Origin of the sequence: Pseudarthrobacter sp. lyk4-40-TYG-27 (genome assembly GCF_030209295.1) — a bacterium.
GTDB lineage: Bacteria > Actinomycetota > Actinomycetes > Actinomycetales > Micrococcaceae > Arthrobacter.
In genome coordinates, this window is the sequence record NZ_JARVSH010000004.1 from 446,902 (window position 1) to 503,413 (window position 56,512).

Annotated in this window: 53 protein-coding genes and 1 pseudogene (2 of these 54 running past the window's edge); 26 read left to right on the forward strand and 28 right to left on the reverse strand. The window is 67.4% G+C overall.

The window, feature by feature from the left end; translation table 11 throughout:
- From QRM96_RS09850 to QRM96_RS09870, 5 genes are all read left to right on the forward strand, one after another.
- On the forward strand, positions 1-121 hold the end of the coding sequence (locus QRM96_RS09850) for an arsenate reductase/protein-tyrosine-phosphatase family protein (protein ID WP_109045241.1). Its footprint begins 530 nt before the window's first position; 121 of the gene's 651 nt are visible here — the last part of the coding sequence; its start codon lies off the left edge, out of view; the stop codon is at positions 119-121.
- Between the two features lie 126 nt (positions 122-247).
- Positions 248-1,366 carry an LCP family protein gene (locus QRM96_RS09855; RefSeq protein WP_133830548.1) on the forward strand — a complete coding sequence of 373 codons (1,119 nt, stop codon included), beginning with the start codon at positions 248-250 and terminating at the stop codon, positions 1,364-1,366.
- A 112-nt stretch (positions 1,367-1,478) separates the two neighbouring features.
- On the forward strand, positions 1,479-3,173 hold the full coding sequence (locus tag QRM96_RS09860) for an alkaline phosphatase D family protein (protein ID WP_285319483.1): 1,695 nt from the start codon (positions 1,479-1,481) through the stop codon (positions 3,171-3,173).
- A gap of 148 nt (positions 3,174-3,321) precedes the next feature.
- The gene (locus tag QRM96_RS09865; RefSeq protein WP_240617744.1) at positions 3,322-4,143 is read left to right on the forward strand and encodes a histidine phosphatase family protein; all 822 of its coding nucleotides are present in this window, start codon (positions 3,322-3,324) and stop codon (positions 4,141-4,143) included.
- Positions 4,112-5,026 carry an NAD(P)H-hydrate dehydratase gene (locus QRM96_RS09870; protein WP_285319484.1) on the forward strand — a complete coding sequence of 305 codons (915 nt, stop codon included), beginning with the start codon at positions 4,112-4,114 and terminating at the stop codon, positions 5,024-5,026. The genes QRM96_RS09865 and QRM96_RS09870 overlap by 32 nt, the downstream gene beginning before the upstream one ends.
- Positions 5,027-5,562: 536 nt before the next feature.
- On the opposite strand, the gene QRM96_RS09875 is transcribed toward QRM96_RS09870, so the two are convergent.
- Positions 5,563-7,170, reverse strand: a complete 1,608-nt coding sequence (locus tag QRM96_RS09875; RefSeq protein WP_285319485.1) for an FAD-dependent monooxygenase — start codon at positions 7,168-7,170, stop codon at positions 5,563-5,565.
- 13 nt (positions 7,171-7,183) lie between these two features.
- Positions 7,184-7,750, reverse strand: a complete 567-nt coding sequence (locus QRM96_RS09880) for a hypothetical protein (protein WP_285319487.1) — start codon at positions 7,748-7,750, stop codon at positions 7,184-7,186.
- A 149-nt stretch (positions 7,751-7,899) separates the two neighbouring features.
- Here QRM96_RS09880 and QRM96_RS09885 point away from each other — a divergent pair, with 149 nt between their 5' ends.
- The 3 genes from QRM96_RS09885 (at position 7,900) to QRM96_RS09895 (ending at position 11,634) form a co-directional block, all read left to right on the forward strand.
- Positions 7,900-10,119, forward strand: coding sequence for a S9 family peptidase (locus QRM96_RS09885; RefSeq protein WP_285319488.1), 2,220 nt, complete (start codon positions 7,900-7,902; stop codon positions 10,117-10,119).
- Positions 10,120-10,226: 107 nt separating this feature from the next.
- On the forward strand, positions 10,227-10,433 hold the full coding sequence (locus QRM96_RS09890) for a hypervirulence associated TUDOR domain-containing protein (protein WP_026264575.1): 207 nt from the start codon (positions 10,227-10,229) through the stop codon (positions 10,431-10,433).
- Positions 10,434-10,437: 4 nt separating this feature from the next.
- Positions 10,438-11,634, forward strand: coding sequence for an NAD(P)/FAD-dependent oxidoreductase (locus tag QRM96_RS09895; RefSeq protein WP_285319489.1), 1,197 nt, complete (start codon positions 10,438-10,440; stop codon positions 11,632-11,634).
- On the opposite strand, the gene QRM96_RS09900 is transcribed toward QRM96_RS09895, so the two are convergent.
- Genes QRM96_RS09900 through QRM96_RS09910 form a run of 3 tightly spaced genes read right to left on the reverse strand, consistent with a single transcriptional unit; the run spans position 11,618 to position 13,768 of the window.
- Positions 11,618-12,190 (reverse strand): GNAT family N-acetyltransferase, encoded by a 573-nt coding sequence (locus QRM96_RS09900; RefSeq protein WP_133830554.1) that lies wholly within the window; start codon positions 12,188-12,190, stop codon positions 11,618-11,620. The two genes, QRM96_RS09895 and QRM96_RS09900, sit on opposite strands and share 17 nt — an antisense overlap.
- 5 nt (positions 12,191-12,195) lie before the next feature.
- The gene (locus QRM96_RS09905; RefSeq protein WP_285319491.1) at positions 12,196-13,356 is read right to left on the reverse strand and encodes an acetate kinase; all 1,161 of its coding nucleotides are present in this window, start codon (positions 13,354-13,356) and stop codon (positions 12,196-12,198) included.
- Between the two features lie 55 nt (positions 13,357-13,411).
- Positions 13,412-13,768, reverse strand: a complete 357-nt coding sequence (locus QRM96_RS09910; RefSeq protein ID WP_018761721.1) for a VOC family protein — start codon at positions 13,766-13,768, stop codon at positions 13,412-13,414.
- Positions 13,769-13,870: 102 nt separating this feature from the next.
- Here QRM96_RS09910 and QRM96_RS09915 point away from each other — a divergent pair, with 102 nt between their 5' ends.
- The gene (locus QRM96_RS09915) at positions 13,871-14,158 is read left to right on the forward strand and encodes a hypothetical protein (protein ID WP_018761722.1); all 288 of its coding nucleotides are present in this window, start codon (positions 13,871-13,873) and stop codon (positions 14,156-14,158) included.
- 69 nt (positions 14,159-14,227) lie between these two features.
- Here QRM96_RS09915 and QRM96_RS09920 read toward each other — a convergent pair whose 3' ends face one another.
- The 4 genes from QRM96_RS09920 to QRM96_RS09935 all read right to left on the reverse strand — a co-directional run bounded on the left by QRM96_RS09920 (position 14,228) and on the right by QRM96_RS09935 (position 19,201).
- Complete coding sequence (locus QRM96_RS09920; RefSeq protein ID WP_285319492.1) at positions 14,228-15,424, reverse strand: fumarylacetoacetate hydrolase family protein; 1,197 nt, start codon at positions 15,422-15,424, stop codon at positions 14,228-14,230.
- Positions 15,421-16,965 (reverse strand): aldehyde dehydrogenase (NADP(+)), encoded by a 1,545-nt coding sequence (locus QRM96_RS09925; RefSeq protein ID WP_285319494.1) that lies wholly within the window; start codon positions 16,963-16,965, stop codon positions 15,421-15,423. Before QRM96_RS09925 ends, QRM96_RS09920 begins: the two co-directional genes overlap by 4 nt.
- Entirely contained in the window at positions 16,962-18,308 is a 1,347-nt protein-coding gene (locus QRM96_RS09930) for an enolase C-terminal domain-like protein (protein WP_285319495.1), read from the reverse strand. The genes QRM96_RS09925 and QRM96_RS09930 overlap by 4 nt, the downstream gene beginning before the upstream one ends.
- Positions 18,309-18,475: 167 nt before the next feature.
- Positions 18,476-19,201 (reverse strand): GntR family transcriptional regulator, encoded by a 726-nt coding sequence (locus QRM96_RS09935; RefSeq protein ID WP_285319497.1) that lies wholly within the window; start codon positions 19,199-19,201, stop codon positions 18,476-18,478.
- A 240-nt stretch (positions 19,202-19,441) separates the two neighbouring features.
- On the opposite strand from QRM96_RS09935, the gene QRM96_RS09940 reads away from it, so the two are divergent.
- The gene (locus QRM96_RS09940; RefSeq protein ID WP_018761727.1) at positions 19,442-20,773 is read left to right on the forward strand and encodes an MFS transporter; all 1,332 of its coding nucleotides are present in this window, start codon (positions 19,442-19,444) and stop codon (positions 20,771-20,773) included.
- Between the two features lie 75 nt (positions 20,774-20,848).
- Here the strand turns inward: QRM96_RS09940 and pta are convergent, their stop codons facing one another.
- Entirely contained in the window at positions 20,849-22,969 is a 2,121-nt protein-coding gene (gene pta, locus QRM96_RS09945) for a phosphate acetyltransferase (protein WP_285319499.1), read from the reverse strand.
- Between the two features lie 156 nt (positions 22,970-23,125).
- Here pta and QRM96_RS09950 point away from each other — a divergent pair, with 156 nt between their 5' ends.
- The 5 genes from QRM96_RS09950 (at position 23,126) to QRM96_RS09970 (ending at position 27,216) form a co-directional block, all read left to right on the forward strand.
- Positions 23,126-23,593: a hotdog fold thioesterase gene (locus QRM96_RS09950; protein ID WP_018761729.1), complete on the forward strand. Its 468-nt coding sequence runs from the start codon at positions 23,126-23,128 to the stop codon at positions 23,591-23,593.
- Between the two features lie 7 nt (positions 23,594-23,600).
- A complete protein-coding gene (gene paaK / locus QRM96_RS09955) occupies positions 23,601-24,953 on the forward strand; it encodes a phenylacetate--CoA ligase PaaK (protein ID WP_018761730.1) in 1,353 nt (450 codons plus the stop codon).
- Between the two features lie 61 nt (positions 24,954-25,014).
- Complete coding sequence (locus QRM96_RS09960; RefSeq protein ID WP_018761731.1) at positions 25,015-25,668, forward strand: TetR/AcrR family transcriptional regulator; 654 nt, start codon at positions 25,015-25,017, stop codon at positions 25,666-25,668.
- Between the two features lie 103 nt (positions 25,669-25,771).
- Positions 25,772-26,896: a S1C family serine protease gene (locus QRM96_RS09965; RefSeq protein ID WP_285319502.1), complete on the forward strand. Its 1,125-nt coding sequence runs from the start codon at positions 25,772-25,774 to the stop codon at positions 26,894-26,896.
- Between the two features lie 14 nt (positions 26,897-26,910).
- On the forward strand, positions 26,911-27,216 hold the full coding sequence (locus tag QRM96_RS09970) for a hypothetical protein (protein ID WP_018761733.1): 306 nt from the start codon (positions 26,911-26,913) through the stop codon (positions 27,214-27,216).
- Between the two features lie 84 nt (positions 27,217-27,300).
- Here the strand turns inward: QRM96_RS09970 and QRM96_RS09975 are convergent, their stop codons facing one another.
- Together QRM96_RS09975 and paaZ are read right to left on the reverse strand one after the other, a co-directional pair.
- On the reverse strand, positions 27,301-27,696 hold the full coding sequence (locus tag QRM96_RS09975) for a VOC family protein (protein WP_018761734.1): 396 nt from the start codon (positions 27,694-27,696) through the stop codon (positions 27,301-27,303).
- Between the two features lie 243 nt (positions 27,697-27,939).
- On the reverse strand, positions 27,940-30,051 hold the full coding sequence (paaZ, locus tag QRM96_RS09980; RefSeq protein ID WP_285319504.1) for a phenylacetic acid degradation bifunctional protein PaaZ: 2,112 nt from the start codon (positions 30,049-30,051) through the stop codon (positions 27,940-27,942).
- 140 nt (positions 30,052-30,191) lie between these two features.
- Here paaZ and QRM96_RS09985 point away from each other — a divergent pair, with 140 nt between their 5' ends.
- Complete coding sequence (locus tag QRM96_RS09985; protein ID WP_285319505.1) at positions 30,192-30,632, forward strand: PaaI family thioesterase; 441 nt, start codon at positions 30,192-30,194, stop codon at positions 30,630-30,632.
- Positions 30,633-30,673: 41 nt separating this feature from the next.
- On the opposite strand, the gene QRM96_RS09990 is transcribed toward QRM96_RS09985, so the two are convergent.
- From QRM96_RS09990 to QRM96_RS10000, 3 genes and pseudogenes are all read right to left on the reverse strand, one after another.
- Complete coding sequence (locus QRM96_RS09990; RefSeq protein WP_285319507.1) at positions 30,674-32,815, reverse strand: trypsin-like serine protease; 2,142 nt, start codon at positions 32,813-32,815, stop codon at positions 30,674-30,676.
- 95 nt (positions 32,816-32,910) lie between these two features.
- Positions 32,911-33,622, reverse strand: a pseudogene (locus tag QRM96_RS09995) (tyrosine-protein phosphatase).
- Positions 33,623-33,704: 82 nt separating this feature from the next.
- Positions 33,705-34,325, reverse strand: a complete 621-nt coding sequence (locus tag QRM96_RS10000) for a GNAT family N-acetyltransferase (RefSeq protein WP_018761739.1) — start codon at positions 34,323-34,325, stop codon at positions 33,705-33,707.
- A 76-nt stretch (positions 34,326-34,401) separates the two neighbouring features.
- Between QRM96_RS10000 and QRM96_RS10005 the strand changes: the two genes are divergently transcribed.
- A complete protein-coding gene (locus QRM96_RS10005; RefSeq protein WP_018761740.1) occupies positions 34,402-34,635 on the forward strand; it encodes a DUF6480 family protein in 234 nt (77 codons plus the stop codon).
- A 12-nt stretch (positions 34,636-34,647) separates the two neighbouring features.
- Here QRM96_RS10005 and QRM96_RS10010 read toward each other — a convergent pair whose 3' ends face one another.
- From QRM96_RS10010 to QRM96_RS10025, 4 genes are all read right to left on the reverse strand, one after another.
- Positions 34,648-35,520 carry a 3-hydroxyacyl-CoA dehydrogenase family protein gene (locus QRM96_RS10010; protein ID WP_285319509.1) on the reverse strand — a complete coding sequence of 291 codons (873 nt, stop codon included), beginning with the start codon at positions 35,518-35,520 and terminating at the stop codon, positions 34,648-34,650.
- Positions 35,521-35,523: 3 nt separating this feature from the next.
- Complete coding sequence (locus tag QRM96_RS10015; protein WP_285319511.1) at positions 35,524-36,327, reverse strand: enoyl-CoA hydratase/isomerase family protein; 804 nt, start codon at positions 36,325-36,327, stop codon at positions 35,524-35,526.
- Positions 36,327-37,553 carry a thiolase family protein gene (locus QRM96_RS10020; RefSeq protein WP_133830570.1) on the reverse strand — a complete coding sequence of 409 codons (1,227 nt, stop codon included), beginning with the start codon at positions 37,551-37,553 and terminating at the stop codon, positions 36,327-36,329. The genes QRM96_RS10015 and QRM96_RS10020 overlap by 1 nt, the downstream gene beginning before the upstream one ends.
- Positions 37,554-37,670: 117 nt before the next feature.
- Positions 37,671-38,345, reverse strand: a complete 675-nt coding sequence (locus QRM96_RS10025; RefSeq protein ID WP_026264582.1) for a pentapeptide repeat-containing protein — start codon at positions 38,343-38,345, stop codon at positions 37,671-37,673.
- 102 nt (positions 38,346-38,447) lie between these two features.
- Between QRM96_RS10025 and QRM96_RS10030 the strand changes: the two genes are divergently transcribed.
- Positions 38,448-38,624 (forward strand): CsbD family protein, encoded by a 177-nt coding sequence (locus QRM96_RS10030; RefSeq protein WP_109045219.1) that lies wholly within the window; start codon positions 38,448-38,450, stop codon positions 38,622-38,624.
- A gap of 105 nt (positions 38,625-38,729) precedes the next feature.
- Here QRM96_RS10030 and QRM96_RS10035 read toward each other — a convergent pair whose 3' ends face one another.
- On the reverse strand, positions 38,730-39,800 hold the full coding sequence (locus QRM96_RS10035; protein WP_442852927.1) for a DNA polymerase IV: 1,071 nt from the start codon (positions 39,798-39,800) through the stop codon (positions 38,730-38,732).
- Between the two features lie 97 nt (positions 39,801-39,897).
- Here QRM96_RS10035 and QRM96_RS10040 point away from each other — a divergent pair, with 97 nt between their 5' ends.
- The gene (locus QRM96_RS10040; protein WP_018761747.1) at positions 39,898-40,632 is read left to right on the forward strand and encodes a dienelactone hydrolase family protein; all 735 of its coding nucleotides are present in this window, start codon (positions 39,898-39,900) and stop codon (positions 40,630-40,632) included.
- Positions 40,633-40,732: 100 nt separating this feature from the next.
- Here the strand turns inward: QRM96_RS10040 and QRM96_RS10045 are convergent, their stop codons facing one another.
- The gene (locus QRM96_RS10045) at positions 40,733-42,193 is read right to left on the reverse strand and encodes an amino acid permease (protein ID WP_285319512.1); all 1,461 of its coding nucleotides are present in this window, start codon (positions 42,191-42,193) and stop codon (positions 40,733-40,735) included.
- A gap of 204 nt (positions 42,194-42,397) precedes the next feature.
- On the opposite strand from QRM96_RS10045, the gene QRM96_RS10050 reads away from it, so the two are divergent.
- Positions 42,398-43,159: a CPBP family intramembrane glutamic endopeptidase gene (locus QRM96_RS10050; protein ID WP_109045217.1), complete on the forward strand. Its 762-nt coding sequence runs from the start codon at positions 42,398-42,400 to the stop codon at positions 43,157-43,159.
- A 21-nt stretch (positions 43,160-43,180) separates the two neighbouring features.
- Here the strand turns inward: QRM96_RS10050 and QRM96_RS10055 are convergent, their stop codons facing one another.
- Genes QRM96_RS10055 through QRM96_RS10070 form a run of 4 tightly spaced genes read right to left on the reverse strand, consistent with a single transcriptional unit; the run spans position 43,181 to position 48,104 of the window.
- Positions 43,181-44,905: a hypothetical protein gene (locus tag QRM96_RS10055; RefSeq protein WP_285319513.1), complete on the reverse strand. Its 1,725-nt coding sequence runs from the start codon at positions 44,903-44,905 to the stop codon at positions 43,181-43,183.
- Between the two features lie 39 nt (positions 44,906-44,944).
- Entirely contained in the window at positions 44,945-45,877 is a 933-nt protein-coding gene (locus QRM96_RS10060) for a carbohydrate ABC transporter permease (protein ID WP_018761751.1), read from the reverse strand.
- Positions 45,878-45,880: 3 nt separating this feature from the next.
- Entirely contained in the window at positions 45,881-46,822 is a 942-nt protein-coding gene (locus QRM96_RS10065; protein WP_285319514.1) for a carbohydrate ABC transporter permease, read from the reverse strand.
- Positions 46,823-46,826: 4 nt separating this feature from the next.
- Positions 46,827-48,104 (reverse strand): ABC transporter substrate-binding protein, encoded by a 1,278-nt coding sequence (locus tag QRM96_RS10070; RefSeq protein WP_109045215.1) that lies wholly within the window; start codon positions 48,102-48,104, stop codon positions 46,827-46,829.
- Between the two features lie 163 nt (positions 48,105-48,267).
- Between QRM96_RS10070 and QRM96_RS10075 the strand changes: the two genes are divergently transcribed.
- The 4 genes from QRM96_RS10075 to QRM96_RS10090 all read left to right on the forward strand — a co-directional run bounded on the left by QRM96_RS10075 (position 48,268) and on the right by QRM96_RS10090 (position 51,862).
- Entirely contained in the window at positions 48,268-48,708 is a 441-nt protein-coding gene (locus QRM96_RS10075) for a VOC family protein (protein ID WP_018761754.1), read from the forward strand.
- A gap of 22 nt (positions 48,709-48,730) precedes the next feature.
- Positions 48,731-49,699 carry a 1,4-dihydroxy-2-naphthoyl-CoA synthase gene (locus tag QRM96_RS10080; protein ID WP_285319516.1) on the forward strand — a complete coding sequence of 323 codons (969 nt, stop codon included), beginning with the start codon at positions 48,731-48,733 and terminating at the stop codon, positions 49,697-49,699.
- Positions 49,700-49,711: 12 nt separating this feature from the next.
- Positions 49,712-50,905 carry an AMP-binding protein gene (locus tag QRM96_RS10085; RefSeq protein WP_285319517.1) on the forward strand — a complete coding sequence of 398 codons (1,194 nt, stop codon included), beginning with the start codon at positions 49,712-49,714 and terminating at the stop codon, positions 50,903-50,905.
- Positions 50,906-50,980: 75 nt separating this feature from the next.
- Complete coding sequence (locus tag QRM96_RS10090) at positions 50,981-51,862, forward strand: 1,4-dihydroxy-2-naphthoate polyprenyltransferase (protein WP_018761757.1); 882 nt, start codon at positions 50,981-50,983, stop codon at positions 51,860-51,862.
- Here the strand turns inward: QRM96_RS10090 and QRM96_RS10095 are convergent.
- On the reverse strand, positions 51,859-52,167 hold the full coding sequence (locus QRM96_RS10095; protein ID WP_018761758.1) for a DUF4229 domain-containing protein: 309 nt from the start codon (positions 52,165-52,167) through the stop codon (positions 51,859-51,861). The two genes, QRM96_RS10090 and QRM96_RS10095, sit on opposite strands and share 4 nt — an antisense overlap.
- A 61-nt stretch (positions 52,168-52,228) precedes the next feature.
- Between QRM96_RS10095 and QRM96_RS10100 the strand changes: the two genes are divergently transcribed.
- Positions 52,229-52,618, forward strand: coding sequence for a PLD nuclease N-terminal domain-containing protein (locus tag QRM96_RS10100; protein WP_018761759.1), 390 nt, complete (start codon positions 52,229-52,231; stop codon positions 52,616-52,618).
- 65 nt (positions 52,619-52,683) lie between these two features.
- Positions 52,684-53,193 carry a hypothetical protein gene (locus tag QRM96_RS10105; RefSeq protein WP_285319520.1) on the forward strand — a complete coding sequence of 170 codons (510 nt, stop codon included), beginning with the start codon at positions 52,684-52,686 and terminating at the stop codon, positions 53,191-53,193.
- On the opposite strand, the gene QRM96_RS10110 is transcribed toward QRM96_RS10105, so the two are convergent.
- Positions 53,185-54,678, reverse strand: coding sequence for a dynamin family protein (locus QRM96_RS10110; protein ID WP_285319521.1), 1,494 nt, complete (start codon positions 54,676-54,678; stop codon positions 53,185-53,187). The genes QRM96_RS10105 and QRM96_RS10110 overlap by 9 nt on opposite strands.
- Positions 54,675-56,512, reverse strand: the 3' portion of a protein-coding gene (locus QRM96_RS10115; RefSeq protein ID WP_285319618.1) for a dynamin family protein. It continues 13 nt past the right edge of the window; 1,838 of the gene's 1,851 nt are visible here — the last part of the coding sequence; its start codon lies beyond the right edge, outside the window; the stop codon is at positions 54,675-54,677. Before QRM96_RS10115 ends, QRM96_RS10110 begins: the two co-directional genes overlap by 4 nt.

Sequence of the window (56,512 nt, forward strand, 5' to 3'; positions counted from 1 at the left end):
CCGCCGGCCGCCGGAGGTGTACCGGCAGATGGAGGACCAGCTGGCCCCCGCCATCGTGTCCATCCTGCGCCACGCCCGCCTCAATTCCCCGGTCCGCGGGGACGCAGCCGGCGCGCCGTAACGAACCGTGGGTGCCCGGCGGCCCGGCGACACGCCGCAGGTGACAGTTTGGACAAGCCTGTAGCCAACAGGGGTATCACTGGCGGACACTGATCCCACCCGCAACACGATGAGGTGGAGGCACCGCATGAGCACGCCTGATCCAACCGGACCCGCCGGTCCCCCCACCCGCCCGTCCGTGCCCCACCGGCCCGCCTGGCTTGCGGCCCTGGGCCGCCGCCGCTGGATCGCCGCCCTGCTGGCACTGGTGCTGGTGGCGGCCGCGGGGATCGCGGTGTTCAGCCTCAACCGCGCGGGCAGGGACGCCGCCCCCGCGGCCACGCAAACCCAGTCACCGAGCGAAACGCCCACGCCCACACCCACGCCGTCCGAAACACCTCCACCGGCGCCCGCTCCGCCTCCTCCGCCGCAGCCGATTCCGGACCTCCCGGCGGGCGAGATGAATGTGCTGGTCATCGGCAGCGACAGCCGGGGGATCGCCCGGAACGAGGCAGCCCACACCGCGGAGACCGGCGAGCCCTCGGACCAGCGCTCGGATTCGTTGATGCTGGTCCATGTGCCCGCGGACCGCCACACGCTCTATGTCATTTCGATCATGCGGGATCTGTGGGTGGACGTCCCGGGCGTGGGCGGCTCCAAGATCAATGCGGCCTTGGAGTACGGCGGCATCGACCTGACCACGCAGACCGTGCAGCAGTTGCTGGGCGTCACCATCGACCACACCCTGATGCTCGATTTCAACGGCTTCCGGGCACTTACGGACGGGCTGGGCGGCATCGACGTCAACGTCCCTTTTGCCTTCCAGTCCACTATCGAAACCCAGCATGTGTTCAGCCAGGGCATCAACCATCTTGACGGGCAGGCTGCCCTGGAGTTCAGCCGCGAACGCTACGCCTTCACCGACGGAGACTTCCAACGGGTACAGAACCAGCGGACCATGCTGCGCGCCATCCTGGCCCGGCTTACCGGCGGCGGCGCCCTGAACGACGTGAACGCGGTCCGGTCGCTGGTGGACTTCGCGGGCTGCTGCCTCACGGTGGACAAGGGCTTCGACCCCGTCCAGGCCGCCATCCTCGCCTACAGCCTGCGGAACCTGGACGTGAACGCCATCGGCACCATGACCCTGCCCACGGCCGGGACCGGCATGGCGGCCGGGCAGTCGGTGGTATTCCCCGATTATGGCGGCATCGCCGCCGTCGGTGCCGCACTGCGGGAGGGCAGGATCGCCGACTTCGCGGTCCCGTAGCCCTCCGCCCCAAGGCGGCCCCCCATCCTGGCCACCGCCTGTTCAGGACCGCCTCACCCCGGGTTTACCCGCAGGACCATGTCCGTGCGTCCGCCCGCGGGAACCTCAGGGTATGACTGAGAACTCCCGCACCACCGTTTCCCGCCGCACCGTCGTCAAAGGCTCGGTCCTGGCTGCCGCGCTCGCCTCCGTCCCCGCCGCCGCCCAGGCAGCCGAAACATGCCAGTCTCCCGCCGGCGTCGCGTTGGTCCGCAACCGCCTCACCCTCCCCAGCGGCATCGCCACCGGGGACGTCACCTCCGATTCTGCCGTCCTGTGGTCCCGCTCCTCGGGTGCCGGCCGGATGACTGCGGTCCTGCGGGCGGTGGACGACGGCGGCCAGGTCCTTCGCGGACGCGGTGCCTTTGAGCGGGTCCTCCGTGGCCCCCGCGCCACCCAGGCCTCAGACTTCACGGCCAAGATCCATGCCGGCAACCTGCCGTCCAACACCCGGTTCGCCTTGGAAATCAGCTTCGAGGACGGCGGCGGCGCGGCCAGCGAGACGGTCCTCGGCAGTTTCCGCACGGCCCCCGACACCGGGACGGTCAACGGCAAGGGCCGCACCGGTGGGGTGGGCAACAGCGGCGACGTCCCGGCGTCGTTTGCGCAGAGCTTCGTGTGGACCGGCGACACAGCCGGCCAGGGGTGGGGCATCAACGAGGAGATCGGCGGCATGCGCGGCTACCGGGCCATGCACCAGACCCGGCCGGACTTCTTCATCCACTCCGGCGACACCATCTATGCCGACGGTCCCATTGCGGAGAACGTCACCGAAAAGGACGGCCAGGTCTGGAAGAACCTGGTGACCGAGGAGGTCTCCAAGGTGGCCGAGACGCTGACCGAGTTCCGCGGCAGGCACCGCTACAACTCCATGGACGCCAATATGCGCGCGTTGTTCGCCGACGTCCCGGTCATCGCCCAGTGGGACGACCACGAGACCCACAACAACTGGTACCCCGGCCAGGTCCTGGATGACTCCCGCTACACGGTGCGGGACGTCAACACCCTCGCCGCGCGCGGCCGCCAGGCCTGGCAGGAAAACATGCCCATCGCGGACAGCTCCGCCCTGTGGCGGCCCGGCACGTTCGACGACGCCGGCACGTACCAGCCGGCCCGCATCTACCGGAAGATCTCCCGCGGGCCGCAGCTGGACATCTTCTGCCTGGACATGCGTACCTTCAAGTCCCCCAACACGGATGGCAAGGAGCCCTATGCCACCTCCATCCTGGGCCGGGAGCAGGTGGACTGGCTCATCAGCGAGGTGTCCAAATCCAAGGCAACGTGGAAGGTGATCGCCAACGACCTGCCCCTGGGCGTCGTGGTCCCGGACGGACCCGTGAATGAGGAAAGCGTCTCCAACCGCGACCCCGGCGCACCCTTGGGCCGCGAGCTTGAACTGGCCGGGGTGCTCAGCGCCTTCAAGCGCAATGGTGTGAAGAACACTGTGTGGCTGACCGCCGACGTGCACTACTGCGCCGCCCACCACTACTCCCCCGAGCGGGCGGCCTTCACCGACTTCGACCCCTTCTGGGAGTTCGTGGCCGGGCCCATCGCGGCGGGCTCGTTCGGTCCCAACGCCATGGACGGCACGTTCGGGCCGGAGGTGGTGTTTTCCAAGTCCGGCCGCTTCGCCGGGGAGTCCCCGCGGGACGGCGAAAACCAGTTCTTCGGGCACGTGCAGCTCGGGGAGGACAACAGCTTCACCGTGAGCCTCCGGAACGCCAACGGCGCCACCGTGTTCTCCAAGACCCTCACGCCCCAAAGGTAGGTGTTCCGGCCCCATCACCCTGGTGCCGGGCCGACGGCGGCTGCGCGCCCCTGGCGCCGGGACCGCCGTCGGCCGTTATTTTCCGACGTTCCCTGGGTACGCCGCACATAGTGGGGGCTTCGGCACGGCAAACGGACGGGGTGGTTCCTTGAACGGCGATTCTTCGAAGAAAGACATTTCGGGCGGCGGCCCGTCCGGCGACGACGGCTTGACAGCAGCGGTCAGGGCAGCCGGAGCGGTGGAGCTGCTCCTGGTCCGGCACGGCGAAAGCGAAGGCAACGTGGCCGCCACGGAGGCCCGGGACGCGGGGGTTGAGGTCATCGACGTGCCGGCCCGCGATGCCGATGTGGACCTTTCCGGCACCGGGAAGGACCAGGCAAAGGCGTTGGGTGTTGCCCTGTCCCGGATCGCGGAAGGGTTCCGTCCCGACGCCGTGGTCTCCTCCCCCTATGCGCGCGCTCGTCAGACAGCCCGGATCGCCGTGGAAACGGCAGGCTGGCCGCTGCAGGTTCGGATTGATGAACGGCTGCGGGACCGCGAACTGGGCATCCTGGACCGGCTCACCCGGCTGGGCGTGGAGAACCGCTACCCGGTGGAAGCCGAACGGCGGGACTGGCTGGGCAAACTGTACTACCGGCCGCCGGGCGGGGAATCCTGGGCGGACGTGGCGCTCCGGCTGCGGTCCGTCCTTGCAGAGCTGAATGGCCTGGGTGCCGGCCACCGGGTCATGCTGGTGTGCCATGACGCCGTGATCATGCTGTTCCGGTACGTGCTGGAAGGACTCACGGAGAGGGAGTTGCTGGACCTCGCGGCCACCGAAGCCATCCTCAATGCCTCGGTAACCAGGTTTGTGCGCCCCTCCGGTGAGGGACCGTGGACCCTGGAAAGCTTCAACGTGGCCAGCCACCTGGCCGAGCAGGGCGTCGCTGTCACCGAGCATGCGGGAGACACCAGTGTCCGGCCCCGGTGACGCCGGCGCCACCCTGGTCACCCCGTCGCTCCTGCGCGAGTGGCCCCTGCCGGCACCCGGCGCAGACAAATACTCCCGTGGGTCGGTGCTGGTGATCGGCGGGGCCCGGACCACCCCTGGCGCGGCGCTGCTGGCCGGCACCGCCGCGCTGCGGGCCGGGGCAGGTAAACTCACGCTGGCAGTGGCCGGGTCCGTTGCGGTGCAGCTGGGGGTCGCGTTGCCTGAGTGTGGTTGCATCGGGCTGCCCGAAACTGCGGAAGGTTCCCTCAAGGCGGAACTGGACCCTGTTGCCGCGTATTTGGACGGCGCGGACGCGGTCTTGGTCGGACCGGGCTTGGATGACCCGGACCTTGCGGCGGAACTGCTGGTGGCGATGCTTGACCGCGAGTCGCCCGGTACGGAACGGCCCGCCGTCGTCCTCGATGCCTACGCCTTGGGCGCCCTGGTGCCGCTGGAAGACCGGCTGGACCCCTGGCGCGGCCGGCTGGTCCTGACCCCGAACCCCACCGAAGCGGGAATCCTGCTGGGGCGCGACGTGGCGGACCTTGAAAAAGACCTGGCCGAGGTCTCCGCCCGGTTCGGCGCCGTTGTCAGTTGCCAGGGCCTGATCACGCAGCCTCCAGGCTTCGACGACGGCCCGGGCCCCTGGAAGATCACCACGGGATACGGCGGCCTTGGCACCTCCGGCAGCGGGGATGTGTTGGCGGGGACCATCGCCGGCCTCCGGGCGAGGGGAACCACCGGCGCCCAGGCGGCATGCTGGGGGACGCACCTGCATGCGGCCGCCGCGGACCGGCTGGCCAGCAGGCGGGGCCCCATGGGGTTCCTGGCCCGCGAACTAGCCGGGGAAATGCCTGCGTTGATGCTGGAACTCAGCACCTGATTCCTGATGCCGGGGCACCCGGCCGGTACGTGACCGGAACACAGGGAGGCCGGACGCGCGGATGGCCCCCGGGCGAAGCCGGGGGCCACCGTGTCGGGAAGTACAGGCCTCAGCTGCCGATGCGCTGTCTGGCGCTGTGGCGTGCACAGTGTGGCGATCCGCCCCATAAGGCAGTCAACAGGTTTGCCCGCCTCCCGAGCCTTTGTTGTCTAATACTGATTTTCTAGCACTCGGAGCGCGGGCCTTCAAGTGCCCGTGCGGTCAATCCCTGGTGGGGTCCGGCCGGAGCGGCGCCGGCCCGGGATCGGGAACGGGCAACGGTCCCGGCGACGGCGGTGCGGGGAACGGATGTGGCGACGGCGGCCCGGGCGGGCGGGGCTGGGTGGGATCCGGGGAGCTCGGCTCCGGTCCGGGTTCGGGCGGAAACGGCTCAGGTTCGTGCACTGGCGGGATGGTCATGGAACTTCCCCTCTCAGGCTGGGCAGATGTGCCTTGGACTGATCAGGATACGCCGGACATGCCCCGGCAACCACCCGTCAGGACGGCAAGGCACCCACCAGCCGCAGCCAGTCCCCCACTTGCGCCGGGTCCGCCTCGCCGCAGCTGAAGCCGACATATCCGTCCGGGCGCACGGCCACCACGCCCCGGCCCGGATGGCTGCTGAGCCGGTGGACATGGACCAGGGGGCTGTGTCCCGCACGCGCCGGCAACGCCAGGGCATCCAAGGCGTCCGGGCCGGCATCCCGCTCCAGCAAGAGATGGACCCCCGGGAGGGCCGTCAGGTCATGCAGGTGCACTTCCCGTCCCGCCACCGAGGCCGGCGCGTCCGGCAGCCGGTCGCCGGGCCGCGGCCACCGGACCGACCGGGGTGTCCCGTCAATGGAGACAGCGCTGCTCCGGTACCGCACGAAAGGCTGGGCCAGGAGCCTGATGCCCTTGGACGTAAGCCACTGCCGGCGCAGCAGGAACGGCAGGACCGGCGCCAACGCAGGAAGAATGCTCCGGGCCAGCCGGGCGGCAGGGTGCGGCGAGGCCTCCCCAAAAAAGATGACGTGGGTCAGGGCAAGGACCTGCCGGTCAGCAAGCCGGCGCTCCTGGTGGTAGGAGCTGAGCAACTCAGGGAGGAGCCCGCCGGCCGTCGAGGCGAAGCCGAGCTTCCAGCCAAGATTGAGGGCGTCGAGGATGCCGTTGTTCATGCCTTGACCGCCGGCCGGAGAATGTGCGTGCGCGGCGTCCCCTGCCAGGAAGACGGGATCGACGCCGAACGAACTGGCAAGACGGTGTTGAAGCGCGACCTGCGCCGACCACCGGACGTCCCGGACCGCGGCGCCCAGCCCCGAGACCCTGACGAGGCGTTCCACTTCCCCTGGCGGGACGGCCGGGCCCAACTGGCCGAACAATGCGGCGGGTTGCGGGTCCGCGGGCCGGGTTGCCAGCATGCGCCAGGTGGCTCCTTCCCCAAGGGCGAAAAGGAAGGTCAGCCCGGCGCTGCCGACGGCGACGTGCAGGACCCCCGGGTCCAGGGGCCCGTCAAGTTCCAGGTCGGCCAGGACAGCCTCCACCCGGTAGGGACCGCCCTCCCAGCGGGCGCCCGTGATGCTGCGGACGGTGCCGGCCTGCCCGTCGCAACCGGCCAGGAACCGGGCATCATGCTCTTCCCGGCCGCCGCCGTCGCGGCAAAGCTGCGCCCGGACCATGCCTCCTTCTGGTTGTACGCCGCCGCGGCCGAGCCCGCGGAACTCCACGCCCCAGTCCACGTGAACGCCCCGCTCCTGGAGTGCCTGCCACAGCACGGCCTCGACGTCGGCCTGCCGGACCAGGGTCAGGTGCGGGAAGGCCGTGTCCGGGAGGTCCGCGTGGCCCAGCCGGGCTTCGACGATACGCCGGCCCAGGTGGAGCCGCGCTTCCGGGGTGGTATCGGCGCGGCGGAGCAGTTCTCCGGTGACTGCCAGCGGCCGCAGCCCTTCCAGGGCGCGGGCATGGAGCATCAAGGCCCGGGACGGGCGTGTCAGGTGCGGGCGGCGGTCCACCACCCTGACGGAGGCGCCATGGGCCTGTGCCTGGAGCGCGGTGGTGAGCCCGGCGGGACCAGCGCCGACAACGAGGACGTCGGTGTCCGGCGTCGGTCCTTGCCCGCGTCCCATGGCTGCCGGGCCCTCACGCTGCGGGGAGGAGCCGCCACCAGGCATGTTCGGGGTGGGCGGCAAGGCGCATCCGGGCGGGGTCGGCCAGGGCCTCGTCCCGGTGCAGGCCAGGGAGGATTTTGAAGCTGATGGATCCTGGGACGCTGACCAGTTCAAGGACCCGCCAGAGGGCGGCGGCGTAACGGCGCGCCTGCTCGGCACCGTCCCACTCGTACAACCCGCGGTAGGCACCGAAGGTATCGTGGGCACACCACAGCTTGGACACGAACCCCGGGAACCCCACGAACAGCGGGGTGTTCAGGAGGCTTTCGGCCTCGAACAACCTGTGCGCCCGGCCGCGCACCAGGCGCAGGGTGAAGGTGACTACGAGTACGCAGGGCTCCGCGGCGGGAGGGCGGCCGACGGCGGTCTCCCGGTAGACCCGCGCGGCGCTCCCGTCCGCGAACCGCAACATCCGGCCCACGTTCTCCGCAGGCAGGTGCACTTGCCTGCGGGCAAGCATCAGGGCGGACGTCCCCACGCATTTAGCCACGGCCAACCAGGCTTTGGCCCGGGGAGCAGGGCCGGATTCAAAGGACATGGCGCCCCCTTTCCTTGCGGTGTACCCTCCAGCCTGACCGGAACCGCCGCAGGCGTCCCAGAGTCTTTCGTCCCGTGCGGTCCGGTCCGCCGCTCCCCCGTCAGCGAACGGCCTGCGGACTTGCAGGGACGGGTCTATATATTGAATCCATGACCTCCACCCCGCTGCAGGATTCCACCGGCACCTCCGTCCCGGCACCCCCGGTTGCCAAGAAGATTCCCACCGAACGCACCCACCACGGGGAGACCTTCGTGGACAACTACGGGTGGCTCCGGGACAAGGAATCCCCGGAGGTGGTGGCGCACCTGCGGGCCGAAAACGAGTACCAGGAAGCGGTCACCGCCGGCCAGGAGCCGCTCCGCGAGGCCATATTCCAGGAGATCAAGGGCCGCACCCAGGAAACCGACCTTTCCGTCCCGCACCGGAAGGACGGCTGGTGGTATTTCAGCCGCTCGGCAGAGGGCAAGGAATACGGCATCCACTGCCGGGTGAAGGCGCAGGACACCGGGGACAAGGTGGCCGACTGGACTCCGCCGGCCGTCGAGGCCGGCATGGGTATCCCGGGCGAAGAAGTCCTGCTGGACGGCAACGTCGAAGCTGAGGGCAAGCCGTTCTTCTCGGTGGGCGGCACCGCCGTGACCATCGATGGCCACCTTTACGCCTACGCGGTGGACAACTCCGGCGATGAGCGCTTCACCCTCCGGATCAAGGACCTTCGCACCGGCACGCTGCTGCCGGATGTCATCGAGAACATCTTCTATGGCGTCTCCTTCTCCCCGGACGGCACCCGCCTCTTCTACACCGTGGTGGACGAGTCCTGGCGCCCCTACCAGGTCAAGTCCCATGTCCTGGGCACGCCCGTGGCCGACGACACCGTGGTGTACCAGGAGGACGATCCCGCCATGTGGCTGGGCTTCGAGCTCTCCGCGGACCGGCGCTACCTGGTGCTCGGCATTGGCTGCTCGGAGTACAGCGAAACCCGGCTGCTCCGTTTCGACGACCCCGCCGCAACGGTCAGCACCGTCATTTCGCGGGACGAACGCATCCTTTACGAGGCAGAACCCTTCCTGCTGGACGGCGAAGAAAAGATCCTGCTCACCCACAACCGCGGCGCCATCAACTCGATGGTCTCCCTGACGGACCCGGCTGAGCTGCACAAGCCGCTGGCCGAACAGACCTGGCAGACCGTCGTCGAGCATTCCGACGACGTCCGCGTCAACGGCGCGGGCGTCACCTCCACCCACCTCATCGTCTCCGTCCGCAAGGACACCATCGAGCGGGTCCAGGTGATGGGGCTGGCCGGGCTGGGCACGCCCGCGCAGCAGGCCCCGGTGGAGCCTGCCTTCGATGAGGAGCTGTACACCGCCGGGGTGGGCGGCTCGGACTACGACGCCCCGGTGATCCGGCTCGGCTACACGTCCTACTTCACGCCGTCGCGGATCTACGACTTCGTCCTCCCCACCCCCGAACTGCCCGCCGGCGACCTGCTGCTGCGCAAGGAAAGCCCGGTACTGGGCGGCTACGACGGAAGCGACTACATCGCCACCCGCGAATGGGCCACCGCCGGCGACGGCACGCGCATCCCGCTCTCCGTCCTGCGGCACAAGGGCGTCAAGCAGGATGCGACGGCAGCGGGCCTGGTCTACGGGTACGGCTCCTACGAGATGAGCATGGACCCCGGATTCGGCATCGCCCGGCTGTCCCTGCTGGACCGTGGCGTGGTGTTCGTGATCGCCCACATCCGTGGCGGCGGCGAATTGGGCCGGCACTGGTATGAGGACGGCAAGAAGCTCACCAAGAAGAACACCTTCACCGATTTCATCGACGCCACGGACTGGCTGGCGAACTCCGGCTGGGTGGACCCGGCGCGGATCGCGGCCCTGGGCGGTTCCGCGGGCGGCCTGCTGATGGGCGCCGTGGCCAACATGGCGCCGGAGAAGTACGCGGCGATCGTGGCGCAGGTGCCGTTCGTGGATCCGCTCACCAGCATCCTGGACCCGGACCTGCCGTTGTCTGCCCTGGAGTGGGAGGAATGGGGCAACCCCATCACGGACCCCGAGGCCTACGCGTACATGAAGTCCTATTCGCCGTACGAGAATGTGCGGGCGGTGGCTTACCCCAAGATCGCGGCCGTGACGTCCTTCAACGACACCAGGGTCCTGTATGTCGAGCCCGCCAAATGGGTGCAGGAGCTGCGGAACAAGACCACCGGGTCCGAGCCCATCGTCATGAAGATCGAGATGGACGGCGGCCACGGCGGGGCCTCCGGACGCTATGTGCAGTGGCGTGAGCGTGCGTGGGACTACGCCTTCATCGCCGACGCCCTGGGCGCCACCGGGCTGCTTCCAGGCGCCGGGCTGAAGCAGTAGCGCCTGCCTGCCACCGCCCTGTTCCCGGAAATGCTCATCATGCTTACCATTGTGGGGCACTTGTTTTCCGATCCGGGCAAAGGTCCGGGCTACCAAAAGGGGCAGGCATGTCATTAAGCAAGGGAACGCACGTGGAGTGGAACACTTCACAAGGCAAGACCCACGGCAAGATCGTGGAAAAGAAAACCAGCGATTTCGAACTCGACGGCAACACGCACCGCGCCAGCGAGGATGAGCCGCAGTATGTGGTGGAATCGGCCAAGACCGGCGCCCGCGCGGCGCACAAGGCATCCGCCCTGACCGAAAAGAAGTAGGCCCGTGGCTGCCCGCCACGAGGTTGTCATTATCGGTGGCGGCAACGCCGGCATCTCGCTGGCGGCCAGGTTACAGCGCTACGGCGTCCAGGATGTGGCGGTGGTCGAACCCAAGGACCACCACCTCTACCAGCCGCTGTTCTCGCACATCGCAGGCGGCCGGGCGCAGGCCCGGGAAGCCGTCCGGACCCAGGAGTCGGTGACACCGGCGGGCGTCACCTGGATCCGGGATGCCGCGGTGGACGTGGACGCCAACGCGAACACGGTCACCCTGGCGTCCGGAGCCTCCGTTGGCTACGGGCAACTGGTGGTGTGCCCGGGCCTGCAGTATGACTGGGACGCCGTTCCGGGCCTTGCCGACGCCGTGCACTCGCCACACGGCGCCTCCCATTACGAGTTCGACCTTGCCCCCAAGGCCTGGACCCTGCTCAGCGGCCTGGCCTCCGGCACCGCCGTGTTCACCATGCCCGCCGGGCCCGTCAAGTGCGCCGGAACCAGCCAGAAGCCGATGTACCTTGCCTGCGACTATTGGCGGGAGCAAGGCGTCCTGGACAAGATCCGGGTGGTGATGGTCCAGCCGTACCCCACCGTCTTCGGGGTTCCGGAGGTGGACCGGGAGCTGGACCGGAAGATCGCCGAGTACGGGATCGAGTTGCGGACCAACAGCGAACTGGTTGCGGTCAACCCCGGCGAGCGCAGGGCAACCATCCGCGACCACGCCGCAAACATCACCGAGGAGCTTACGTACGACGTCCTCAACGCCGTCCCGCCCCAGTCCGCCCCGGACTGGCTGAAGGCCACGGACCTGCCGGCCGCCGGTGGCTCCGGCGGCTTTGTGGAGGTGGACCGCCAGACGCTGCGGCACCTGCGGCATGACAACGTGTGGTCTTTGGGCGACGCCGCGGGGACCAGCAACTCAAAGTCCGGCGGCGCCTTGCGAAAGCAGGCCACGGTCCTGGCGAAAAACCTGGTGGCCGCCCGCAAGGGAAAGCCGCTGCGCGCAAAGTATGACGGGTACTCGGTGTGCCCGTTCACGGTATCGCGGGACACCGTGGTGTTCGCCGAATTCGACGACCAGTACCGGGTCAAGCCCAGCATCCCGCACGTTCCCACCTGGAATGAGAGCAGGCTGTCCTGGGTGGTGGACCGGGACCTCTTCCCGAAGATCTATTGGAACCTGATCCTCAAGGGCCGGGCGTAGGTTCCCTTTCCCGGCTCCATTCGTCGGCCAGGACGGCGTAGACCAGTTCGGTGGCCCACTGGCCTTTGTAGAACCACTTGTCCACATGCCGCGCCTCCAGCCGCATCCCCAGCCGCTGGCAGAGCGCCGCGGAGGCGGTGTTGAGCTCATCCAGCCGGGCCTCGATCCGGCGCAGGCCGAGGTCCCCGAAGCCAAGGTCCAGGACCGCCGCCGCGGCCTCGGTGGCGTACCCCTTGCCGCGCGCCTGCGGTGCCGTGGACCAGCCGATTTCCGCCTGCCCGCGGCCCGGGAGCCACTTCAGTACCACTTCGCCCAGGAGGCCCGGCTCATCTTTGGCCTCGATGGCCAGCGACAGCCAGTCGCCCTCCTTCTCGTACACGAAGTTGGCGTACTTGCCCACGTACTCCATGGATTTGGTGTAGCTTTTGGCCGGTCCCGGCAGGAAACGGGCAGTCTCGGCGAGTGAATGGTAGGCGTGGAAGGCGTCCAGGTCGCGGCCTTCGAAGCGGCGCAGGACCAGCCGGTCGGTGTGGATTGGCAGCAGGATCTCCGGCATGCCGGTTACCTGTTTGAACCGACGACGGCGGCCGTCGCCTCGGCGATCGCGCGTTCCTCATCCGTGGGAACCACCAGGACGGGGATCGCGGAGGACGGTGCGGATATCACGCGCGGCTCCCTTGACCGTTTGGCGTTCAGGCCGGCTTCGAGCTCGATGCCCAGGGCGCCCAGCCGGTCCGCAACGAGCGCCCGGAACTGGGAGGAATTCTCGCCAATCCCCGCGGTGAAGACCAGCGCCTTGGCACCGCCGACCGCCACATGATACCCACCGATGTACTTGGCCAGCCGGTAGGACGCCACCGCCAGCGCCATGGCGGCCTTGGCATCCCCGGATTCGGCGGCCTCCACCACGGTGCGCATGTCATTGTTCCCGGCCAGGCCCTTCAGCCCCGATTCCCGGTTCAGCATCGAGTCGATGTCCTCCGGCGTCCACCCGGCGCGGCCCAGGAACACCAGGATGGAGGGGTCAAGGTCACCCGAGCGGGTGCCCATCACCAGGCCTTCGAGCGGGGTGAAACCCATGGAGGTATCCACGGACTGTCCGCCCCGGATGGCGGTGACCGACGCGCCGTTGCCCAGGTGGGCTATGACGCCGTCGAACTCCTCCGGGGGAAGGTCCAGCAGAGCGGCCGACCGGCGGGCAACGTACTCGTGCGAGGTGCCGTGGAAGCCGTACCGGCGGATCCCGTGGTTGGTGTAGAGCTCATCGGGCACGGCGTAGCGCCAGGCGTGCTCGGGCAGGGTCCGGTGGAAGGCGGTGTCGAACACGGCCACCTGCGGCATGTCCGGCCATTTCCTGGTGATGGCACGGATGCCCAGGACGTTGGCGGGGTTGTGCAGCGGCGCCAGCGGGTTGAGGCGTTCGATGGCACGGGTGATCTCGTTATCGATCAGCACGGGTTCGGCAAACCGCTCGCCGCCGTGCACCACCCGGTGGCCCACCGCGCCCAGTTCCAGGCCACCCAGTTCCTGGTGGATGGCGGCATCCACCAGCTCCAGGGCCTCCGCGTGGTCCCGCGGGCCCTCGATCTCGCCGTCCCCTCCGCCACCGTTGCCCATCCCGATCTTCTCGATCAGCCCCTCGGTCAGGACCGTCCCGGCGGCGACGTCGCGGACCTGGTACTTCAGCGACGACGAGCCGGAGTTGATGACGAGCACGAGCATGCGGGGCCTCCTCAGCCTGGCGTCAGCAGTTCAAACCCCACTATAGGTGGCGCCGCTAACGGTCCGTCAGCAGCAGCGTGTTCCCGTCCGGGTCCTGGGCCGTGAAGAAGAGGCAGACATCCGGCGAGCCCGTAATGGACCCCACCGGGACGCCCTGCTCCGCCAGCTCCGCGCGCTTGGCGTCCAGGTCATCGACTGTGAAGTTGCACGTCGCCCACGACAGCCCCGGGGAAACCTGGATGCCGCTGTCCGGGCCCATCAGCGTTACGGATGCGGTTCCGCTGCCGGCAAGGAGCGCCGAGAATCGGTTCGCGTCCGCGACGGTGAGTCCCAGCATGCGGCTGTACCAGTGGGCCGCCACCTGAGGGTCGCGGACGGGGATGAAGGCGGTGGTGATGGCTGTACCGGGCATGCCAGTGATGGTAACCGATGAGTGCACTCTTTCCTTGCGCATGCACCCCGGGTGTGCCTATGGTCGGCGGACAAGGCTGGACCACGGCGAGAGGACATTTCCATGACGAGCGAGCCCACTTCGATCGACGAAAACGACCCCACCAACACGGGATCCAGCAGCACCGCCCCGCTCAATGCGGGCTCCGGCTCCGGGAAGAAAGACCCCACCGTGGTGGAGGGGGCCAACCCCGCCCTGGACGATACGGGCAACCTCAAGGCCGCCGAAACCGGCGAGGCCCCGCAGGCACCGGAGCACCCGGAGGACCTTGACCTGACCCCGCAGGGCCTCTCCGACGAGCCTGCCAAGGAGGAAGATCCGGAGAGCATAGCCAAGCCGGACAACAGCTAGGCTCCCCCATTCCAAAGGACGACGACGGCACTTGCGAAAGTGCCGTCGTCGTCCTTTATCCGTAAAAGACTAGGCGCGGGCGCCCTGTCCCTGCCCCGCCAGGTACTCGAAGAGCCGGCGGAGGCCGAAGGTCCATTCCGGCAGTTCCTCGCATGGACCCACTGTGTTGACCAGGGCGCCCAGGTGGCGGCTGCGGATGGTGACCACATCGCCGTGCTTGTGGGTGAAGCCCTGTCCCGGCTCGTCCCGGTCCTGGGTGGGCGCAAAAAGGGTCCCCGTGAACAGCGCGAAGCCGTCCGGATACTGGTGGTGCTTGCCGTGGGTGGCGGCCACGAGTTCCTCGAAGGGCCTGCTGATGCGGGCAACGCTGTTCCGGCCCTCCAGCACGTACCCGTCCGGACCGTCCACGCGCAGCAGGATCTCCTCATCGCGCAGCGTCTCCAGCGTGAAGGTCCCGTCGAACAACCTGATGAACGGCCCCAGCGCGCTGGATGCGTTGTTGTCCTTGGCCTTGCCCAGCAGCAGGGCGCTCCTGCCTTCCACGTCCCGCAGATTGACGTCGTTGCCCAGCGTGGCACCCACCACCCGCCCGCCGGCGGTGGCAATGAGCACCAGCTCCGGTTCCGGGTTGTTCCAGGACGAGAAGGCCGGGATGCCGATTCCATCGCCGAGGCCGACCGATGACAGGACGGGCGCCTTGGTGAAGACCTCGGGGTACGGACCGATCCCCACCTCCAGGTACTGCGACCACAGCCCTTCGGCGACCAGGACCCGCTTGGCTTCAGCGGCTTCCGCCGAGCCGGGCCGGAGGTCTGCCAGGCTTCCGCCCAGCGCACGGCCCACCAACTCCCGCACCTCCGCAGCCCGCCCGGCGTCGCCCGCGCAGCGCTCCTCGATGACGCGCTCGATCATGCTGTCCACGAACGTCACGCCGCAGGCCTTGATGACCTGGAGGTCGATGGGCGCCAGCAGCCGGGTGCGGGTATGGTCACCCTGCAGGGAGGCGTTGACGACGTCGGCCACCGCCCACCGCGGTTCGGCGAGGGTGGGATCCAGCAGGGCAGAGCGGACGGCAGCGGCGGGGTCCGGCAGTTCCATCAGCGCGGCAACGGTGGGGGCCAGGCGGTTCAGGTCGAAGACGGTGTTCCCGCTGACGGCCACCACGCGCGGACCCGCCGTTTCCCCATCCCAGACCCGGCCGATGAGCAGCGCCGCGTCGGCGTCCTCGGGAAGGACGGAACGTGCTGCCCCGGACAGCGGGCTCACTGCCGCCCCTCCTTCCCGGCTCCGCCGACGCAGGTGCGTCCGGCCGGATGCTGCCACACGCCGTCGACCCTTTGCGGGACCCGCCAGGGGTTGCTGTCCTGCAGGGGTTCGGGCAGCCGGGACGCAGGGAACGACTGGTAAGCCACCGGGCGGAGGAAGCGGCGGATGGCGGCCGTGCCCACGGACGTGGTGTTTGAGGTGGTGGCCGGGTACGGGCCGCCGTGGTGCTGGGCGTAACTGACCGTGACGCCCGTGGGCCACCCGTTCCATAGGACGCGCCCGCTGATGTCTGCAAGCCGGGCAGCGAGTTCGGACACGTCGTCGTCCTCCTGGGCCTGGAGGGTGGTGGTCAGCTGCCCTTCCAGCAGGTCCGCCAGCCCGGGCAGTTCGGCCTGGTCCCGGTACTCCACCACCAGGCTGGCGGGGCCGAACATCTCCTGCCGGAGCAGGTGCGGGTCCTTCCGGACTTCCTCCGCAGTGGTGTGCAAAACCGTGGGGGCCGGTTCCTCCGCAAAGTCGCCTGCCACCAGGACATCCACGCCGGCACTGTCCCGGAGCGTGGCCACGGCATCCGCGTAACCGGCGTGCAGGCGGTCGCTCAGGAGCCGGGACGGAGCGAAACCGGCCAGGGCCTCCCCCAGCTGGGCGCGGATCCCCGCTGCATCCCCCGCGGGGACGAACAGCAGCCCCGGCTTGGTGCAGAACTGTCCCATGCCCAGGGTGAAGGAACCGGCGTACGCCGTGAGGATCTCCGCGCGCCGGGCCGCCCATGCGTTGGGTGCCACGAAGACGGCGTTGATGCCACCCAGTTCGCCGAAGAACGGGATGGGCTCGGGACGGGCGGCAATCCTGTCGAGCAGGGCACGGCCGCCCGCGGTGGAGCCGGTAAAGCCGATGGCTTTGACCAGGGGGTGGTCCACCAGCCCTTCGCCCGCCTGCCGGCCGGTCACCAGGGAGAACAGGCCCGACGGCGCCCCGGCAGTATCCAGGGCTTCGGCCACTACGCGGGCGGTGCGGGCAGCGAGTTCGCGGTGTGCGTCGTGTGCCTTGTGCACCACGGAGCAACCGGCGGCCAAGGCCGAGGCACTGTCCCCTCCCATCACGCTGAACGCGAAAGGAAAGTTGGACGCGCCGAAAACGCCCACGACGCCGAGGGGCACGTTGTACCGCCGGAGGTCCGGCCGCGGACCCATGCCCCAGGCCGGGTCCTCGTGGTCGATGGTGGCGTCAAAGTGCTCGCCCTGGCGGATTTCCGCCGCGAACAGCCGCAGCTGGAAGACGGTCCGCTTCAGTTCCCCCTCCAGCCGGGCGGTACCAAGGTGGGTTTCCCGGACGGCCGTTTCCACCAGTCCGCCGGCGTCTTGCTCCAGGCCGGCGGCAATCGCTTCGAGCCAGCCGGCACGGGTAGCCGGATCCACGCGGCGGCCCTGGTCAAAGGCAGCTGCTGCGGCTTCCACTGCCGCGGCCAGGGCACCAGGCGTGGTGGGCCCGGCGCTATGGTCCGCGGCCAGGCCGCCGTCGGCACTTGCTCCGGCGGTCACCGGCCGGCTCCGGCAGGGGCCGGGGCTGCGCCGGTCACGGCGGCGCGGTTGCCCACTTCCTGCCACCCGGCACCGTTGGGGAATTCCCAGCGGGAGCGGGAGGCGCTGAACATCTCGGCGCCCGTGCCCGGGAGTTCGGGCGCGGCGTAGCGGCCGTTGATGATCCGGACGGGTTCGGCGAAGTGCTCGTGCAGGTGGTCCACGAATTCGATCATGCGGTTTTCCTGGCTCCGGCCCACCACTGCGTAGTCGAAGAAGGAGAAGTGCTGGACCAGTTCGCACAAGCCCACGCCGCCGGCGTGCGGGCAGACGGGTACCCCGAATTTGGCGGCCAGCAGCAAGATGGCGATGTTCTCGTTGACGCCGGCCACCCGGGTGGAGTCGAGCTGAAGCACGTCGATGGCACCGGCCTGGAGCAGCTGCTTGAACACGATGCGGCTTGCCACGGCTTCACCGGTGGCCACCCGGACCGGCGCCACACCCCTGCGGATTTCTGCGTGGCCCAGGATGTCGTCCGTGCTGGTGGGTTCCTCGATCCAGTACGGGTTGAATTCCGCGAGCTGGTTGACCCATTCAACCGCCTCGGACACCTCCCACCGCTGGTTGGCGTCAATGGCGATGGGCAACCCGCCCACGGCGTCGCGGGCCAGGGCCATCCGCCGGCGGTCGTCGTCGATGTCCCCGCCCACTTTGAGCTTGATCATGGAGAAGCCGTCGGCTGCGGCCTCCTTGCTCAGCCGGACCAGCTTCTCGTCGCTGTATCCCAGCCAGCCCGGGGAGGTGGTGTAGGCGGGGAAGCCGCCGGCCTTGAGTTCGGCGATGCGCTGGTCCCTGCCTTCCTGGCCGGCGCGGAGGATCTCGAGGGCTTCTTCGGGGCTGAGGGCGTCGCGGATGTGGGTGAAGTCCACCACGCTGACCAGTTCTTCGGGTGTCATTTCGGCGAGAAGGAGCCAGAGCGGCTTGTTTTCCCGGCGGGCACGGATGTCCCACAGGGCGCTGACCAGGGCGCCGCAGGCCATCTGGGTGACGCCCTTCTCGGGTCCGAGCCAGCGCAGCTGGGAGTCATGGACCAACAGCCTGGAGGCCGCGCCGAGGTCGCCGATGAGCTCATCGATGTCGCGGCCCACCAGCAGGCGGGCATAGGCGTCAATAGCGGACGTCAGGATGTCATTGCCGCGGCCGCAGCTGAAGATGAAGCCGTGGCCCTCGTCGCCCGCGTCGGTGCGGATGACCACGTAGGCGGCGGAGTAATCGGGGTCTACGTTGACCGCGTCTGAACCGTCAAGCTCAAGGGACGTCGGAAAGCGGACGTCCTGGGTGTTGATGGACGTGATGGAAGGCATGGATCTCAACTTTCGGAGCGGAACTGGCGGAGGGAAAGATTCGATTCCTATATGAATTTCTAAAATCATATAGGAAGTGCGATTCAGGTCAACCCCCATCAGCGGCAGGCCCGGCCCGGGAACCCAAAAAGCCCGGCCCTTGCGGACCGGGACTGTTCGCCGGATTCCTAGGATGTGATGATGCGCCTGCGCGGCGGGCCGCCGTCCTCCAGCGGCGGCAGCTCACCCTCGAATGCCTGGGCGAAGCGGTCAAAAGAGTTGCGGATATGGGTAGTCATGGCCGCCTCAGCCCGCTCCGGATCGCAGGCCTCGATGGCTTCCCGCACGGCCGTATGCTCAGCCACGGTAATGGCGCCGTCCACGTCCGCCGGGTACAGCCGGAAGGTGTGCAGGTGGCAGTGGGTCTGCGCAAAGGCATGCCGGACCACGGGGTTCCCGGAGGCGGCAAGGATGGTGTCATGGAAGCGGGTGTCATGGGCCACCAGGTCCTGCCGCAGGTCGCCGGTCCGCTTCATGATGGCACGGAAACTGCCAAGCTCCCTTTCCAGCGAGCCGGCCGGATTGGCAAGGCGGTCCACGGCCGCGGCCCGGGCCGCCCACGGTTCCACAAGGAGCCGGAATTCAAACAGCGAGCGCAGCTCCGGCAGGTCAAGCAACGGGGTGGTGCTGTAGCCGCGGCCGGGGTTGTAGACCACCAGGTTGTCGCCTTCAAGCCGCTGCAGCACCTCACGGACCGGCGTCTGGGACACGCCCAGGCCGCGGGCTACGGCATCGATGTTGATCCGGGTGCCGGGAGCAATCTCCCCTTCCAGGATGGAGGCACGCATCGCCGAATACACATCGGGCACGGCTGCCTTGCCGCGGGAAGTTTCGGACGATTGACGTGGGGGCACGCGGTTACCTCTTGCACTGGATTGCTGGTACTGAACGGCGGGAAGCCGCTTGGGGGAATCATAAGCCACGGGGCGCCGCAGCCTTCATCGAAGCATTTTTTCGGCGGGGACTTGATCCGGGTCACACTTTCTATATGATTAACCCGATTCCTATATGATTTTGGCGCAGATGCCTTCCGCGCCTCCCCCTCCCGCCGTGCGCACCGCACCCGAAGCCATGTATATGTCGAAGGAGACCGCATGACTACGCTCGGAAGTAAAACCTCCATCACCACTTCATCCCGGCAACCCCGCCTCATGACCCGCAAACGTTGGGTGATCATCTGGCTTGCCTTCATTGGCTTGAGCATCAACTACCTTGACCGCTCCAGCCTCAGCGTCGCCCTCCCGTTCATGGGCAAGGATTTTGAACTCAGTGCGACCCAGCAGGGCCTGATCTTTGCAGCGTTCTTCTGGGCTTATGACTTCTTCCAGCTCGCCGCCGGCTGGTACGTGGACAAGGTGGGCCCGCGCCGCTCGTTCTCGCTGGCCGCCGTGTGGTGGTCCGTCTTCACGATGGTCACCGCCGCAGCGTCCAGCTTCTGGTCCCTCTTCGCCGCCCGTTTCCTCCTCGGCGTGGGTGAGAGCCCGGCGCCCAGCACTGCAGCCAAGGTGGTGGCCACCTGGTTCCCGGTCCGCGAACGCGCCTTCGCCACCAGCATCTGGGACTCCGGTTCGCGGGTGGGAGCCGTGATCGCGCTGCCGATCGTCACCCTGATCGTCGCCTTCACGTCCTGGCACGCGGTGTTCATCATCATCGGCGTCCTTGGAATCATCTGGGCCGCCGTGTGGTGGAAGTACTACCGCAGCCCGGAGGAGCACGCCGGCGCCAATGCCGCCGAAGTCAGCTACATCCAGGAGGGCGGTGCCCGCGGAGCGGCCAGCGACGACGAAAACGCGGCCAAGCTCCCCTGGCGTTCGCTCTTCAAGTACCGCACCATCCTCAGCATGATGTTCGGCTTCTTCTGCCTGAACAGTGCCATCTATTTCTTCATCACGTTCTTCCCCAGCTACCTGGTTAAAGAACGCGGCTTCGACCTCCTCAAGCTCGGCTTCTTCGGCGCCATCCCCGGCATCTGCGCCGTCCTGTTCGGCTGGCTGGGCGGCTATCTGGCTGACCGTGCCGTGCGGGCAGGATCTCCCGTCAGCAAGGTCCGCAAGACGGCCATCGCCGGTGGCCTGGCCGGCGGCTCCGTCATCATGTTTGCCGCATTGGTCCCGGAGGCCTGGATGGCCCTGGCCCTGCTGTCCATCGCCTACTCCAGCCTCACGGTGGCCGCCACCGGCATCTGGTCGCTGCCGGCTGATGTCGCACCGAGTTCACGCCACGTCGGTTCCATCGGCGGGCTGCAGAATTTCGCCTCCAACCTGGCCGGCATCTTCACGCCCATCCTGATCGGCGTCTTGGTGGACCAGACCGGATCCTTCGTGGCGCCGCTGGCCGTGATCGGCGCAATTTCCCTCATCGGGGCCGCCAACTACCTGTTCGTCATCGGCAAGATCCAGCCGCTGCAGGTCAAGGCAGCCGCCTAGGAATTCCCCGCCCCAAGCAAATGGAGGACGACGGCACCTGCGAAAGTGCCCTCGTCGTCCTTTGTGCGTGGCGCCCTAGGACGCCGGTGCCTCTGCAGGGACCTGCGCCCGCTCCGGCCCGGCATCGCGGGCCTGCGCCTGGATGGCAGTAATGGCCACCGTGTTCACGATGTCCTCCACCGTGCAGCCGCGGGAGAGGTCGTTCACCGGTTTCCGCAGCCCCTGCAGGACCGGCCCCACGGCGACGGCGCCGGAGCTTTGCTGCACCGCCTTGTACGTGTTGTTGCCGGTGTTCAGGTCCGGGAAGATGAACACCGTCGCCTGGCCGGCCACGGAGGAACCGGGCATCTTGGACGCGGCAATGGAGGCGTCCACGGCCGCGTCGTACTGGATGGGCCCCTCCACGGCGAGGTCGGGCCGGCGGGCACGCACCAGTTCGGTGGCCTGCCGCACCTCGTCCACCGCCTCACCGGACCCCGAGCCGCCGGTCGAATACGAGAGCATGGCCACCCGCGGCTCCACCCCGAACTGGGCGGCGGTCTCGGCCGAGGCCAGGGCAATGTCCGCCAGCTGTTCGACGTTCGGATCCGGGTTCACGGCGCAGTCCCCGTACACCAGCACCCGGTCCGGCATCAGCATCAGGAACACCGAGGACACGATCTTCACGCCTTCGCGGGTCTTCACGAACTCCAGCGCAGGCCGGATGGTGTGCGCGGTGGTGTGCGCGGCGCCGGACACCATGCCGTCCACCACTCCCAGCTGGACCATCATGGTGCCGAAGTAGCTGACGTCCTGCATGATCTCCAGGGCCTTGGCCAGGTCCACGCCCTTGTGGGCCCTCAGCTCGGCATACTTCTCCGCGAACTTCTGCCGCAGCTCCGAGGTGGCGGGATCGATGACGGTGATTCCTGACAGGTCGATGCCGTTGGCTGCGGCCAGCTCGCGGACGTCCGATTCGGGCCCCAGGAGGGTGAGGTCGCAGACGTCCCGCCGGTGCAGGATCTCGGCTGCGCGGAGGATCCGGACATCGGTGCCCTCGGGCAGGACCACATGGCGGCGCTGGGCGCGGGCGCGTTCGATCAGGTCGTGCAGGAACCGCAACGGGGTCATGCGTTCGGCCCGCGGAAGGTGCAGCCGCTCCACCAGTTCGGCTTCGTCCACCCGGCGGGACCAGAGGCCAAGCGCCGACGCTACCTTGCGGCGGTGCCCGGACCAGATCTCGCTGCGGACCTCGGAGACCCGGCGCGCCGTCTGGTAGGTGTCCTCGTCCGCCGCGAACACTGGAAACGGCGCTTGCGCCAGGAGCGGATAGATGTTGGCATCCGGCGCCAGGCCGCCGGTGAGGATCAGCGCGGACGCCACGGGGAACTCCGGCGAGAAGGAGGATGCCAGGCAGGCCACCATTACGTCCGCCCGGTCACCAGGCACGATCACCAGGGCCCCCTCGTCCAGGACGTTCAGGAAGTTGCCCACGTTCATGGCGGCAACCTTGATGTCCTTGACGTCGCGTTCCATATCCGGCGTTCCCGCGATCTGCCGGACACGCAGGGCCGTCGCCACCTCGCCCGTTGTGGGCCGGGCGATCTCTTCGAGTTCGGGCAGGATATACACGGGCCGGCCGGACGCGCCCGGCTTCAAGGCCGCCGCAATGGCATCCAGGTCAGCGGCGTCCGCCCTGTTGACCATGATGGCCAGCAGCGAGCAGCGTTCGGCGGCAAGTTCCTTGCGGGCAACTTCCACGGCGGCGGCAGTTTCGGCAACCGTCCGCCCCTTCGCGCCCACCACGGCCACCACGGGCGTGGCGAGGTTGTTGGCCAGCCGGGCATTCAGGTCGAATTCGACGGCGGAGTCCTGGCCCACCAGGTCCGTCCCCTCCACGATCACCACATCGCAGTGCCGGGCAATGTCGGCGTAGATCTCCACGCACCGGGCGTCGATCTCCGCGCGGTTGCCTGCCGCGAGGAGTTCGCGGACCTCCGCATAGGTCAGGCCGCCGCGGCACAGGTCATCGTCCAGGGCAAACCGGGCCTTCATCAACGCCACCATGGGGTCGTCCGCGGCGGAGGGGCCGTGGACCACGGGCTTGAAGAAGCCGATCCTGTCCGCGTGCCGGTGCAGGGTGTCCGCCAGGCCCAAGGCCACCAGGGACTTGCCCGACCCAGGGGTGGTTGCGCTGACGTAGATGCCTTTGGCCATGGTCCGCCCTTTGCTGTGCTTGCTCGTGCCGGTCCTCCCATCCTTGCACTACACGCGGCCCGGGAGCACACGTGCGCGCGGCCCACCCTTGACACCGGCCCCCCTCATGGGATTACCTAATGAACATTCGGTAAATAAAGCTGGAGGCAATGACGCATGGCTGAAGCAACACTTTCCGGGGCCACCCACCCCATCCTGGAAAACGACTACGCCTCCGAATGGATGGGCATCGAGGTCCTCGCCCTCAGCGACGGCCACGCCACCATCCGGATGACCCTCCGGCAGGAAATGCTCAACGGCTTCGGCATGGCCCACGGCGGAATGATCTTCGCCTTCGGCGACACCGCCTTCGCCCTCGCGTGCAACCCCATCCAGCCTGCACCGGGCGAGGAAAACACCATCACGGTCGCGTCCGGCGTCGACATCAATTTCCTCAAGCCGGCATTCCGCGGCCAGGTGCTCACCGCCGTCGCGGACCGCCGCTCCAGCGCGGGGCGCAGCGGCCTGTACGACATCCAGATCTTCGCCGCCGACGCCGCCGCGGCCTCCGAAACCCACCCCAGCTCCCCGGGCGAGCTCATCGCCGAGTTCCGTGGACGCAGCCGCACCATCCCCAAGAAGTAGGAAAACCATGACCCTGCATGCCCCCGAAACCCCCGCCGCTGCCGGCATCGACCCAGGCCTGGACCGCGAAGAGACCATCTCCCGCGACGAACTCGAAGCCCTCCAGCTCAGCCGCCTGCAGCACACGGTGGCCTACGCCTACGACCGGGTCCCGCTGTACAAGCGCAAGTTCGACGACGCCGGCATCCACCCCAGCGACCTGCGCGAACTTGAGGACCTGGGCAACTTTCCCTTCACCACCAAGGACGACCTCCGCGCCGAGTACCCCTTCGGTATGTTCGCCGTGCCGCAAAGCGAAGTAGCCCGGATTCACGCCAGCTCGGGCACCACCGGCCGGCCCACCGTCGTCGGCTACACCAAGCAGGACCTGGCTGATTGGGCCAAGCTGGTGGCCCGCAGCTTCCGTGCCTCCGGCATCCGCCCCGGCATGAAAGTCCACAACGCCTACGGCTACGGCCTGTTCACCGGCGGCCTGGGCGCCCACGCGGGCGCCGAAGCCCTGGGCTGCACCGTCATCCCCATGTCCGGCGGCCAGACCGAACGCCAGATCCAGCTGATCCAGGACTTCAAGCCGGACGCCATCCTGGCCACCCCCACCTACCTGCTGACCATCGCCGACGCGATGGCGCACATGGGCATCGACCCCGCCTCCACCTCGCTGAAGTTTGCAGTCCTGGGCGCCGAGCCGTGGACACAGGAGATGCGGCACGAGCTCGAAGTGATGATGGACATCAAGGCCTGCGACATCTACGGCCTGTCCGAGGTCATGGGTCCGGGCGTCGCCGGCGAAGCGGTGGAAACCCAGGACGGCAGCCACATCTGGGAGGACCACTTCCGTCCCGAGATCATCGATGCCTTCAACCCGGTGGCCGGCAAGGAGAACGTCCTGCGCGACGGCGAACACGGCGAGCTGGTCTTCACCTCGCTCACCAAGGAAGCGCTGCCGATCATCCGGTACCGCACCAAGGACCTCACCCGCCTGCTCCCGGGAACTGCCCGCCCCGCACACCGCCGGATGGGACGCATCACCGGCCGAAGCGACGACATGATCATCCTGCGCGGCGTGAACCTCTTCCCCTCCCAAATCGAGGAAATCGCCCTCCGCATCCCCGAACTCAGCCCGCACTTCCAGCTCGAGCTCACCCGGCCGGAGGGCCAGCGGATGGACCAGCTGACCGTCCGGATCGAACGCCGGGACACCGTCACCGTTGAACAGAGCACGACGGCGGCCCGCACCTTGAAGGAGCAGATCAAGATCCACGTGGGGTCCTCGTGCACCGTGGACGTAGTGGAACCGGGCTCGCTGGAGCGGTCCAACGGAAAGCTGCGCCGCATCTACGACCTCCGCCCGAAGGCTTAATGGTTCCGGTGGCGCTGCGCCGTCCCCGGACCTACCGACCGTTCGTGAGAAACTAGCCACTATGCCCAGCGCCAGCAGAACTGCCAGCACCGCCGATACCCCAGCCGCCCACGGAACAGCCGCCAACGGCACCAAGCGGGGCCGCCCCGGCTATGACCAGCAGTCTGTGCTGCGCATCGCCGTCGACGTCTTCAACCGGCACGGCTATGACGCAACCTCGATGGGCATCCTGGCCGAGAACCTGGGCATTTCCAAGTCCGCCATCTACCACCACGTGCCGTCCAAGGGCGACCTGCTCAAGCTCGCGCTGGACCACGCCCTGGGCGGGCTTGAAGCCATCCTGGAGCAGCCGGAGGCCACTTCCGGGGCGGCCGATGCCCGGCTCGAGTTTGTGCTGCGGCAAACGGTGGCCGTGCTCGTGGAGCGCCTGCCGTTCGTCACCCTGCTGCTGCGCCTGCGCGGCAACACCGAGATCGAACGGGACGCCCTGGAACGGCGCCGGACCTTCGACCACAAGGTGGCCGGCTTGATTTCGGCTGCCCGCGACGAAGGATCGCTGCGCGCAGACATTGATCCCCGGACCGTCTCGCGCCTGCTGTTCGGCATGATCAACTCCATCGTGGAGTGGTACAAGCCGGGCGGTTCGCTGTCGCCGGAGAAGCTCGCCGACGACGTCATCACCGTTGCGTTCGACGGCCTGCACAGCAAAGGATAGGAGCCTGGTCCAGCACGCATCACCGCTGATAATAAGCGTGCTTGGTATTTTCCCGGCTCCCCCGCTACGGTGGTAGGAAGCCACCACCCGCAGGGAGGTCCTGATGAGCCAGGCCAGTGATCGGCAACGTTCCCGCCGCCTCCAGGCAGCAGCTGCCGCCGGAGTGCTCACGGCCGGCCTTGCACTGGGCGGCTGCACCGGAACGCCAAGTCCTCCGGTCCCCAGCAGTTCCTCCCCAAGCCCGGCACCGTCGTCGTCCGCGGGCAGTTCCGCCCCGGCTTCCGGGACGCCGGCACCGGGCGGCGACACCGGCACCGCGGCGGGCAACCTGCCCCAACTCGTCGAGAACCTGTCACCGTCCGTCGTCACCATTTTCACGCAGAGCGGTCTTGGCAGCGGCGTGGTGTACTCAGCGGACGGGCTGATCCTCACCAACGAGCACGTCATCCGTGGTGCCACCACAGTGGAAGTGGGCTTCGCCGACGGGCAACGCGTCGAAGGGACCGTAAAGGCAAGCGACGCCGTCACCGACCTGGCACTGGTGCAGGCCAAACGCACCGGCCTGCCGAAACCGACCTACCAGACCAACCTGCCCAAAGTGGGCGAGGGCGCCCTGGTCCTTGGCTCACCCCTCGGGTTTGAGAACACGGCCACCGCCGGCATCATTTCCGGGCTTCACCGCTCCATCCCAGGCTCCGCATCCAACAGCCTCTCCCTGGTGGACCTGATCCAGACGGACGCACCGATCAGTCCGGGCAACTCCGGCGGCGCCGTGATCAACATGCGCGGCGAGGTGATCGGCATCAGTGAGGCCTACATTCCGCCGTCCGCGGGCGCCGTTTCGCTGGGCTTTGCCATTCCCGCCGCTACCGCCGTGGACGTGGCGGAGGAACTGCTGGCCAGCGGCACTGCGAAGCATGCCTACCTCGGCCTGACTCCGGGCGAGCTTACGGCACAAATTGCGGACCAGCTGGGCATCCAGGGCGGATCCGGGGTGGTGGTGCTCGCAGCCGACACGGACGGACCCGCGGGACGGGCAGGAATCCGGCCCGGCGACGTCCTGCAGTCCATGGAGGGCGTGGAACTCACCACGCCTGAGAAGCTCCTGGCGGAACTGCGCAAGCGCAACCCCGGCGACACCGTAGGCTTCAAGGTCAAGCGCGGAGACCAAAGCCTGGACATCAAGGTGGACCTCACCGACAGGCCCGCCACCAATACCACCCGATAGGAAAGGAAAAGCAGATGAGCCACCCAAAGGAAGAACCCGAGGCAGGGTACATCGTTCCGGATCCCTCGAAGCTCCGCGAAGACATCGCCGGTGATTCAGGTGACGAGGCCAACGCAATCCGCTTCAGTGAGGAACAGGCCCTGATCGAGGAACAGTCCCACGGCATCCGTCCGGACACCTACAGCGTCCCGCCGGGAGGCCCCACCATGGACGAGGCCAGGGGCAACATGGACCTCTCGGACCGCAGCGAAGAAGGCCACGGTACCGGGCGCGAGGATGACAGCAGCGACGACGGCCTGCACGGCGGCGCCGAAAGCTGACACCAAGGTCAAACGTTCCATAAACCGCAGCAGGGGCGCCCCGATCAGACCGGGGCACCCCTGCTGCGGTTTGTCCCTTGGCGCCTAGACCTGGTATTCCGGATTCGCCACGAGGTTCTGGTGGACGCAGAGGATGTTGTGCTCGGTGTCCATGAACCACGCGCATTTTTCGGATTCCGTGGTGCAGATGTGGTTTTCCGTCCTCAGGGTGGGAAGGTCATAGTCCTGGAACATCACGCCCCTGGCCTCCATGTCACGGACGGTCCCCTCAATGTCGGCTACCTCGAAGCTCAGCGCTGTGTGCTCGGAGTGTTTGCCATCGGAGACGGGCATCAGCTGCAGCATGGGGCCGCCGTCGGTGCCGAGTAATTCGCTTCCATCGTCTGTCATTCCGCGGTGCGGGAGTCCGAGCTTTTCGGTGTAGAAGCTGCGGGCGCGGGCTGCGTCGTCGACTGGCAGGATGGTTGTGGCTGTGCTCATTCTAAGGTTCATGTGGCCACCTCCTACGGGCAGAATCTTACGCCCGGGCTGCCGGAAAAGCCCCTCCCCAATACGCCCGCTCACCTTCGACCCCCAAACCCCAAACGCCCGCTCACCTTCGACCCCCAAACCCCAAACGCCCGCTCACTTTCCCGAAAGAAGTGAGCGGGCGTCCCGGTGGAAGCCGCAGGAAGTGAACGGGCGTCCAGGTGGAAGCCGCAGGAAGTGAGCGGGCGTTCCGGGCTACTTTTCGACGAGGGTGAGGACGTCGTAGGTGGCCACGATGTCGTCATTCTGGTTGGTCAGGACGGCGTCCCAGGCCACCTCGCCATATTCGTCCGTTTCGCGCGGGGTGATCTTCTTGGCTGTCAGCGTCACCCGGATTGAATCACCGGCGGCAACGGGGGTGATGAAGCGCAGGTTCTCCAGGCCGTAGTTGGCCAGCACGGGGCCCGGGGCGGGTTCCACGAACAGTCCTGCGGCCCAGCTCAGCAGCAGGTAGCCGTGTGCCACGATGCCCGGGAAGAACGGGTTGGCTTCCGCCGCTTGCTGGTTGGTGTGCGCGTAGAACTTGTCGCCCGTGGACTCCGCAAAAGCGGTAATGTCCGCCAGCGTGACCTGCCGCAGGTCAGAGCGGACGGCATCGCCGATCCGTAGCGTGGCGAGGGATTTCCGGAACGGGTGCGCGCCTTCGGTTTCCACGGTGAAGTTGCGGTCCGCACCGGTATGCCAGACGCCGGTGACGGCGGTGAGCATGTTGGGTGAGCCCTGGATGGCGGTGCGCTGCATGTGGTGCAGCACGGACCGGATGCCACCGAGTTCCTCGCCGCCGCCGGCGCGCCCCGGGCCACCGTGGACGAGGTGCGGCACCGGTGATCCGTGGCCGGTGGACGAGCGGGCGTCCTCCCGGTTCAGCATCAGGACGCGGCCGTGGTGCGCAGCGATTCCGGTGACCAGTTCCCGGGCCACCGCGGGGTCGTTGGTGCAGACCGAGGCCACCAGGGAGCCGCCGCCGCGGGCGGCGAGTCGGACGGCGTCGGCCAGGTCGCGGTAGCCGATCACGGACGATACCGGTCCGAATGCTTCGAGCGAGTGGATTGCGTCCGCTTCGGGGTTGTCCCAGTTCAGGACGACCGGGGCCATGAACGCCCCGCCGTCCACCACGCCGGTGGTTCCGTCGGCCGAGGTGACCGACGGCGAATCGAGGGTTCCGTACGCAAGCTCACCGCCGGCGTCGAGCATGGACTGGACGGCCGCCCGGACGTCCCTTAACTGTTCCACGGACGCCAGTGCGCCCATGGTGACGCCCGCGCCGCGGGGGTCGCCCAGGACGATGCGTTCCGAGATGCGCTTGCCGATCGCGGCGGTGACGGCGGAAACCAGTTCCTGCGGCACGATGGCGCGGCGGACGGCGGTGCACTTCTGCCCGGCCTTGACGGTCATTTCGGTGACTACGGACTTGACGAACGCATCGAATTCCGGTGTGCCCTCCATCGCGTCAGGGCCAAGGATGGCAGCGTTCAGGGAGTCCGTCTCGGACGTGAACCGCACTCCGCCCTCCACCACGTTCGGGTGCGCCTTGAGCGACTTTGCGGTGGACGCCGAGCCGGTGAAGGCGACGAGGTCGCGGTAGTCCAGGACGTCCAGCAGCCCGCGGACGGAACCTGAAATAAGCTGCAGCGACCCTGCCGGCAGGATGTTGGATTCAACGATGGCCTTGACCACGGCCGCAGCAACGTAACCGGTGGGGGTGGCAGGTTTGACGATGGTGGGGACGCCGGCCAGGAAGGCAGGGGCGAACTTTTCCAGCATCCCCCAGACCGGGAAGTTGAAGGCGTTGATCTGGACGGCAACACCGGGAATGCGGGTGTAGATGTGCTCGCCGGCGAAGGAGCCGTCCTTGGACAGCACCTCCATGGGCCCGTCCACCACTACCTGGGAGTTGGGCAGTTCGCGCCGGCCTTTGGAACCGAAGGTGAACAGGACGCCGATGCCGCCGTCGATGTCCACCATGGAGTCGATCTTGGTGGCGCCGGTCTGGAACGAGAAGCCGTAGAAGTGTTCGCGGCGGGCGTTCAGGTACTGCGCCAGTTCCTTGAGCTTGAGGGCGCGCTGGTGGAAGGTCAGCTTGCCCAGTTCCGCCTGGCCGGTGGTGCGGCCGTATTCGACGACGGCGGCCAGGTCCAGGCCCTCCGTGCTGACCTTGGCCAGGATCTCCCCTGTGCTCGCATCCCGGACAGGGACCGCGGAAGCCGACGAGCCGGCGTCGGGCGTCCACCAGGCATCTTTGACGAAGCTGGGCACTGTCTCCACGGTGTCGACCGTGGCCTGGGGAGCTGTGGCTGTGGTGGTCATCGTTGACGGGTCCTTCCAACGCTGGGGCAGGCAAACAGCAGTCATTACTGACCGTCCGTTCGGTAATATATTCACCATACATGAAGTGCCGTGCCGCACACTAGAAGGCCGGGACTGAAATGGATACCGAAGGAGAACGAATGAGCGCCCCACACGAGGATTCCGGCGACACCCAGCCGTCGCAGCATGAACTCTGGAAAATCACGCTGGGCGAGCTGGACGAAAAGATGGGCGTGAAGATCCTGGAGGAGTCCGTGGAGCGGGTGGTGGCCACCATGCCGGTGGAGGGAAACCGGCAGTCCTTCGGCCTGCTGCACGGCGGCGCTTCGCTGGCCGTCGGCGAGGCCGTGGGCTCCTGGGCCGCCGTGATCCACGCGAGCACCATGGGCAAGACCGCTGTGGGGGTGGACGTATCCGCCACCCACCACCGGTCCGCACGGGAGGGCCTAGTCACCATCACGGCCACGCCTATCCACCTGGGCGGCACACTGACCACGCACGAGGTGCTGATCACCAACGAGGCGGGCCAGCGGCTCTGCACCCTGCGCATTACAAACCTGCTGATGCGGCGCCACAAGTAACGGTGGTTGAGCCCGTCCGCGGTGGTTGAGCCTGTCGAAACCTAGTCCGATCCCCGCTTCCGGCGCCTGACCAGCACCATAAGCACGATCCCGACGGCGACCGCGGCAGCGGCAGCGACGGCTGCGGGTACCAACGCCGTCGCGCCGGTGTATGCCAGGTCGCCCGCACCCGCGGTACCGTTGCCGCCGGTGATCGCCAGGCCGGCAGGCGGAGTACTTGGTGCCGGGGTACTGGCCGGGGGCGTGGCCACGGCGGCCGGGCTGGTCTGGGTGGGCGACGGGGCCGGGCTGGCCTGGGTGGGTGACGGGGATGCGGTAGCGATGCTGGCGGGAGGACTCGTGGGAGCCGGCGGAGCAGGGCTCGACGGCGGGGCAGGGCTGGTGGGAGCCGGCGGGGTGGCCGCGAACTCGAAGGTGGTGGTGCCCGACCGGCTGTACCCGTTGACGGTCTCGGCCGTGAAGTGGAGCGGATCCCTGCCTTGCGGTGCGGTGAAGCTCCAGTTGCCGGCGGCGTCCACGGGGACCTCGAACGGGCCTTGGCCCTGGAGGGTGATCCGGACCTTGGACCCGGCGGCGATGGCTGACGCCGGAGCCGCGGCAACGGTCCCAGCGATGGTTTGGCCGGAATCATAGGTGCCGCCGGCCGCGGGCGCGGTAACGGAAGGCTTGTTGAGGAACAGTTCCAGCTGGTAGCCGGGAAGTACGGCCAAACTGTTCCGCAAGGTGGCGCCGACGGCGAAGTTTTGGATCACGTTGCCGTTTTGGTCCGGGGTGTCCCCTGCCGAGTGGGTGCCCACGGCGTAGTTGCCGCTGACATAGGGTCCCCCGGAGTCTCCCCCGCTGGACTGCACCCCGTAAGAAAGGAACCCATTGAACGCGCGGATGTCTTTCTTGTCCGAGGCGTAGCCCGGGCCCGGCACGATAAAGATGCCGACGGCGTCAACCGTTCCGCAGGACCAGGCGGAGGTTCGTCCCGAGCGGCAAATGGGCATTCCCACAACGGGGTCTTCGGATCCGATGATCTTGACGTCGGGCCCGGGCTGGGACGGGCTCCCCCACGTGCTGGCCGCGGGAAGGGGATCGATGTCCTGCCGCAGCGACTGGATCACCGAGATGTCCGTCCCCACATTGCCAGGGTTGGTTACCGCCGTCTGGTCCGGAACGATGGGAGTGGTGGGGTCGAGCACGCGGGTGTTCCCCGGGCCGCCGAACTGGCTGAAGCCGAACTTCCCCAGCAGGCCCGCCGGCACGCCTTGGAACTCCAGGGTGGCTGTCTTGGCGGCACCATCCGAAGCGCAGTGCCCCGCGGTCAGGACAGTGGGCAGGCCTGTGGGGTCGAAGGCGGAGAAACCGGTGGAACACACATAGCCGATATCGCTCTGGTACCCGATGCCGCCTGCGACGTCCGCCTCGGATTTGAGCGGCGTACCGCCGTCGAGCTCGACGTTGGCATAGCGGGACACGAACTGGGCCGGAGTGACCTTTCCGGCCCCCGGCAAGGCCGACTCCGACGGCGAGGGCGACGGGGCTGCCGACGGCGAGGACGACGTCGCTGGTTCTGGCGACAACGCCTCCGGCGCATTGATCCCGCCCGTCCTGATCACGAACTTTCCGCCTGCGTACATCACCGCCTGCAGGCCCTGCGGCCCAACGTCGCGGAGATAGGCCTGGAAGAGCTGCTCCGTGCTGACCGCCAGTTCGGACCTGGCGCCAACCGCGGGCGCCTCGAGGGACAAACCGGGAATAGTGCCCGCGAGGGCGGCAACGGCGGTCTTAAGCTCACGTCCTGAACCGCTGACCGTAATGGATCCATGCTCGATCCGGATTCCCACGTAGCCCGGGACCTGGCGCAGCTGGACGGCCGCCTGCGCTGCCTGGGCACCGAGTTGTCCGGCAGCCTCGAACTGTGGGGGGGTGAGCTTGAGGTCCCGCTGCACGGCGTCGTCGAGGGCGGCCTGCGAAAGTGCGGTTGGTGCCGGCGTCGGGGACGCCGGGGCTGTGCTTCCCGAAGCCGGGCTGGGGGACGCTGTACCCTGACTCGGCGAGGCCGGAGTGGGGGACGATTCACCGGCGGCAAGAGCGGGAACGGCTGCGTACGCGGAGGATGCCAGCACGCCGGCAGCGGCGCCCAAGGCGAGCACCCGCCGCAGCGTGACAGCACTAAACCCCAGGTCATGCGCCATTGAAGCTTTTTTCCTCGGTGCTGCTGTTGAGCTCATGTCCGTCTCTCTGCCGGTCAACGTGACCGAGGAAACAACAGTATCTCAGGTCACATGCGTCACACTGGTCCCATTGTATCTACGCTGTCCTGGCAACAGGCCAGGACAGCCTCGAGTTCTACTGCGGTGAGGCCGTTGGCCAGAAGGTAGTGGCGGGTATCCAGGTCCCGGACAAACCTGGCCACGGTGAGCCCCCGTTGTTCCAGCAAGGGCTCAAGTTCACCGGCGGCCAGGTAGCGTTCGCGGCTGTGCGGCGGCCCGTGCGTGCGGTACCTCTCGTTGATGCCGCGTGCCGCCCGCCGGTAGCCCTCTGCGATCGCTTCGTCGGAATCGCCTGCGAGGTCCTGGACCATGGCGGCCACCATTCCACTGCGGTCCCGGCCGGCGGCGCAGTGCAGCAGGACATCCCCCCTGGGTGCGGCGTGGGCGATGGCCCGGAAGACGCCCACCAGCTTTTCCGGGAAGAGGCGGGCGTTCACGGCGTAATGCCCGGGGTCGTTCAAAATACGGCCCGGTGATGGCGGTGAAGCGCGGATCACCGGCCTCTTCCGTGGGCGCCTGGACCACGTCGATGTCCGGCATGGACGTGTCCGGGACCACCGGGTCGGTGTCCCGGCGCCGGCCTTCCGCTGCGTTGCGGAGATCGACGACGGTGCGGACGCCGTCGTCGAACACCTGCCGCCACCCGGACGCCGTCAGCCACTCACGCCGGCCCATCCGGTAGATGCCGCCCGAAATGTGCCAGGCGTTGACAGCTCCATCCCAGTTCATGGGCCTGCCCCGTTTGCTCATCCGCCCAGCTAATCACAGGGTGCTGGGAGCCGCATGCCGCACGGGAAGACTTTTGGCGTCATCAGCGGGCAGCCGGGCCGCGGCGGTCCAGCCGGTACTCGAGCCCGGCGCGGACGGCGGGCCATTCGTGGTCCAGGATGGAGAACACCACGGTGTCGCGCAGGTTCCCGTCGCTGGTCCGGGAGTGGCTGCGCAGTACGCCGTCCTGCTTGGCACCGAGCCGGGCGATGGCCTCCCGCGACTGGTGGTTCAGCCAGTGGGTGCGGAACTCCACCGCCGGGCAGCCCACGGCCTCGAAGGCGTGCCCGAGCAGCAGGAGCTTGGAGTCCGGATTCGTTCCGGTCCCCTGCACGGAGGCCGCGTTCCACGTGGAGCCGATCTCCACGCGGGGCGTGGCGGCGTCGATGTTCATGTAGGTGGTCATGCCGATGATGCGGCCCGGGCCGCCGGTTTCCGCATCGATCAGGCGGGTGGTGAACGGCAGCATTGAGCCTTGGTCCTGCAGTGCCAGCCGCCGCCTGATTTCGGCGGCCATCCCATCAGGGGCCGGCACCGAGGTGTACCAGAGCTTCCAGAGCTCACCATCCCTGGCGGCCTCCACCAGGCCGTCGTGATGCTCCTCCGCGAGCGGCTCCAGGATTACGTGCCGTCCGGTCAGGGTAAGGGGTTCAAGGAAAGTCACTGCACCAGCCTAGGCCCACCGGTTCGGTGCCGGTTACGCTTGGGCAAGCACGTGGACGGCGAGCGAGGGAGTCATTGTGTCAGGTACCAATCCGGATCCGGAAGACGACAAGATCACCGGTCTGGAGCCCGGCGGCGGCGTTCCGCCCGGCGAAACCCCGCCGGGCGAAGCATCCACGGTCGGGCCCCATGGCACGGAGGAGCGCGGGCCGGGCAAGGGCACGCAGTTCCTCTGGATTGCCGTCATCGGGGTGGTCGTCCTGCTCTGCCTGCTGTATTTCATCGGCTACATCGTGGGCTTCTTCGACTAACGCGGGCGGCCGCTAGCTGGGCCAGTCGAAGAAGCCTTTGCCGGTCTTGCGGCCCAGTTCCCCGCGGGCCACCTTGTCGCGCAGGATCTGCGGGGGTGCGAACCGGTCACCCAGGGTGGAATGCAGGTATTCGGCGATACCCAGGCGGACGTCCAGGCCCACGATGTCCGTGGTCCGGAGCGGCCCGGTGGGGTGTTTGTAGCCCAGCACCATGGCGTTGTCGATGTCCTCGGCCGAGGCTACGCCTTCCTCGACCATGCGCATGGCCTCCAACGCGATGGCAACGCCCAGCCGGGAGGACGCGAACCCCGGCGCGTCATTGACGACGACGGCGGTCTTGCCGAGTGCCTCCACCCACCTCTTCGCCTCCACAGCGAGTCCGGGCGAGGTGTGCTCGCCCAGCACCACCTCGATGAGCGTGGAAGCGGGCACCGGGTTGAAGAAATGCAGCCCCAGGAAATTGCCCGGCCGCCTCAGCTCCTTCGCGAGCCCGTTCACGGACAGCGAGGACGTATTGGATGCCAGGCAGGCGTCTTCCGCCAGCCGCTCCTCGATGCCCCGCAACGCCGTAACTTTCAGGTCCCAGTCTTCCGGGACGGCTTCCACCACCAGTTGGCGGTCCTTGAAGGCGTCATAGTCCACGCCGACGGCCAGGCGGGAGACCATTTCGTCCAGGTTTGTGTCCGTTGCCCCGCGCTCGATGCTCTTTGCCGCCGCGGATTCCACCCGTTCCCGTGCCGCCTCCGCAGCCTGTTCGTCGCGTTCCACCACCAGCACGTCGGCGCCCTTGACCAGGAATGCATGGGCGATCCCGGCGCCCATCCGGCCACCGCCCAGGACACCCACCCGGGCCGGGAGGGCTGGAGTCAGTTGCGATTCGCTCATGGTCTACTTTCCGTCTGCGGGGTTGGCGGGGTTGGCCTTCTTCCGGGCGCTGCGGTCGAGGAACGCCTGCATGCGGTCGAACTTGGCCTGGGATTCGAAGAGGATGCCCTGGGCCAGCTGGTCGATCAGCGGGTGGGCTTCCGCGGGGGCGTGGAACACGGATTTGGTGATGCGGACGGCCAGGGGGTCCTGGCGCCCGATCCTGTCGGCAAGGCTGTGGGCCGCGGCCAGCAGGTCCGCGGGGTCGTGGATCTCGGTGATGAGGTTGGCCGCCCGTGCCTCGTCGGCGCCGAGGACCAGGCCGGCCAGGAGGATCTGCTTTGCCAGCGGTTCACCCACGAGTTCCCTGAGCCGCCAGCTGGCGCCTGCCGCGGCCAGGATGCCCAGGCCCGTTTCGGGATTGCCGATGCGCAGGGTGGGGGTGCCGATCCGGAAGTCCGCCGCGTAGGCCAGTTCCGCGCCGCCACCCAGGCAGTAGCCGTCCAGCGCGGCGATGACCGGCATGGGCAGCTTCGCAATCCGGACGAAGATGGTGGAGTTGATCCCGTGCAGGGCGTCATCCCGCCGCCGTTCGCGCAGCTGGGCGATGTCTGCCCCGGAGGCGAACACCCCGTCCACCCCTGCAATGATCAGGATCCTGGGATTCTGTTCCAGCGCTGCGCACACGGTGTGGAGTTCGTCCACCATCTGCTGGTCGATGGCGTTCTTTACCTCGGGCCGGTTGAGCAGCACCACCACACGGTCGTCCCGTTCCTCCACTTTGAGGGCGGAGAACACTTCGGCGGCAAGGTCCACTGCGGCGGCCATCAGATTTTCTCCAACAGCATGGCGGTGCCTTGGCCGACGCCGACGCACATGGTGGCGAGGCCGATTTTGGCGTCCTCGCGTTCCATCCGCCCCAGCAGGGTGATGGCGATCCGGGACCCGCTCGAGCCGAGCGGGTGACCCAGCGCGATGGCGCCGCCGTCGCGGTTCACGATGTCCGGATCCAGGCCCAGGCGCCGGATGGAGGCCAGTGACTGGGTGGCAAAAGCTTCATTGAGTTCGACGGCGGACAGGTCACCAACGCTTAGGCCGCTGCGCTTGAGCACTTTCTGCGTGGCGGGGACAGGACCGATGCCCATGATCTCGGGTTCGCAGCCGGCGGAAGCGCCGTCGATGATGCGTGCCCGCGGGGTCAGGCCCAGCCGTTCGATGGCTGCCTCCGAGGCCACAATGATGGCCGAGGCGCCGTCGTTGAGCGAGGACGAGTTTCCGGCGGTGACCACGGAGCCGCCCGGTGCTACCGGCCGGAGGGCAGCGAGAACGTCGAGGCTCGTGCCGGGGCGGGGCCCTTCGTCCGTGTCCACCACCGTTTCGGACTTGCGCGTCTTCACCGTGACGGGGACGATCTCGTCCTTGAAGCGCCCGGCGGCGATGGCCTCGAGGGCACGCTGGTGCGAGCGGACGGCAAATGCGTCCGCATCCTCGCGGGAGATGCCATCCACTCGGGCTACTTCTTCCGCCGTTTCCGGCATCGAGTAGGTCATCTTCCCGTCGCGGGAGAGGCCGCCCTGCTGGAACTGCGGGTTGGTGAAGCGCCAGCCGATGGAGGTGTCGAAGATCTGGCCTGGCTTGGCAAAGGCGGCTGTGGGCTTTTCCTGCACCCATGGTGCCCGGCTCATGGATTCCACGCCGCCCGCGATGACGATGTCCGCGGCTCCGGCCTTGATCATGTGGCTCGCCTGGATGATGGCGCTCAGTCCGGAGGCGCACAGCCGGTTGACCGTAATGCCCGGGATGTGGAGCGGAAGGCCTGCCAGCAGGGTGGCCATGCGGGCAACGTTCCGGTTCTCCTCCCCTGCGCCGTTGGCGTTGCCCAGGATCACCTCGTCGATGCTTTCCGGGTCCAGGCCGGCGCGTTCCACGGCTTCGCGGACCACCAGGGCGGCGAGGTCGTCCGGCCGCACGGCGGACAAGGCACCCCCGTACCGGCCCACCGGCGTTCGGACCCCGCCAACAAGGAAAGCCTGCGGACCTGCGGTTGCAGCCATGGATACACCCTTCACGCGATAAACAGCACTGTCATCGGCGGCCGGCACAGCGGATGCACCACTTACCGACCGTTCGTTCTGTAAATGGTACACGGCAAGGTTCCGCTCCGCACCCGGCTAAAGGACTGTGACGCCCAGGTGCGCGGCGATCAGCGGCGCCAGGAGGCCCAGCTGGTACTCGTCAACAACCAGGCCGGAGAGGCTGCCCAGCCCGCTGATCTTGCGGAATCCGGTCCCGCGGATGTCGAAATCCTTCAGCTTGGCGCCGGCCAGGTCCAGGGATCCAATGGTGCAGTCCTCGAGCCTTACCCGGACGGCTCCGGCGGCGCCAAGGTCCAGTTCATTGATAATGCACCCGCTGATCAGCACATCCGTGAGCTTGGCACCACGCAGGTTCAGGAAGTCCACCTTGCCGCCGTCGATCCGTACGGACTGCCAGCCGGTTTCGTACAGTTCCGCTGAACCCAGCCGGGGGTTGCGGAGCTCCACGTCCTGCCAGGTGCTGCGGGCACCGCGGAAAACGGGGGCGTACAGCTCGGCCAGGATGCAGTCACGGAAGGATGCTCCCCGGAGCTGCGCGTCGTTGAAGGACACGGCATCGAACCGGCACTCGGAAAAGACAGACCCGCCCAGGTCGAATCCCTCTGCGTCCGCGCGGCTAAACCGGACCCCTTCGTGCCGCTCGCCGCGCCGGAAGGCGGCGTCCGCCTGGTCTTCGAGGTCAGTGAGCTCCACCGGTGAAACCCGGGGTGCCTGCACCCCGGCCGGCCCACGTCCGCGCTTTTTCTCCATCCCCCGAGCCTAGCCCGCCCGCCCCATCCCTTGAATTAGTAAGCAAGCTTCGTTTATGGTGAAAATGTAAACGATCGACGGAAACGGAAGGAGGCCGGCACCATGGGCCTCGGAGACAAGATCAGCAACGAAGCCGAAGAACTTGGCGGCAAAGCAAAGGAAGCTGCCGGCAACGTCACCCACAATGACCGCCTCAAGGCTGAAGGCCAGGCGGACCAGGTCAAGGCGGATGCCAAGAAGGTGGGCGAAAGCGTCAAGGACGAGTTCAAGCGCGACTGACAGCCACGCTGCTGCAGCCGCAGCGAACGGCGTGCTGCATCAGCCCGACGGCGGCGGATCGGACAGATCCGCCGCCGTTCCGCTGTCCACACGCATCGGGCGAAATCACCAGCCGCTGCGGGTGGGAGTGTGGCCCTGGCGGGAAGATTCCGGCATGGTCATTTCCGCCCGCAGCCCGAGCAGCCGGACAGGACGGCCGGGCTCGATCTTCGCGGCAAGCTCCAGGGCGTGTGCGAGCACTTCCGCAGGGGCGGACGTTGCGGGGATCTTCCGGCCGTACGTTGTGGTGGTGAACGGCGCATAGCGCACCTTCAGGGTGAGGCCGACCACCGGCCGCTCTTCCGCGGCGACATCGTCCATGACGTGCGCTGCCAATTCCCTGAGGGCCCCGTCAATGTCCGCCGCCTCCGTCAGGTCGCGCTGAAAGGTGGTTTCCCGGCTGTGTCCCCGGGCCACCCACGGTGTGTCATCAACCACCCGCGACCCTTCGCCCCGTCCCAGCTGGGCGTACCACGGGCCCATCTTGGGACCGAACTCGGGCACCAGGTCCGCAGGGTTGGCCGCCGCGAGCTCGGCAACAGTTTTGATGCCAAGGGTGGCAAGCCGCCGCGACACCGCTTTTCCCACGCCCCACAGATCGATTGTGGGCCTGTCCCCCATCACGTGGAGCCAGTTCCCTTCCGTCAGCCGGAAAATGCCTGCGGGCTTGCCGAACCCCGTGGCCACCTTGGCCCGGACCAGGGTGTCCCCGATGCCGATGCTGCAGTGCAGCCTGGTTTCCGCCAGGACGGCGAGCTGCAGCTGCCTGGCGATGTCTTCTGGGACGCCGCCCTCAATCCCCACGAAGGCTTCGTCCCATCCCAGCACCTGGACCGTAGCGCCGGGCTGCGAGCGCAGGACCGCCATCACTTTCTCGGACGCGTCAAGGTATGCCTCATGATCCACGGGCAGGATGACCGCGTCCGGCACCTTCCGCGCGGCGATGCGCAGCGGCATGCCGGAGCCCACGCCGTAGGCCCTGGCTTCGTAGGACGCCGTGGACACCACGGCACGTTCGGTGGGGTCGCCGCGGCCACCCACGATCACGGGCTTGCCCGCGAGCTCCGGCCTGCGGAGCACTTCGACGGCAGCGATGAACTGGTCCAGGTCCACGTGCAGCACCCATGGTTCGTTCACAGCCCCAGTCTGCCCGGGCCAGGCGCCGCGCACCAGCGTCCCGGGGCCCGCGGTTGGATCCGCACAGTAAATGCATACTGCCCGGTTAGCCTTAGCCATGACCTACGTTGACCTCAGCGCCGAAAGCGCCACCGCCGGCGGCTCGCCTTCCTTGGGCGGCTATCTGGCCACGCCGGAGGGCCAAGGCCCTTTCCCCGGCGTCGTAATGATCCACGAGGCCTTTGGCCTGACCGACCAGACCCGCAGGCACGCCGACAGGATGGCCCGGGCCGGCTACCTGACCTTGGCAGTGGATCTGTTCAGCGAGGGCGGGGCGCGCCGCTGCCTGGTCAGCACCATGCGCAGCATGACTGCCGGCACCGGCAGGGCATTCACGGACATCGCCACGGCGCGGAAGTGGCTTGCCGCCTCCCCGCAATCAACCGGAAAAACCGGCGTGATCGGTTTTTGCATGGGCGGCGGCTTCGCGCTGCTGGTGGCCAAGGACGGTTTCGACGCAGCCGCGGTCAATTACGGTCGCCTGCCCGGCAACCTGGACGACGCCCTCCGCGGCGCCTGCCCCATCGTGGCCAACTACGGCGGCGCGGACAGGCCCCTGAAGGGGGCCGCTGCCCGGCTCGAATCAGCCCTGGACAGGCTGGGAATCGAACACAGCGTCAAGGAGTTCCCCGGCGCCGGCCACGCCTTCCTGAACGACACCGACGAAGGACCCGTGGTCCTTCGTCCGCTCATGCGCGTGATGGGCATCGGGCCGGACCCGGACTCCGCCCCGGAGGCCTGGCAGCGGATCGAGGACTACTTTGCCCGCCACCTGAAGGACTCCGCTGCCTGACGCACCGGGCCCGCCCGGACATCAAGGAGGAAACGCCGACGGCGGACCGCCCCACCCAAGGGACGGCCCGCCGTCGAACGTTGCTCAGGAAGATCCGGCGTCAGCTGTAGAGCTCGCTCTTGGGCTGGTTGCCCTTGACCTTCTGCCAGCCAAGCCACAGGACCACCGCGAAGAACGGGATGGTGGCCAGCGTCCAGAGGCCCAGGTAGAACACCTCGCCGTCCTTGCTGGTCATGGTGTCGAAGCCAATGAGCACGGTGATGGCCAGCAGGCCCAGCAGGCCGGCCCAACTGGTCCACGGCGAACCCGGCATCGGCAGGGTGGACGTGATGCCCTTGCGGCGGCGCAACACGATTTGGCTCGCGAAGATGGAGCCCCAGCAGAAGATCACGCCGATCGAGGCGGTGTTCAAGGCGAGGTCGAACGCGTGCGAGCCGCCCAGCCAGATGTTCAGCAGGATGCCCACCAGGTAGAACGCGGCGATCGCAAGGATGGCGGCATACGGGACGTGCCGCTTGGACATGCGGGTGAGCCACTGCGGGGCGTGGCCGTTGTTGGCCATGGTGCGGAAGACGCGGCCGATCGAGTAGAGCCCGGAGTTGCAGGAGGAGAGTGCGGCGGTGATCACGATCATGTTCATCACGTCACCCACCCAGCCCAGGCCCATCTGGCCGAAGACGGTAACGAACGGGGAGGTGCCGGCCTTGTACTGGTCCGAGGGCAGCAGCATCGCCAGCAGCAGGACGGAGCCCACGTAGAACACCACGATGCGCAGTACGACGGCGCGGATCGCCTTGGGCACCTCGCGTTCCGGCTTTTGCATCTCGCCGGCAGTGACGCCGACCAGCTCGATGCCGTTGTAGGCAAAGATGACGGCATTCAGGACCAGGACCATCACCAGCGCGCCCTTGGGGAACATGCCGCCCTCGGCCGCGAAGAGGTTATTGACGGAGGCATGCCCGTCACCCACTTGGGCGTTGGTGACCACCATGAACGTGCCCACCACCAGGAAGGTCAGGATGGCGCCCACCTTGAGGCAGGAGGCCCAGAATTCGAACTCGCCGAACGCCTTGACGCTCAGGAGGTTCACGGCCACGAGGAGCGCCAGCGCGGCGATGGCCGAGGCTTCCACGGGGACATTGGGGAAGAAGAACTGGAAGTATAGGCCGATCGCGATGAGCTCGGCGATGCCGGTCATGCCCCAGTTGATGAAGTACATCCAGCCGGACATGTACGCGCCCTTTTTGCCGAACATCTCGCCGGCGTAGCTCACCAGGGATCCTGAGGTCTGCCGGTACATGATGAGTTCGCCCAGGGCCCGCATGAGCAGGTAGGCGATGACGCCGGCGATGGCGTAGGAGAAGATCAGGGCCGGGCCGGTGGAGGCGAGCCGGCCGCCGGCTCCCATGAAGAGGCCCACGCCGATGGCGCCGCCCATGGCGATCATGGTGACGTGGCGTCGGCCCAGGGTCCTGCTGTAGCCCTCGGCGCTGAGGGAGGAGTCGACGGCGGCGGTTGCCGCGGCGGTGTTCTTGAGGTCTGTGGGGGTACTTTGAGGCACAACTGTTCCTTGTGGGTTGGGGGTTGGCCGCATCCGGAATCCGTATGATACGGCTCACAAAATTCGGCCTTAATGCCAAGTAACCAGCGATTGTGAGCGTAAATCATCGAGTAGCCGAAGCTTCACGCGGCCTGTCCATCCTACAAGACCGGGCGCCGGGTACGTGACGCGCGCTACACGGCACCCCCGGCGATAGGCTGAAGCATGGCCACAGCCCATCGCATACCACCCGCTCCACAGCCACAGCTGTACCGTTTTTCCCGACTGGACCTGGCGGCGCTCTGCCTCTACGTGGCCATCGCGGGATTCTTCGCTGCGGCCGGCGACCTGGTGGCCCCTTTCCTGCGGCAGATTGCGCCGTCCCCGGCCGCCGCCTCGTATGCGGTGAACCTGCTGTTCTATTCCTCGGTGGGAATCGTGGCGCTGTTGGCCGCCCGGAAAGTAGTGGCGCGCGACCTCAAAGTCCTGGCGACCCGGCCGTGGTTCACCCTGCTAATGGTTCCGTCCGCGGTCATCGCGATGCTGGTCCTGACCGCGGTCCTGGTGGCGCTGAACGGGCAGGTGGAAACGTCCGCCAACCAGGCAGGCCTGCAGGCCCTGATACAGCAGGTGCCGCCCTGGCTCATGGTGCCGCTGCTGGTGGTGGTGGGACCATTCGTGGAGGAATACATCTTCCGCCACCTGCTGATCGGCAAGCTGGGCAGGCGGGTGAACATCTGGATCTGCTGCGTCCTCTCGGCAGTGCTGTTCGCGGCGATGCACATCGTGGGGCAGGAGGCCATCACCCTCACGGCACTGCTTCCCTACCTGGCCATGGGGGCCACGCTGGTGTTCGTCTACGTATGGACCGGGAAGAACGTCATGTTTTCCTATTTCGTCCACGCCGCCAAGAATTTGCTGGCCGTGGTCCTGGTCTACTCCATCCCGCCGGAACTGTTCGAGCAGATGCAGCACGTCCAGGCGTAAGCCGGCGCTCAGTCCCGGCGCTCAGTCCGCCAGCGTGTACCCGCGCACTGTGAAGCGGTGCGTGCCGCTGGTCCGCCCCGTGATGTAGACCTTGGTGCCGCCGGCCGCGTTCGTGCCGCCCAGGTAGCGGTAGCTTTCACCCGGGTTGTAGGTGGCAGGAGTATCCGGATCTGCGGGCAGCCCGGGTCCAAACTCAATCACGTCCGTGCCCACCCGGTACGTGCCGGTACCGCCCAGCAGCTGGAAGGTTCCGTGCGCACCTGCCGGCTCCACGCCGTCGAGCACCCCGCCGGGCTGGAAGGTCAGCTCGAGCGCGAAAGCCGTGTGCGTTCCTTCGAACCCAATGTCCAGGCCTACCTCCCCGCCTGCTGCCTTGATCCTGATCTCCGTGGCAAGCCAGTGGACGTCGGCGGCGCGCGAACTGAAATCCATGCCGGCGCTGAACCGGCCTTCATGCTCCAGGGCGTATATGCCATCCGGGCGCTGCCTGGCCGGCGGCAGGGGCTGGTAGAAGTTGGCTTCCAGCTGCTCGGCGAGCACCAGCACGCCGCCCTGCCGCACCGTGTCCTGGCTGCGGAAAGGGCCCAGGTCGAAGAAGCTCCTGGACAGCCGCAGATCGGACAGCACGGCCGCGCCGTGCCCGAAGCGGAGGAAGGTGGAGTTGGTGGCAAGCCCGGAGCCGACGCCCGGAACCAGGGGGTCGCAGCCGCCGAACACGGTGGCCACGGACCCTGCTCCGCGGAACCGGTAGGCGCCGCAACTCTCGAGCGCCGCCGCGGCCGGAGCGAGGGGTGCCGGCAGCGCGGCGGCGTGCGACGGCGGATCGGCAGGCAGGGCCGCTGACAGCCAGGGGTCCAGCCGGGTGAGGGCAAGCAGTTTCGCGGGCTCGTGCAGGGGCAGCCGGGCCAGCCAGGTGGCTGCCGCGGCGAAATCGGCCCGGCCGTCCTGGGCCGCCAGCCGGCGGTACAGGTGAAGGAACGGGGCGGCGCCGAATTGCATCCACTGGTCCTGCCGGCGGGAGAAGACGGATTCCACGGTGCCGTCGGCGTTGAGCCAAGGCAGGAAGGCGGCGAGGTTCCGCCGGACGTGGTCCAGGAGGTCCGTCCGGCCCGTGGCGTCCGCGATGGTCAGCAGCGAGGGATTGGTCACGGCAGTGGCGTACAAGGGGCTGCGCTCGGAGTACATGCCGTCGGGGAGCTGGTCGATGCCCTCGGCCAGCCATTGTTCGATCCGGGCGCCGATGTCCTGCCGCGGGTGCAGCGTGTTGATCTGCGCCAGGGCGGCGGAGAGCTCCCAGCGGTGGTTTGGGGTGTGGACGCCGCCTGCCACCATGGCGTCAACGGACGTGGCGATGATGACCTCGAGCCGCTCGTCCACCTCCGCCAGTAGGTGGTCCGGGGTTTCCGTTGCGCGGACCAGCCGCACCGCCAGGCAGGCGTCGTTCAGGGTGAACGCGGAGTCCGGCGGCGAGGACAGGTTGGTGCCGTCGAACAGGCCGGTGGGCCCTTGGAGGGTCTCCAACCGGTCCAGGCACCGCCGCATCGCCGTGGCAAGGGTTTCCTGCGCGAAGTAGCCGGAGCCGGGCTCGGTGAACACGGCGGCCAGGGCCAGCAGCCTGGCCATGGCCGGCCGGTGCGCCAAGGCCCGCACGTCGTCGTCGTGGGCTGCCAGGAACGCCGCGACCTCCCGGTCCGCTTCTGCCGCCACCCGCGCCTGGAAGGCTGTGTCCGTTGTTGCTGTCTGCACTGTTGCTGCCTTTCACCGGCCCGCCGTGGCGGGACCGTCCTAATCCTTCAGCCCGGCGCTGACGTCTGCGTTGAGCACGTATTTCTGGAAGACGAAGAACACCAGGACCAGCGGCAGGAGCGAGATCACCGAGGCCCCCAGGAGCACCGGCCAGTCGATGTTTTCCGCCCCCACGATGCTCCGCAGCGCCACCTGCAGGGTGTACCACTTGGGGTCGTTGAGCACGATCAGGGGCCAGATGTAGTCGTTCCACCGCCACTGGAACGAAAAGATGGCCAGCGTGAACAGGATGGGCTTGGACAACGGGAGCATGATCCGGAAGAAGATGGCCAGCTCGCCCGCGCCGTCGATCCTGGCGGAGTGCAGCAGGTCATCCGGAACCGTGAGGAAGAACTGCCGGAACATGAACACCCCGGTGGCCGTGAGTACCGACGGGACGATGATGCCGGCCAGCGAGTTGTAGAGGCCCAGGTCCCGGATGACCGAGAACGTGGGGTTCAGGATTACCTCGGTGGGCAGCATGGTGGTGGCCAGGATGCATACGAAGAACAGCCGGGTGCCCTTGTTGTTGTACTTGGCCAGCGCATATCCGGTGCAGGCGCTGAAGAAGACCGTCAGAACCGTGGTGGTGATGGAGACCGTGGCGGTGTTCAGGAAGTACTGCGCAAAGTCCACCCGTTCCCATGCGTCCACGAAGCCTTGGAAGGTCCATTCCCGGGGAATCATGGACAGCGGGTAGCTGAAGAGTTCGCTGCCGGGCTTGAACGAGCTGAGCAGGAACCAGAGCAGGGGTAGCGCGTAGATGGCGGCGATCACCCACATCAGCAGGGTCAGCGGGATGGAGGCCTTGGCCCGGATCTCCCGGTTGCCCGGCTGGGTGCGGCCGTCCCTGCGGCGTGGTGCTGGGTCGTTCCGGGTTGGTTGGGCGTGTTCCTCCGCTACCGCGGGAGGCAGGTTGGCAGCTGTTGCCACGGGTCAGCCCTTCTTCCTGTTGAACCGGAGCTGGATGAGGGCGATGGCCAGCAGGACCACCATCAGCACCATGGAGGCGGCGCTGGCGTAGCCCACCTTTGACTGCTCGAAACCGGTTTTGTAGATGTATTGCACGATCAGGGTGTTCTGCGTTCCGGGGCCGCCGCCGGTCAGCGCCTGGATCATGGCGAATTCCTTCATGGCATGGATGGTGGAGAGCAGGATCACCATGAACGACGTCGGCGCGATGCCCGGCAGGGTGACGTGCCGGAAACGTTGCCAGGCGTTGGCACCATCGAGTTCCGCGGCCTCCAACAGGGATTCCGGAATGTTCTTCAGCGCGGCGATGAACAGCAGCATATTGAAGGCGGTGCCGCCCCACGCCGAGGCGAAGATCACCACGGCGAGGGCCAGGTTGCCGTCGCTGGACCATGGCAGCGGATTCCCGCCCAAGCCGGAAATCAGGAAGTTGATGAAGCCGAAGTCCTGGCCGAACAGCCACTTCCAGATGACGCCCACCACGATGGGCGAAATGAGCCAGGGCAGGAAGATCACGGTCTTTGCCGCTGTGCGTCCGCGGACGGTTTTGCTGACGAGCAACGCGGCCACGCCCAGGGAGCAGACGTAGACCAGCGGGACCGACAGGACCGTGTACACGAAGGTCCGGCCCAGGGCGGCGTAGAACGAGCCGTCAGCGAAGAGCTTCTGGAAGTTGGCCAGGCCGATGAAGTGCAGCTTGCCGATTCCGCGGTAGTCCGTGAAGGAGTACAGCATGCCCAGCGCTCCCGGCCAAACAAAGAACACCAGGAAGAGCACCACGTTGACGCCGATGAGGACCAGCGGGGCGATGACGTAGCGGTTGCGGCGCTTCAGCGCCGACTTGCTGCGGACCGGCCCCGGCTGCGGTGCCGGGGCCGCCGTCGGAGTGATGGTTGGTTGTGCCACGGGATCAGGCCCCGTTGTAGAGCTTCACGATGTTGTCCACCGTGGTCTTGGCGTCCTGGCCGCCGGAGAGCATCTTGACGGTCTCCTCCCGGAGCGGATCGCCGGAGAACGGGGTCTCGGCGTAAGCCTCGATGACCACGCGCTTGATGGCGTTGTCCCCCTTCGCCTGGTTGCCGGCGATTTGCTTTTGGTAAAGCTCGAACGATGCCTGCTGGAACGGGTAGTCCACCTTCAGGTCCTTGACCGGCAGGTAGCCGCCGGTCTTGGCGAACTCGGTGTAGTTGGCGTCGTTGTAGAACCAGTCAATGAACTTCCTGGCTTCCTCATCTGCGCCGGTGTCCTTGAAGGCGACCATGAATCCGCCGCCGAGGTTGGTGGCGTTGACGTCCTTCTTGGGCAGCGGAACGGACAGCCATTCGAAGTCCTTGATGTTCTTGTTGAAATCCGCCACCTGCCAGCTGCCGGAGTAGTAGGCGGCCACCTGGCCGCTCTTGAACATGGCGTTGCCGTCCTCGCCGCTGAGCCAGACGGACTTGGGCATGGTCTGGTCGTCGTTGATCTTCTTGAAGTACTCCAGGGTCTCCACGGCTTTGCTGTCGCCGGTGTACTTGCCGTTTTCCTTGGCGAAGGCGGTGCTGCCGAATTCGTACATCATGGCGCGCAGCCGGTGGCCGGAGCGGTCCATCACCACGCCGTACTTGGCGCCTGCCTTCTCGCGGACCTGGTTCACGGCTGCGATGAACTCATCCCAGGTCCAGGTGGTGTCGATCGACGTCGGGAAGGCGACGCCGGCCTTGGTGAACAAGCTCTTGTTGATGAAGAGCCCCACGGCGGTGAGGTCGGAGGGGATGGCGGGGATAATGCCGTCCGGCGATTGCTGCAGGAAGTTGGGATCGATGTTGTGGGATTTGGCGATGTCCGTGAGGTCCTGGAGCTGGTTGGCCCACAGCGGGTCGAGGCCGGTGACGCGGGCCAGCGCCGGAAGGTCGTTCGCAGTGGCCGCGTTCTTCAGCTTGGTGGTGATGTCCGCGGTGGGGACGTCGACAACCTCGATGGTGATCCCGGTGGCTTCCTTGTACTTCTTGGCGGCGGCGGCGAACGCACCGCCCTGGTTGGTGTCGCCGGACAGGATAAGCTGCAGCGTCTTGGCGCCGCCATCCGAGGAGCTCCCTCCCCCTCCTCCACTGCAGGCGGTGAGGCCGGCAGCCAGGGCCGACAGTCCGAAGGCCGTCAGCCCAAACTGGCGGCGGGTAATGCTGGAGATTCTTGTCGTCTCTGACAATGCTCTGTCCTGTCTCTCGCGATAGCGGGGAAAACCCTTTCCGCTAGAAACTGTGACCTATGTCATGACATATTGTCAAGAATACTTTTGGACGGCGTCAGGATGGGCCGCCCACCCGCGTCAGCCCCTTCCCCAACTCCGCCGCCGCCCTTACCGTGGACGGATGGGACTGAATATCCAAATCGTGATCGACTCGTCAAACCCGCATGAGCTCGCCGACTGGTGGGCCGAAACCTTGCAGTGGGCGGTGGAACCACAGGATGCCGGCTTCATCCGTTCCATGATCGAGCAGGGCTACGCCACCGGGGACCAGACCATAACGCACCGCGGAAACCTCGTGTGGAAGGACGGCGCCGCCATCCGGCCGCCCGAGGAAATAGAAGCCAAAGCCCCCGCGCGTCGCATGCTCTTCCAGACCGCCCCCGAGCAGAAAACCGTGAAAAACCGCGTGCACTGGGACGTGCGGCTGGACGGCCGGGACAAGGACGAGGTGCGGGGCGAACTCGAGGCGCGAGGCGCCACTTTCCTGTGGACGGCCGGGCAAGGGCCGCATTCCTGGCACACCATGGCGGACCCCGAGGGCAACGAGTTCTGCATCAGCTGACGCCGATTACTAGACTTGGACGGTGAGCAACCAGATCCCCGCCCCGGTGTCCGACGTCTTCGATCCCACGCGCTGGCGGGTGGTTTCCGGCTTCGAGGACTTCCAGGACATGACCTACCACCGGCAGGTGGAGCGGGATTCCGACGGCGGCTGGGTGCGTAACCTGCCCACGGTCCGCATCGCATTCAACCGGCCGGAGGTCCGCAACGCGTTCCGTCCAGGCACCGTGGATGAGCTGTACCGCGCCATGGACCACGCCCGCATGACCCCGGACGTTGCCACCGTGCTGCTCACCGGCAACGGCCCCTCCCCCAAGGACGGCGGCCACTCCTTCTGCTCGGGCGGCGACCAGCGGATCCGGGGCCGGGACGGCTATCGGTACGTAGTACAAAACACAGCCGACGGCGAGACCCAGGAGACCATCGACCCCGCCCGTGCCGGACGGCTCCACATCCTCGAAGTCCAGCGGCTCATGCGGACCATGCCCAAGGTGGTCATCGCCGTCGTCAACGGCTGGGCGGCCGGCGGCGGGCACTCGCTGCACGTCGTCTCAGACCTCACCATCGCGTCCCGGCAGCACGGCAAGTTCAAACAGACCGACGCCACGGTGGGCAGTTTCGACGCCGGCTACGGTTCGGCTCTGCTGGCGCGGCAGGTGGGCCAAAAGGCCGCCCGCGAAATCTTCTTCCTCGCCCGCGAATATTCCGCTGAGGACATGGTTCGGATGGGCGCCGTAAACGAGGCTGTAGACCACGCGCGGCTGGAGGAAGTGGCGCTGGAATACGCGGCGGACATCGCCCGGCAGTCGCCCCAGGCCATCCGCATGCTGAAGTTTGCCTTCAACCTGGCCGACGACGGCTTGGCGGGCCAGCAGGTGTTTGCCGGCGAGGCGACCCGGCTGGCCTACATGACCGACGAGGCCGTGGAAGGAAAGGAAGCCTTCCTGCAAAAACGCGACCCCGACTGGTCACGCTTCCCGCACTATTTCTAAGAAGGGACGGCAATGAACAGCGACGAATCACCGGCCGCCGGCACCGGCGGCCCCCTCAACATCGAACCGGCCCTGAAAGCCCTCGCGGCCGCCCTCCACGGCGAGGGCCCCGCCGTCGAACTCTCCGTCGGGGCAGACGGGACACTGGTAGTGGGGCACGTGGAAACCCCCGGCTGCGACGACGCCGTGGCCGTGGTCCGCACTTCCGGATCCACCGGTACCCCCAAGGCGACGCTGCTGACGGTGGAGTCCCTGGCGGCCTCGTCCATGGCCACGGCGCTGCGACTCAAGGGAGAGGGGCAATGGTTGCTGGCCCTCCCCGTGCAGTTCGTTGCCGGAATCCAGGTGCTGGTGCGGTCCCTGTTCGCCGGGACCCGTCCCTGGGTCATGGACATGTCCGGCGGCTTCACGCCGGAGGCCTTCACCGCCGCAGCGCTGGAACTGACAGACAAAATCCGCTTCACCTCCCTGGTTCCCACCCAGCTCCAGCGGCTCCTGGATGACCCGTCGCCGGAAACCCTCGCGGTGCTCCGCCGGTTCAACGCCATCCTGCTGGGCGGCGCCCCGGCGCCGCAGTCCCTGCTGGCAGCTACCCGGGACGCCGGCGTGCGGGTGATCACCACCTACGGTTCCGCCGAAACCTCCGGCGGCTGCATCTACGACGGCTACCCCTTGGAAGGCGTCTCTGTCCGGGTGGCCGCGGACGGCCGGATCCTCCTGGGCGGGGACACGGTGGCGGCCGGCTACATCGAGGCACCGGATGAAGAAACCGGGACGTTCTTCGAGGAGGACGGCGTGCGCTGGTACCGCACCAGCGACCTCGGCTCCATCGACGACGACGGCCGCCTCACTGTGCTGGGCCGGGCCGACGACGTCATCATCACCGGCGGCATCAAGGTTTCCGCCGCGCACGTGCAGGAGCAGTTGGAACAGTCCGACGCCGTCTCCTCGGCGTTCGTTGCCGGCGTTCCCTCCGCGGAATGGGGCCAGGCCGTGGCCGCCTACGTGGCCCTTGCCGGGGACGGCGCTTCCGGGCACGAAGCCGGGGACTCCGCCGTCGTGCTCCAACAACAGTGGCAACAGCAACTGGGGGTCCTGGCACCCAAGACCGTCCTCACCGCACCGGAGCTGCGGATGCTGCCAAACGGCAAACCCGACCGGCTCGCCATGACCGCGGAACTCAGTGCCCTGCACGAGGGAAAGTAGAGTGGACCTGCACCACCGCGGCGGGTGCGCCCGCTCCATCCTGCCGTCATATCGAAACAACACGAGGTACTAACCGTGGCCACAGCCGCCCAATGGATCCAAGGCGCCCGACTCCGGACACTTCCGGCAGCGATCGCGCCGGTGCTGATCGGCACCGCCGCCGCCTACGAAATGGACTCGTTCCTGCTGCCCAACGCCATCCTCGCGGCCCTGGTGGCACTCCTGCTGCAAGTTGGCGTGAACTTCGCCAACGACTACTCGGACGGCATCCGCGGTACCGACGACGACCGCGTCGGGCCGTTGCGGCTGGTGGGCTCGGGCGCCGCCAAGCCTGAGCATGTGAAGTGGGCCGCGTTCGGCACGTTTGCCCTGGCCATGGTGTTCGGCCTGGCCCTGGTGGTCCTGACCCAGGCGTGGTGGCTGATCCTGGTGGGGCTGGGCTGCGTCATGGCCGCCTGGGGCTACACGGGCGGCAAGAACCCCTACGGCTACATGGGCCTCGGCGACCTGTTCGTCTTCGTGTTCTTTGGCCTGGTGGCCACCTTGGGTACCACCTACACCCAGGCCGGGCACATCAGCCTGCCGGCAGTCATCGGCGCGATCGGGACCGGGCTGATCGCCACCGCACTGCTGATGGCCAACAACGTCAGGGACATCCCCACGGACATGCAGGCCGGCAAGAAGACCCTCGCCGTGCGGCTCGGAGACAAGCATGCGCGCGAAAGCTACGTCCTGATGCTGGCCGTCGCCATCCTGCTGGTGGTGATCCTGGCCCCTGGCCGGCCATGGATCCTGATTGTGCTGCTGCTCATTCCGGCATGCCTGATGCCGGCCTGGCTGATGATCAACGGGCGCAAGCGCAAGAGCCTGATCCCGGTCCTTAAGCAGACCGGGCTGATCAACCTCGGCTACAGCATTTTGTTCTCACTGGGGCTGATCCTCAGCCACGGGTTCTAGGCGTTCTTTTTGCCCTTGGCATTGTTGATGGTGATGTCGGGGTTGGCATCGAGGAGGGCGTCCTCGGCGTTCGCGTCCTGGATTTCCCCGGCCGAGCGAAGCGGCTTGGCCTTTCCGGAAAAGCGATGCTGCAGGGCTGCGGTGGCAGCGTCCCGCTGTTTCTGGAAGAACAGGTAGCTGATGGCGAAGGCAATGACCGCGGCGCAGACCACGGACATCAACACCCCGACCTGCAGGAACGCGAACAGGACGAACAGGGGCACGAAGATCGCGAGCCGGATCAGGGAATATTTCAAAAAGGCCACTATTCAAGTTTAGCCGCCTCCGCCCGCGGCCCCTGCGCGTCCTGACGATAGACTTGATGGCATGCTCTTCCGTGTGGCTTTGGCCGTCGCAGTCCTCGTCATCTTTGTGTATGGCCTGGTGGACGTGATCCGTACCGAGGGCCGCCTGACCCGGGGCATTTCCAAACCGGCGTGGATTATCGTCCAGATCATCCTGCCCGTCCTGGGCGCCATCCTGTGGTTGCTGATCGGCAGGCCGCGCGGCACAGCGCAGCCCCGGCCGAGCTACCCCCACCCCACCGCTCCTGACGACGATCCCGACTTCCTCCGCAACTTGGAGGCCCGGCGCCGTAACCAGGCCGAGGCTGAGCGGCTCAAGAAGCTCAAGGATGAACTGGATGCCAAGGCCAAGGACGACGACCGGAAACCCAGGCACGACACCGACGAACACGATACCGACGGACTGAAATAGGGGCCATGACGTCCCCGCCCGGAGGAGACGAGCAGCGTCTGTCCCATCCTCCACCTCGGCCGGGGATGTCCTGGTCCGCACCGCCGCCCATCCCGGCCACCCCTTCCCTGCCCGGCACGGTCAGGACTGCACGCACCCTCTGGGTCCTCAGCTTCCTCGCCGGGCTTACCGTGCTGGCCGGCTCGTTCGTGGCCCGCGATTCGAACCTGCACCGCCTCCGCGCCGTGGTGGCGGACACAGCGGCCCGCAACGGCATGGCGTCCGCAGGCACCGCGGCGGAGATCGTCTTTTGGGGAAGCATGGGCGCCCTGCTGCTGGCCACGCTCCTGGAGGCGATGGCCTTGGCTGCTGTGCTGGCCCGCAGGGCCTGGGCACGTTGGGTCCTTCTTACGCTGCTGGCCAGCCACTTGCCCGTGCTGCTGCTGGCGTCCGTTTTCCTGGTCCCCACCGGCGCGGCCGGCAGCTATGTGGTGATGCTGTGGGTGGCCGGAATGGCCCTGGCGTTCGGCGGACTGGTGCTGCTGTTCCTGCCGACGGCCGGCGCCTGGCTGCGGCGAGGACGCTCCCTAGGCTGACCGCGGCTGGCGTTGCCGGCCGGAGCTCCCGGCCACCACGCCCTCGCAGCTGCGGATCACCACCCGGCATGCCTCCGCGGCCGGCCTTCCGGTCAGGGGGCTCTCGGCCACCCCGCGCCAGCGTGCCAGGTACCGACGGGCCTCGGCCGCCAGCACCTCGGGGCTGGACCCGGCGTCCAGGCCCAGCCGCACCCAGGAGGCCGCGCCGTTGCCGCCGACCAGCCGTTCAGCTTCCGCACTCAGTTCCGAAGGCAGGTCCACGCCCGTGGTCCGCAACACCGCGAGCAACTGGAGCTCCCGGAACTCGTGGGCGTTTACCTGGAGCCGTTCCAGGGCGGCCGCCAGGCGCTCCGTCCCCTCGCGGGGGCGGCTGGCCAGGAGGTTCTCCACTGCCGCCAGCGCGGTCCTGGCCTTCAGCGCCTCGGACCGCGCCTGGAACTGGCGGTCCAGCACATCCAGCAGCGGATCCAGTCCGCTGCGCCGGGCAAGCTCGTGGGCGAGGGGTGTGGCTTCGGTAAACCCGTTCCGGATAAGGACCGAAGCCAGCCGGATGCCAAAGAGCCCGTAGCGCTCCAGGAGGCCCGTCCGTGCCTCCTCCGTCAGTCCCGCGGGCTCGGTGGACCGGCGGAACCTGTCGGCGGAAAGCAGCATCCTTTCACGGACGGTCCGGTCGAGGCCTGCCAGCATGCGCAGGGCCTCAAAGTCTGCCTGGCGGAGGGTGCGGGCACTTTGGGCCAGGAGTCCGGCCACGGGGACCACCGCCAGCGCCAGTTTCCGCAGGTTGGGGTCTTGGCTGTACCGCTCCGCGATGCTGCCGGCGGAAATCAGGGAGTCAATCCGGCCGGCCCCGACTTCATCTGCACGGGACAGCACCGCAATGGCATTGACCGTGCCGGAGCGCCCGGCCCGGGTGTCATGGAAGGATTCGAGGAACCGGAGGTCTGACGCGTGCAGGTGGCGCATCAGGTAGATGACGGCGTCAGCTTCCGAGGCCGAATCCTCCGGAGTGAGGAACGCCAGGCTCCGTGCGGACACGTCCCGGGACAGGGATGCGATCCCCGGGGTGTCGATCAGGGTCATGCCCTGCAGTGCCGGTGCCGGCCATTCGACCTCGAGCCTTTCCACTTCCTCCGCCTGCATCCCGTCCAGGACGAAGACCAGGCGACCGTCCACGCGTTTCAGCGGCAGGTTCCGCCGCTCCCCATTGACGGGGTGCAGCGTGATGCGCGGCGTGGGTCCGTGCCGGTACCACGTGACGATTTTGGTGCATTCGCCGGTGTCCGTGGGAGCGATTTCTTCACCGATGATGGCGTTCAGGAGGGTGGACTTCCCTGCCTTGACCATGCCCGCCACGGCGATCCTGAGCGGCTCGGCGAGCCGCCGGGCATAGCCCTGCAGCATCCCGGCGGCTTCCCGGTCGTCGCGGTAGGCCTCCAGGGTGTCCCGGATGAGCTTCGCGGCCCCGGCCATGGTGGCCGCTGTCATCCCACCCCCGCCGCGGTGCGGACGCCGGAGGCGCTTACCTCGGCGGCTATGGCTTCGGCGGCCCGGTGCAATGCCTCCACCTTCTTGAGCTCGGTCCTGATGTCCCGGATGCGGCCTTCCTTCTCCTGGGCATAGGAGTTGGCGGCCTTTTGGGCTGCCGCCACGGAGTCGGACAGGGAGCGGTGGTATTCGTCGGCGATTTCAGTGAAGTGGTCCCGCGTGGTCCGCTGGACCAGGCGAAGCCTGTCCTTGAGTTGCTTTCCCACCTGGAACGTCACGTCGTCGAGTTGGCGCCTGACCAGGGTTTTGGCTTCGCCCTGGCGGCGTTTCAGCCGCGCTTCCTTGTCTTCCCGGTAGGCCTTGCGTCCCAGCAGCAGGCCGGCTCCTACGGAGAGCGGATTGATCAGGGCCATCCCGAATATCCCGGTGAGGAGGCCGAACATCAGCACGCCACCGTAGGACCCGCGCATGCCGATCAGGACCTTCTGGACCGGGTTCACCCGGCCGGGATCCAACCCGGGCATCTGGTCCACCGGGTCGAGGGCGTCCCCCGCGTCGGAGACGTGCAGGACGGGCAAGGACACCTCGTCCGCGGCAAAGTGCTCTGCCACCTGGGCCGCGAGCCATTGGGACCGTTCGCTGGTCCAGACGAACGTGTCGGAAACTGCTGCGGCAACGCATTCTTCGAGCCACTGGGAGAACTCGGTCCAGACCGGCCCGGGATCGCCTTGGTCGATCGCGGCCTCGGCTTCGCGTTGGATCCGGCGCAGGCGGTCCCTAAGGTCGTACTCCATGTCGGCAATGAGGTCGTTGATGCCGTCACTGAGGGTCAGCTGCCAGCGCGCGGAGCGTTTCCGCAGTTCGTCGGCTTCGGCTTTGGCCTGTTCCAGCGCCTCGAGCATGTGCGGGGTCCCGTCCGGATTCTCCAGGGCCTCCAGCTCGGATTGGAGGGACAACCGGAGGTTCGCCGTGACCGAGAGCAGGTCCTGGCTGACGGAGCGCCGCTGGAGGCGCTGGGCCTTCGCAACGACCTCATTGCGCAGGTGCGCTACCAGGCCGGGATAGCCGGATTCGGCGTTGAGCTCATTGTCCTGGAGCCGCGAGGCCTCCAGCCGTAGGTCTGCGGACACGGGGAACAGCGGAATGTCCGGTGCCACGTGGTCAAGGTGGGCCCTGTCCAACGCCTCCACGCGCCGCCAGTCCGGGTAGAGGTCTGTCTTGGAGAGCACCGCTGCCACGCTGGGAGTGATCCGCATGGCCTTTCGCAGGAAGCGGAGTTCGGGTTCGGTGTATTCCTGGGACGCATCCGAGACCAGCAGCACGGCGTCGGCCGTAGGCAGTGCGGTAAGCGTCGTCAGCGTGTGGGTCGACCCCATGCCGCCCACACCCGGGGAGTCGATGATGGTGAGGCCGCCGGTCAGGACCCGCCTGGGCAGGTAAACCTCTGCGGCGGTCAGCTTCCTGCTGTTGCCCGGGTTGCCTTGCTCGGAGACGAGCGCAGGCAGCTCCGCCAGGTCCACTGGACGGCGTTCGAGGCCTTCTTCCTCGCCGTCGGGAGTGCCGGCCGCGGGAACCTGGATGGCGGCAGACGCCGGGTCCCCGTACCGGACAGCTGTGGGAACAGACGTGGCAATGTCATCGTCCACCGGACACACGGGGGCGTTCACCAGGGCATTGATGAGCTTGCTCTTGCCCTGTTTGAACTCCCCCACCACAATCACCCTGATGCTTGGATCCTGCAACCGGCCCACAGCCTGCTCCAGCCTCTTCCGCAGGTCCGGGCGGTCCCCGCTCCCCACCAGCTGCAAGCCCTGCTCAACCAGCTTCATCAGCT

Bases quoted from the DNA above. Each gene is read 5' to 3' on its own strand.
- QRM96_RS09875 (WP_285319485.1), bottom strand. From the start codon at position 7,170: ATGGGACGCGGGCAAGGACCGACGCCGGACACCGACGTCCTCGTTGTC.
- QRM96_RS09860 (WP_285319483.1), top strand. From the start codon at position 1,479: ATGACTGAGAACTCCCGCACCACCGTTTCCCGCCGCACCGTCGTCAAA.
- QRM96_RS10100 (WP_018761759.1), top strand. From the start codon at position 52,229: ATGCTCTTCCGTGTGGCTTTGGCCGTCGCAGTCCTCGTCATCTTTGTG.
- QRM96_RS10040 (WP_018761747.1), top strand. From the start codon at position 39,898: ATGACCTACGTTGACCTCAGCGCCGAAAGCGCCACCGCCGGCGGCTCG.
- pta (WP_285319499.1), bottom strand. From the start codon at position 22,969: ATGGCCAAAGGCATCTACGTCAGCGCAACCACCCCTGGGTCGGGCAAG.
- QRM96_RS09950 (WP_018761729.1), top strand. From the start codon at position 23,126: ATGGCTGAAGCAACACTTTCCGGGGCCACCCACCCCATCCTGGAAAAC.
- QRM96_RS10015 (WP_285319511.1), bottom strand. From the start codon at position 36,327: ATGGCCGCCGCAGTGGACCTTGCCGCCGAAGTGTTCTCCGCCCTCAAA.
- paaZ (WP_285319504.1), bottom strand. From the start codon at position 30,051: ATGACCACCACAGCCACAGCTCCCCAGGCCACGGTCGACACCGTGGAG.
- QRM96_RS09915 (WP_018761722.1), top strand. From the start codon at position 13,871: ATGACGAGCGAGCCCACTTCGATCGACGAAAACGACCCCACCAACACG.
- QRM96_RS10105 (WP_285319520.1), top strand. From the start codon at position 52,684: ATGTCCTGGTCCGCACCGCCGCCCATCCCGGCCACCCCTTCCCTGCCC.
- QRM96_RS09965 (WP_285319502.1), top strand. From the start codon at position 25,772: ATGAGCCAGGCCAGTGATCGGCAACGTTCCCGCCGCCTCCAGGCAGCA.
- QRM96_RS10110 (WP_285319521.1), bottom strand. From the start codon at position 54,678: ATGACAGCGGCCACCATGGCCGGGGCCGCGAAGCTCATCCGGGACACC.
- QRM96_RS09855 (WP_133830548.1), top strand. From the start codon at position 248: ATGAGCACGCCTGATCCAACCGGACCCGCCGGTCCCCCCACCCGCCCG.
- QRM96_RS10050 (WP_109045217.1), top strand. From the start codon at position 42,398: ATGGCCACAGCCCATCGCATACCACCCGCTCCACAGCCACAGCTGTAC.
- QRM96_RS09905 (WP_285319491.1), bottom strand. From the start codon at position 13,356: ATGCTCGTGCTCGTCATCAACTCCGGCTCGTCGTCGCTGAAGTACCAG.
- QRM96_RS09890 (WP_026264575.1), top strand. From the start codon at position 10,227: ATGTCATTAAGCAAGGGAACGCACGTGGAGTGGAACACTTCACAAGGC.
- QRM96_RS09960 (WP_018761731.1), top strand. From the start codon at position 25,015: ATGCCCAGCGCCAGCAGAACTGCCAGCACCGCCGATACCCCAGCCGCC.
- QRM96_RS09970 (WP_018761733.1), top strand. From the start codon at position 26,911: ATGAGCCACCCAAAGGAAGAACCCGAGGCAGGGTACATCGTTCCGGAT.
- QRM96_RS09940 (WP_018761727.1), top strand. From the start codon at position 19,442: ATGACTACGCTCGGAAGTAAAACCTCCATCACCACTTCATCCCGGCAA.
- QRM96_RS09930 (WP_285319495.1), bottom strand. From the start codon at position 18,308: ATGCCTTCCATCACGTCCATCAACACCCAGGACGTCCGCTTTCCGACG.
- QRM96_RS10075 (WP_018761754.1), top strand. From the start codon at position 48,268: ATGGGACTGAATATCCAAATCGTGATCGACTCGTCAAACCCGCATGAG.
- QRM96_RS09975 (WP_018761734.1), bottom strand. From the start codon at position 27,696: ATGAGCACAGCCACAACCATCCTGCCAGTCGACGACGCAGCCCGCGCC.
- QRM96_RS09985 (WP_285319505.1), top strand. From the start codon at position 30,192: ATGAGCGCCCCACACGAGGATTCCGGCGACACCCAGCCGTCGCAGCAT.
- paaK (WP_018761730.1), top strand. From the start codon at position 23,601: ATGACCCTGCATGCCCCCGAAACCCCCGCCGCTGCCGGCATCGACCCA.
- QRM96_RS09900 (WP_133830554.1), bottom strand. From the start codon at position 12,190: ATGCCGGAGATCCTGCTGCCAATCCACACCGACCGGCTGGTCCTGCGC.
- QRM96_RS10030 (WP_109045219.1), top strand. From the start codon at position 38,448: ATGGGCCTCGGAGACAAGATCAGCAACGAAGCCGAAGAACTTGGCGGC.
- QRM96_RS10010 (WP_285319509.1), bottom strand. From the start codon at position 35,520: ATGAGCGAATCGCAACTGACTCCAGCCCTCCCGGCCCGGGTGGGTGTC.
- QRM96_RS10025 (WP_026264582.1), bottom strand. From the start codon at position 38,345: ATGGAGAAAAAGCGCGGACGTGGGCCGGCCGGGGTGCAGGCACCCCGG.
- QRM96_RS09885 (WP_285319488.1), top strand. From the start codon at position 7,900: ATGACCTCCACCCCGCTGCAGGATTCCACCGGCACCTCCGTCCCGGCA.
- QRM96_RS09990 (WP_285319507.1), bottom strand. From the start codon at position 32,815: ATGGCGCATGACCTGGGGTTTAGTGCTGTCACGCTGCGGCGGGTGCTC.
- QRM96_RS09910 (WP_018761721.1), bottom strand. From the start codon at position 13,768: ATGCCCGGTACAGCCATCACCACCGCCTTCATCCCCGTCCGCGACCCT.
- QRM96_RS09880 (WP_285319487.1), bottom strand. From the start codon at position 7,750: ATGTCCTTTGAATCCGGCCCTGCTCCCCGGGCCAAAGCCTGGTTGGCC.
- QRM96_RS10020 (WP_133830570.1), bottom strand. From the start codon at position 37,553: ATGGCTGCAACCGCAGGTCCGCAGGCTTTCCTTGTTGGCGGGGTCCGA.
- QRM96_RS10085 (WP_285319517.1), top strand. From the start codon at position 49,712: ATGAACAGCGACGAATCACCGGCCGCCGGCACCGGCGGCCCCCTCAAC.
- QRM96_RS09870 (WP_285319484.1), top strand. From the start codon at position 4,112: ATGCGGGAGACACCAGTGTCCGGCCCCGGTGACGCCGGCGCCACCCTG.